The sequence below is a fragment of the Bartonella sp. AP72JLCBS genome (genome assembly GCF_042195705.1).
Classification (GTDB): Bacteria; Pseudomonadota; Alphaproteobacteria; order Rhizobiales; family Rhizobiaceae; genus Bartonella.
In genome coordinates, this window is record NZ_JBHIOU010000001.1 from 55,614 (window position 1) to 113,284 (window position 57,671).

Annotated in this window: 42 protein-coding genes and 1 pseudogene (1 of these 43 only partly in view); 20 read left to right on the top strand and 23 right to left on the bottom strand. The window is 38.4% G+C overall.

Annotated features, from left to right (window positions below; all coding sequences use genetic code 11):
• From cyoD to acnA, 10 genes are all read right to left on the bottom strand, one after another.
• Positions 1-492 (bottom strand): cytochrome o ubiquinol oxidase subunit IV (gene cyoD / locus ACFILO_RS00185; RefSeq protein ID WP_375677677.1); only part of this gene is annotated, 492 nt, incomplete at its 3' end.
• Positions 492-1,160 carry a cytochrome (ubi)quinol oxidase subunit III gene (locus ACFILO_RS00190; protein WP_375632161.1) on the bottom strand — a complete coding sequence of 223 codons (669 nt, stop codon included), beginning with the start codon at positions 1,158-1,160 and terminating at the stop codon, positions 492-494. The genes cyoD and ACFILO_RS00190, both read right to left, overlap by 1 nt.
• Positions 1,157-3,175 carry a cytochrome o ubiquinol oxidase subunit I gene (gene cyoB, locus ACFILO_RS00195; RefSeq protein ID WP_375611433.1) on the bottom strand — a complete coding sequence of 673 codons (2,019 nt, stop codon included), beginning with the start codon at positions 3,173-3,175 and terminating at the stop codon, positions 1,157-1,159. Before cyoB ends, ACFILO_RS00190 begins: the two co-directional genes overlap by 4 nt.
• Positions 3,176-3,251: 76 nt before the next feature.
• Positions 3,252-4,223 carry a ubiquinol oxidase subunit II gene (gene cyoA, locus ACFILO_RS00200; protein ID WP_375611432.1) on the bottom strand — a complete coding sequence of 324 codons (972 nt, stop codon included), beginning with the start codon at positions 4,221-4,223 and terminating at the stop codon, positions 3,252-3,254.
• Between the two features lie 130 nt (positions 4,224-4,353).
• Positions 4,354-4,806, bottom strand: a complete 453-nt coding sequence (aroQ, locus tag ACFILO_RS00205) for a type II 3-dehydroquinate dehydratase (RefSeq protein WP_375652407.1) — start codon at positions 4,804-4,806, stop codon at positions 4,354-4,356.
• Between the two features lie 54 nt (positions 4,807-4,860).
• Positions 4,861-5,994 (bottom strand): DNA replication/repair protein RecF, encoded by a 1,134-nt coding sequence (gene recF / locus ACFILO_RS00210; protein WP_375611469.1) that lies wholly within the window; start codon positions 5,992-5,994, stop codon positions 4,861-4,863.
• 20 nt (positions 5,995-6,014) lie between these two features.
• Positions 6,015-7,136, bottom strand: a complete 1,122-nt coding sequence (gene dnaN / locus ACFILO_RS00215; RefSeq protein WP_375606188.1) for a DNA polymerase III subunit beta — start codon at positions 7,134-7,136, stop codon at positions 6,015-6,017.
• Positions 7,137-7,322: 186 nt separating this feature from the next.
• Positions 7,323-8,894, bottom strand: coding sequence for a chromosomal replication initiator protein DnaA (dnaA, locus tag ACFILO_RS00220; protein ID WP_375611430.1), 1,572 nt, complete (start codon positions 8,892-8,894; stop codon positions 7,323-7,325).
• 703 nt (positions 8,895-9,597) lie between these two features.
• Entirely contained in the window at positions 9,598-9,864 is a 267-nt protein-coding gene (rpsT, locus tag ACFILO_RS00225) for a 30S ribosomal protein S20 (protein ID WP_273790272.1), read from the bottom strand.
• A 237-nt stretch (positions 9,865-10,101) separates the two neighbouring features.
• The gene (gene acnA / locus ACFILO_RS00230; RefSeq protein WP_375677678.1) at positions 10,102-12,789 is read right to left on the bottom strand and encodes an aconitate hydratase AcnA; all 2,688 of its coding nucleotides are present in this window, start codon (positions 12,787-12,789) and stop codon (positions 10,102-10,104) included.
• Positions 12,790-13,084: 295 nt separating this feature from the next.
• Here acnA and ccmA point away from each other — a divergent pair, with 295 nt between their 5' ends.
• From ccmA to ACFILO_RS00255, 5 genes are read left to right on the top strand one after another with little or no spacing between them, the layout of a single operon-like run.
• A complete protein-coding gene (gene ccmA, locus ACFILO_RS00235) occupies positions 13,085-13,696 on the top strand; it encodes a heme ABC exporter ATP-binding protein CcmA (RefSeq protein ID WP_375611428.1) in 612 nt (203 codons plus the stop codon).
• 11 nt (positions 13,697-13,707) lie between these two features.
• Positions 13,708-14,373, top strand: a complete 666-nt coding sequence (gene ccmB, locus ACFILO_RS00240; protein ID WP_375611427.1) for a heme exporter protein CcmB — start codon at positions 13,708-13,710, stop codon at positions 14,371-14,373.
• Between the two features lie 46 nt (positions 14,374-14,419).
• The gene (locus ACFILO_RS00245) at positions 14,420-15,199 is read left to right on the top strand and encodes a heme ABC transporter permease (protein WP_375677679.1); all 780 of its coding nucleotides are present in this window, start codon (positions 14,420-14,422) and stop codon (positions 15,197-15,199) included.
• Positions 15,187-15,438 carry a hypothetical protein gene (locus ACFILO_RS00250; RefSeq protein WP_375612828.1) on the top strand — a complete coding sequence of 84 codons (252 nt, stop codon included), beginning with the start codon at positions 15,187-15,189 and terminating at the stop codon, positions 15,436-15,438. The genes ACFILO_RS00245 and ACFILO_RS00250 overlap by 13 nt, the downstream gene beginning before the upstream one ends.
• A complete protein-coding gene (locus ACFILO_RS00255; protein WP_375611424.1) occupies positions 15,413-16,006 on the top strand; it encodes a DsbE family thiol:disulfide interchange protein in 594 nt (197 codons plus the stop codon). The genes ACFILO_RS00250 and ACFILO_RS00255 overlap by 26 nt, the downstream gene beginning before the upstream one ends.
• Before the next feature lie 841 nt (positions 16,007-16,847).
• Here the strand turns inward: ACFILO_RS00255 and ACFILO_RS00260 are convergent.
• The 3 genes from ACFILO_RS00260 to ACFILO_RS00270 are packed head-to-tail and all read right to left on the bottom strand — an operon-like array spanning position 16,848 to position 20,032.
• Complete coding sequence (locus ACFILO_RS00260; protein ID WP_375611423.1) at positions 16,848-17,849, bottom strand: Hsp33 family molecular chaperone; 1,002 nt, start codon at positions 17,847-17,849, stop codon at positions 16,848-16,850.
• A 36-nt stretch (positions 17,850-17,885) separates the two neighbouring features.
• Positions 17,886-18,821 carry an ornithine carbamoyltransferase gene (argF, locus tag ACFILO_RS00265; RefSeq protein WP_375611422.1) on the bottom strand — a complete coding sequence of 312 codons (936 nt, stop codon included), beginning with the start codon at positions 18,819-18,821 and terminating at the stop codon, positions 17,886-17,888.
• Positions 18,818-20,032, bottom strand: coding sequence for an aspartate aminotransferase family protein (locus tag ACFILO_RS00270; RefSeq protein WP_375611468.1), 1,215 nt, complete (start codon positions 20,030-20,032; stop codon positions 18,818-18,820). The genes argF and ACFILO_RS00270 overlap by 4 nt, the downstream gene beginning before the upstream one ends.
• Positions 20,033-20,520: 488 nt before the next feature.
• On the opposite strand from ACFILO_RS00270, the gene ACFILO_RS00275 reads away from it, so the two are divergent.
• Positions 20,521-21,057, top strand: coding sequence for a GcrA family cell cycle regulator (locus ACFILO_RS00275; protein ID WP_375677680.1), 537 nt, complete (start codon positions 20,521-20,523; stop codon positions 21,055-21,057).
• Positions 21,058-21,585: 528 nt separating this feature from the next.
• Positions 21,586-21,834: pseudogene (locus tag ACFILO_RS00280) on the top strand (Arm DNA-binding domain-containing protein); the annotation flags it as partial.
• 135 nt (positions 21,835-21,969) lie between these two features.
• On the opposite strand, the gene ACFILO_RS00285 reads toward ACFILO_RS00280, so the two are convergent.
• Both ACFILO_RS00285 and ACFILO_RS00290 read right to left on the bottom strand, forming a co-directional pair.
• Positions 21,970-22,560, bottom strand: coding sequence for a Smr/MutS family protein (locus ACFILO_RS00285; protein WP_375677681.1), 591 nt, complete (start codon positions 22,558-22,560; stop codon positions 21,970-21,972).
• 52 nt (positions 22,561-22,612) lie between these two features.
• Positions 22,613-23,305 (bottom strand): Tim44/TimA family putative adaptor protein, encoded by a 693-nt coding sequence (locus ACFILO_RS00290; RefSeq protein ID WP_375612823.1) that lies wholly within the window; start codon positions 23,303-23,305, stop codon positions 22,613-22,615.
• 174 nt (positions 23,306-23,479) lie between these two features.
• Between ACFILO_RS00290 and ACFILO_RS00295 the strand changes: the two genes are divergently transcribed.
• The gene (locus tag ACFILO_RS00295; RefSeq protein ID WP_375677682.1) at positions 23,480-23,974 is read left to right on the top strand and encodes an FxsA family protein; all 495 of its coding nucleotides are present in this window, start codon (positions 23,480-23,482) and stop codon (positions 23,972-23,974) included.
• 142 nt (positions 23,975-24,116) lie between these two features.
• Positions 24,117-24,593 carry a protein-export chaperone SecB gene (gene secB, locus ACFILO_RS00300; RefSeq protein ID WP_375632153.1) on the top strand — a complete coding sequence of 159 codons (477 nt, stop codon included), beginning with the start codon at positions 24,117-24,119 and terminating at the stop codon, positions 24,591-24,593.
• A gap of 68 nt (positions 24,594-24,661) precedes the next feature.
• On the opposite strand, the gene ACFILO_RS00305 is transcribed toward secB, so the two are convergent.
• Positions 24,662-26,962 carry an NADP-dependent malic enzyme gene (locus ACFILO_RS00305; protein ID WP_375632152.1) on the bottom strand — a complete coding sequence of 767 codons (2,301 nt, stop codon included), beginning with the start codon at positions 26,960-26,962 and terminating at the stop codon, positions 24,662-24,664.
• Between the two features lie 195 nt (positions 26,963-27,157).
• Between ACFILO_RS00305 and mutS the strand changes: the two genes are divergently transcribed.
• Positions 27,158-29,902, top strand: coding sequence for a DNA mismatch repair protein MutS (gene mutS, locus ACFILO_RS00310; RefSeq protein ID WP_375632151.1), 2,745 nt, complete (start codon positions 27,158-27,160; stop codon positions 29,900-29,902).
• A 1,031-nt stretch (positions 29,903-30,933) separates the two neighbouring features.
• Here mutS and ilvD read toward each other — a convergent pair.
• From ilvD to ACFILO_RS00330, 4 genes are all read right to left on the bottom strand, one after another.
• Positions 30,934-32,772: a dihydroxy-acid dehydratase gene (ilvD, locus tag ACFILO_RS00315; RefSeq protein ID WP_375611414.1), complete on the bottom strand. Its 1,839-nt coding sequence runs from the start codon at positions 32,770-32,772 to the stop codon at positions 30,934-30,936.
• 171 nt (positions 32,773-32,943) lie between these two features.
• On the bottom strand, positions 32,944-33,123 hold the full coding sequence (locus ACFILO_RS00320; protein WP_375677683.1) for a hypothetical protein: 180 nt from the start codon (positions 33,121-33,123) through the stop codon (positions 32,944-32,946).
• A gap of 620 nt (positions 33,124-33,743) precedes the next feature.
• Positions 33,744-33,995 (bottom strand): DUF1150 domain-containing protein, encoded by a 252-nt coding sequence (locus ACFILO_RS00325; RefSeq protein WP_012754519.1) that lies wholly within the window; start codon positions 33,993-33,995, stop codon positions 33,744-33,746.
• A gap of 26 nt (positions 33,996-34,021) precedes the next feature.
• Positions 34,022-34,453 carry an Hsp20 family protein gene (locus ACFILO_RS00330; RefSeq protein WP_375612819.1) on the bottom strand — a complete coding sequence of 144 codons (432 nt, stop codon included), beginning with the start codon at positions 34,451-34,453 and terminating at the stop codon, positions 34,022-34,024.
• Positions 34,454-34,573: 120 nt separating this feature from the next.
• Here ACFILO_RS00330 and nth point away from each other — a divergent pair, with 120 nt between their 5' ends.
• The 10 genes from nth to ACFILO_RS00380 all read left to right on the top strand — a co-directional run bounded on the left by nth (position 34,574) and on the right by ACFILO_RS00380 (position 44,318).
• Complete coding sequence (nth, locus tag ACFILO_RS00335; protein ID WP_375612818.1) at positions 34,574-35,314, top strand: endonuclease III; 741 nt, start codon at positions 34,574-34,576, stop codon at positions 35,312-35,314.
• A gap of 155 nt (positions 35,315-35,469) precedes the next feature.
• Positions 35,470-35,673 carry a 50S ribosomal protein L35 gene (rpmI, locus tag ACFILO_RS00340; RefSeq protein WP_183193590.1) on the top strand — a complete coding sequence of 68 codons (204 nt, stop codon included), beginning with the start codon at positions 35,470-35,472 and terminating at the stop codon, positions 35,671-35,673.
• A gap of 33 nt (positions 35,674-35,706) precedes the next feature.
• Positions 35,707-36,108: a 50S ribosomal protein L20 gene (gene rplT / locus ACFILO_RS00345; protein WP_012754515.1), complete on the top strand. Its 402-nt coding sequence runs from the start codon at positions 35,707-35,709 to the stop codon at positions 36,106-36,108.
• Positions 36,109-36,202: 94 nt separating this feature from the next.
• Entirely contained in the window at positions 36,203-37,285 is a 1,083-nt protein-coding gene (pheS, locus tag ACFILO_RS00350) for a phenylalanine--tRNA ligase subunit alpha (protein ID WP_375612817.1), read from the top strand.
• 32 nt (positions 37,286-37,317) lie between these two features.
• Positions 37,318-39,732, top strand: coding sequence for a phenylalanine--tRNA ligase subunit beta (pheT, locus tag ACFILO_RS00355; RefSeq protein ID WP_375677684.1), 2,415 nt, complete (start codon positions 37,318-37,320; stop codon positions 39,730-39,732).
• 290 nt (positions 39,733-40,022) lie between these two features.
• Positions 40,023-40,931, top strand: a complete 909-nt coding sequence (locus ACFILO_RS00360) for a metal ABC transporter substrate-binding protein (RefSeq protein WP_375611408.1) — start codon at positions 40,023-40,025, stop codon at positions 40,929-40,931.
• The gene (locus ACFILO_RS00365) at positions 40,928-41,758 is read left to right on the top strand and encodes a manganese/iron ABC transporter ATP-binding protein (RefSeq protein WP_375639725.1); all 831 of its coding nucleotides are present in this window, start codon (positions 40,928-40,930) and stop codon (positions 41,756-41,758) included. Before ACFILO_RS00360 ends, ACFILO_RS00365 begins: the two co-directional genes overlap by 4 nt.
• Positions 41,755-42,621 carry a metal ABC transporter permease gene (locus tag ACFILO_RS00370; protein ID WP_375611406.1) on the top strand — a complete coding sequence of 289 codons (867 nt, stop codon included), beginning with the start codon at positions 41,755-41,757 and terminating at the stop codon, positions 42,619-42,621. The genes ACFILO_RS00365 and ACFILO_RS00370 overlap by 4 nt, the downstream gene beginning before the upstream one ends.
• Positions 42,618-43,523: a metal ABC transporter permease gene (locus ACFILO_RS00375; RefSeq protein ID WP_273790250.1), complete on the top strand. Its 906-nt coding sequence runs from the start codon at positions 42,618-42,620 to the stop codon at positions 43,521-43,523. The genes ACFILO_RS00370 and ACFILO_RS00375 overlap by 4 nt, the downstream gene beginning before the upstream one ends.
• Positions 43,524-43,931: 408 nt before the next feature.
• Entirely contained in the window at positions 43,932-44,318 is a 387-nt protein-coding gene (locus ACFILO_RS00380; protein WP_375611405.1) for a YbaN family protein, read from the top strand.
• 1,463 nt (positions 44,319-45,781) lie between these two features.
• On the opposite strand, the gene pncB is transcribed toward ACFILO_RS00380, so the two are convergent.
• The 3 genes from pncB to rpsA form a co-directional block, all read right to left on the bottom strand.
• Complete coding sequence (gene pncB, locus ACFILO_RS00385) at positions 45,782-47,086, bottom strand: nicotinate phosphoribosyltransferase (protein WP_375611404.1); 1,305 nt, start codon at positions 47,084-47,086, stop codon at positions 45,782-45,784.
• Positions 47,087-47,218: 132 nt separating this feature from the next.
• Positions 47,219-55,789, bottom strand: a complete 8,571-nt coding sequence (locus tag ACFILO_RS00390; protein ID WP_375677685.1) for a GH36-type glycosyl hydrolase domain-containing protein — start codon at positions 55,787-55,789, stop codon at positions 47,219-47,221.
• Between the two features lie 226 nt (positions 55,790-56,015).
• Positions 56,016-57,671: the 3' portion of a 30S ribosomal protein S1 gene (gene rpsA, locus ACFILO_RS00395; RefSeq protein WP_026500132.1), read on the bottom strand. 45 nt of this gene lie beyond the right edge of the window; only the last 1,656 of its 1,701 coding nucleotides appear in the window; the start codon falls outside the window, past its right edge; the stop codon is at positions 56,016-56,018.

Sequence of the window (57,671 nt, forward strand, 5' to 3'; positions counted from 1 at the left end):
TGCTTGATCTACAGGAGTTTGCGTACTTGCACCTTGCTCCACCGAAACCTCTGAGCCCTGTATCTTTTCTGGCTGTTTTCTTACAGATATATCTTTGTTTGATAACTGCTCAGACACTGAAGAATCATCTCTACTTGATATTTCCGGTTCAATAACACGTCCTGAACCACCCATCATATTATAATTCAAATGAGAAATAGCCCACCAAGTTCCCCCAATAATAACAAAAGCGCAAATAACAGCAAACCACAACGCGCTTAAATTCCACTTGGCGTCTGGACCAGAATTCAAGTGCAAAAAGAAAACAATTTGTACTATAATCTGAATAATCGCCATCCCAATAAGATACGCAACCTTTGTACTAACTGCCCAACTTTCCATCATTCCATACATCACAGGAATAAAAGAACCCAAAGTGAAAAATACAGCCAGAATAAAACCAACCAAATAGGAACCAGTACTGGGACCATGTGTTTCATTTTGCACGCTCATCACAACGCTCCTAATAGATAAACCATGGTGAAAACACCAATCCATACAATATCAAGTAAATGCCAAAAAATGGAAAGACATGCTAAACGTGTTTTATTGTTCTGATCCAAGCCATTACGACGAAGATGAAAAAACATCACAACCATCCAAAGAAGGCCAACACTTACGTGAAGTCCATGAGTGCCAACCAAAGCAAAAAATGCTGACCAATACGCAGAGAGAATTTCCCGTCCAAAAAGCTGTAAACCTGTTGCAGGATCAATACCCGCATAAGCATTTGGATCGAAATAAAAAACCTCACTCAAAAGTTCATGAAATTCGTAAAGTTCCATACCAATGAAGCAACACCCCAATACAAAGGTAACAGCCATCCATAAACGCACACCACTGATGTTATTTTTATGTGCTTGTACCATTGCAAAGCCATAAGTGACGGATGAAATCAACAAGAAAGCAGTCTCAACCAAAACAAACTTTAAATCTATAAACTCACTGCCCGCTTTACCACCACCATAAGAAGCAGAAAATACAGCAAAACTTGAAAACAGTGTCGAAAACAGGATTAAGTCTGAAAGAATATAGACCCAAAAACCAAACGTCATTACCGAGCTACTATCGTGGTGAAGTTCATCTATAGTACTCGCGTTATTCATTGTTACAGCACTCATACTGTCACTCCTTGTTCTTTAAGAACAGCCGTAAAGGCATCTTCAGTTTTTTGCACTTCTTCAGCTGGAATATAGTAACCATGATGATCACCTGTTAATGAATGACACACAAGCGTTGCAATAAAACCAACCAGTCCAACCGCAACAAGCCACCAAATATGCCAAACAAGCGCAAAACCAACAACTAATGAGAAGAAGCCAGCAATAATTCCAGCCGATGTATTCGATGGCATATGAATTTTTGTAAATCCACTTGTTGGCCGTTGATAACCACTTTTCTTCATATTCCAATAAGCATCATCAGACTGTATCTTTGGAAGGAGGGCAAAATTATAAGAAGGAGGCGGTGAAGAGGTAAACCATTCAAGTGTACGTGCATCACCCCAAGAATCATTTAATGTTACCGGTAAGTGCCCTTTATGCTTAATACCGTACCAAATCGCCAAAACAACCTGTAGCACAAAACAAAGGATACCAAGTAAGATAATACAAGCACCCAATGCAGCAATAATAAACATCGGCTGCCAACTAGGTTCCATGTAATGCTGAAGACGACGCGTCGCCCCCATTAAACCAAGCGCATAAACGGGGAAAAAGGCAAGGTAAAAACCAATAAACCAACACCAAAAAGATGTAATACCTAGTATGCGATTTGGTTTATAACCAAAAACTTTTGGAAACCAAAATGCAATCCCCGCTAAGTACGCAAAAACCACACCTCCAATAATTGTATGATGGAAATGTGCTATCAAAAAGAGCGAATTATGAAACTGCCAATCAGCAGGAACAATAGATAATAAAACACCTGTTAATCCGCCACCAACAAATGTAAAGATCATACCCATGCACCAAAGCATAGGAGGCTCAAAGCGAATCCGACCTCTATACATCGTAAGCAGCCAATTAAAAACTTTTACACCGGTTGGAACTGCAATAATCATCGTAGCAATACTAAAGAAGGTATTTACAGCTTCACCCCCACCCATTGTGAAGAAATGATGGCCCCAAACAAGAAGCGAAAGAATCAAAATAACCAACATGGCCCATATCATTGAAGTATAACCAAAGAGGCGTTTTGAAGAAAAAGTTGATACAACTTCAGAAACAATTCCAAAAGCAGGAACAACCAAAACATAAACCTCAGGATGACCAAAAACCCAAACATAGTTAATCCATACCATCGGATTTCCGCCACCAACATTGGTAAAGAAATTCATGTTCAAATAACGATCACATGCCAAGAGTGCAAATGCTACAGCCAAAACAGGATAAATGACTACAATAAGAACATTGCTGACAAAAGCACTCCAACAAAAAATAGGCATTCTCATCATTGTCATTCCAGGAGCACGCATTTTAATCATCGTTGCAATAAAATTCACTGATCCCATTGTTGTTGCAATACCAGAAAGCTGAAGTGACCATAAATAATAATCTACCCCTGTATCTGGACTCGTTTGCAATTCTGTAAAAGGTGGATACATCAACCAACCACCACGACCAAAATTCCCAACACCTAGGGATATGTTAATCAATATCGCCCCTGCAGCCGTAATCCAAAAACCTAGATTATTTGCAAAGGGAAAAGCAACATCACGCGCACCAATTTGAAGTGGTATAAGATAATTAAAAAGACCAAATAAAATAGGCGTGGCCATGAAAAAAATCATGATCGTACCATGCGCCGAAAAAATTTGATCAAAATGCTCAGGGGGCAAATAACCTGCTGTTTCACTCCCAAGAGCTAAAGCTTGATGCGTTCGCATCATAAGTGCGTCCGCAAAACCGCGAACAAGCATAATAATTCCAAGAACGATGTACATAATACCTATGCGTTTATGGTCAACCGTTGTAATCCAATTTCGCCATAGAATCCCCCACCACCCAAGTACTGTTAGAGCAATAACAGCAATTAAACCAACCAAAACAATCGCAATACATGTATACAAAACGATCGGTTCATGTGCAAGCGCATGAAAAGCACCTGCCGTAGGATCTGTAAGTCTTCCAAACATTTCTCAACCCATTTCAAATGAAATTCAAGTTTAAAAGAAACCTTTGTTAAAAGGGCTCTTTACTTTATTGACTCTGTTAAATAACATCAGGATCAAATACTGAACATAGTGCACCCCATAGCGTCTGAGCAGCAGCACGTTTCATTAAATCTTCATTACATACCGTCTTTTCATCGACACATCGATTAACAACACGATAGTAAAGCCGCTTCTCAACAGGTGCAAAATAACGAACTTCAGCATCTTTTTCCTTCGCAGCAATATCACCCATACGAGGCGCAATAGAAAGTTGACGATAAGATGAACGATCAAGTACTCGACCATTAGCCCGAGCTTTTACAATCCAATCCTCAAAATCCTGCAAAGACACAGAATGCCACTTAAACCGCATACCCGAAAAACCATCACCACTATAATTTGCTGAGGCTCCTTTGAATACTCCTTGCTCTTCAGCGACCAAATGCAACTTAGCATTCATCTGCGGCATAGCGTAAAGAACTGTACCCAATTTGGGAACCCAAAAAGCATTGACAGAATTCTCTGACGTCAATTGCAATAAAACTTGACGTCCTTCAGGCGCATAAATCTCATTAATCGATGCAACACCGTATTCAGGATAAATAAAAAGCCATTTCCAATCAAGAGCAACAGCATCAATCTGTAATGGCTTTCCTTCACCTACAACTTCCACTGGAAGAGGATTTGTAGGTTCAAGCTTATAGGTATAATAAGCTGTTAATGAACCTAAAACCATTACAATTACAACTGGAATACCCCACATCAATGCTTCAATTTTATTTGAATGTGCCCAATCAGGAGAATAGTCCGCTTTCATATTCGATGCACGATATTTTATAGCTAAAAATACCACACTCACCATAACTGGGATAACAATACAAAGCATCACCACCACACAAACAACGATCAAAATGAGCTGTTGACGTGCAACATAACCTGATGGCTGCATAACATCAATTTTACAACCAGACAAAAGCAGTGCTCCCCCTAAAATCACAAGCATTTCTAATTGTCTAACAAAGCTTTTCATCTCTATTTACCCCCGTCATACGCACTAAAAACTGTCATAAATATATACCTCACATTGTACAGATTTGAAAATAATTATCAAGAGAATTAAATGCCTATATTACTCTTATTAAACGCTTACTCTTTACCTATCACAATTTAATTGTTTTGCTTAATTGTTTTGCAATATACTCAAGTGCAAACCGATATCCATCACCTCCACACCCAATTATGATAGCGTCTACACCTGCAGATGTATAAGAATGGTGACGAAAAGCTTCACGCTGATAAATATGAGATAAATGAACTTCTACTTTCAGCCCTGAAAACATTTTTAGGGCATCAAGAAGTGCAACAGATGTATGACTGTAAGCCGCTGGGTTAATGATCAATCCAGAACTTGCCTCTATTGCTTCTTGTATCCATGCCACTAATTGCCCTTCATAGTTACTTTGATAAAAATTTATTATAATATCATTTTTTTTTGCCCATTCTCTGCATCTTTTTTCAATATCTTCTAGAGTTTCAGTTCCATAAATTTCTGGCTCACGTTGACCTAGAAAATTTAAATTAGGACCATTTAAAATCGTTATTATCTCTGACATAGCAAGCCTTTTCTTTCAGACCTATCACTTATTAAAAAAATATTTAGCATGTTTTTACGGCAATAAAGCTCCATCCTTAATCTCAAAGAATTCTGCGCGTCCTTTTAAGTCATCAAATAAAAGACGATCTGTTCCTGTCATAAATGTTTGTACAGCTAAATCATCAAGAATATCAAATAGAGCAGCACGTCGATGCGAATCAAGATGGGCAGCCATTTCATCAAGAAGAAGAATGGGAGATCTTTCCGACATCATACCTGTTAGACGTGCATGACACAAAACTAAACCTGTTAGCAGCGCTTTTTGTTCACCTGTTGAACAAGATGTTGCTGCTCTATTTTTATCAGCATAAAAAACCTGCAAATCTGCACGATGTGGTCCTTCTAACGTCCGACCAGCAGCACGATCCATTGCGCGATTATGCCGCAATCGATCACAAAATTGTTCTTCAACTTCAGTTGCTGATATTTCACTAAGAGCTGTTTCTAAAAAACCATCAATTTGCAAAAAAGCTCGTGGAAAAGGTATCTGTGAGGGCATTTGTGTAAACATGTCATTTAAAAGACGAATAACATCAACACGCGCCGCAGAAATAGCTGTCGCCAATTCTGCCATTTGCTTTTCTAAAGCATCAAACCAAGCACAATCTTCATTTCCATCTAAAAACAAACGATTACGTGCGCGCATAGCTCTATCATAATCGGCTATGCGGCGCCTATGCAAGGGATCAATCGCCAAAACCATACGGTCCAAAAAACTACGGCGCTCAAGTGAAGGACCTGTAAAAAGACCATCCATAGACGGTGTTAGGACACTAATATGACAATAATCTGTTAGGCAATCACTCGACTCATTCACACCATTAATATGGACCTTTCGACTGTTATCGCTAACCTCAAAAGCTGTACCAATCTTTACTTCACCATAAAGAGCGCATTCAAGACGCGCAAATACAACAAATCCTCCACCACCACCATCTACAAAACTAACGTCAGAATAAACAGCACGCCGCAAACCACGACCAGGAGAAAGAAAAGATAACGCCTCTAAAAGATTCGTCTTACCAGCACCATTATGGCCAGTAAAAACCACATGCTGACCAGAAAAATGAATATTGAAAAAAGAATAATTGCGATAACGTAAAAGCTTCAGCTGCCTCACTGCCACTTTGTGCACATGACTGGCCATGCATTGCAAAACAACGGCCCCTAAACGCGAATAGGCATCAGTACATAGAGCACATCCGCATCATCATTATCACGAATCAGAGCTGGTGCTCCAGCCTCAGCCAACATAAAAACCATCTCATCACTTGAAAGCTGCCCAGCAATATCCAAAAGATAACGTGAATTAAATCCTATCTCAAGCGGTTCAGATGCATAAGTTACTGATAATTGATCTTCTGCACTGCCCGAATCTGGGCTATTAACAACAAGCCTTAACTGTCCATGCTCAATCGTTAATTTAACTGCACGCCCCCGATCACTTGAAATCGTTGAAACACGATCAACTGCAGAAGAAAAGTCCTGCCTATTAACAATTAATTCTTTATCATTTCCAAGAGGGATAACACGTTGATAATCTGGAAATGTTCCATCAATTAATTTTGATGTAAAAATCACAGAGCCTATAGAAAAACGAATTTTTGTCTCCGAAAGCTCTATACATACATCGCTATCATTTTCTTCTGAAAGAAGTTTTTGCAATTCTCCTACAGCTTTACGGGGAACAATAACACCAGGCATTCCCTCAACTCCCGAAGGAGCTTCCATCTCAACTTGTGCCAAACGATGACCATCAGTTGCAACCAAACGCAATTTCAAAACACCATCATTAATAATATGGAAATAAATACCATTAAGATAATAACGGGTTTCTTCAGTAGAAATGGCAAATTGTGTACAATCAAGTAAATGTTTTAAGCCTGATGCCGATAAAGAAAAACGATAACCAAATTGCCCAGGAAGCGACTCTGGAAAGTCTGCCTTCGGAAGACATTGAAGCTGAAAATGTGCACAACCCGAAACAACGGACATTGTACCTGCTTGATTCTCATCGAGGGATAATACAACTTCATTGCTATCAGGAAGTTTTCGAATGATATCATAGAGCAAATGTGCCGGAACAGTTGTTGCTCCAGCTTGTTTAACATTAACTGCAAAAGATTCCATAACCTCTAAATCAAGGTCTGTTGCTTTTAACTGTACACGGCCATTTTCTGCATCAATCAACACATTCGATAAAATAGGAACAGTATTACGGCGCTCTACCACACGGTGAACCCGACCAAGAGACTTGAGAAATTGACTGCGATCAACTGTAATACGCATAAAAGCCCCGTATGATTTACTAAAAACTATAAGAATTCCTTAGAATTAAAGAATAGATCCCTTTAGAGAATCGCCTGCTAGAGTTTATTAAACCTCTCTTAAAATGGCAAGTCACTCCTGCATAAGAAAAAATAAATCTTTTCATTAAATTCTTTAAAGTCTCTCCAAAGAAAGAAACGATAAACACTATACAGCCTGTTCTCCAATCAACCGCTTAAGCAACTCAAGTTCCTTAGCCAAGGTCTGATCACCACAAACCAAATCTTCAATTTTACGCACAGCGTGTAAAACTGTTGTATGATCACGCCCACCAAAACGGCGCCCAATTTCTGGTAATGAGCGAGGAGTTAATACTTTTGCTAAATACATTGCAACTTGCCGTGGCTTCACAACCGTACGTGTTCGACGATTAGATAACAAATCCTGTTTAGAAACATTATAATGGCGTGCTACCGTACGCTGAATTTCTTCAATCCGAATACGCTTAGGTTCACCAGGACGTGTCAAATGACCTAATAACTCATCAATCCGCTCTAAAGATAAATCAGACTCAAAAGATTGACGAAACAAGAGCTGATTAAACGCACCTTCAATATCACGCCCCGACCCTAAAACCGTTTTCGCAATATATTCCAAGATATCATCAGAAATTGATACCATGCCATCATCTTGTTGTGCCACCTTCAACCGCTGGCGCAACATTTGCAAACGCATTTCATAATCTGGTGCTTCAATTTCAAGAGCTACCCCTCCCTGAAGACGAGAGCGAACGCGAAGATCAAGCGATTCTAATTCTGCTGGTGGACGATCTGCAGCGACAACAACCTGTTTTGCACTATCAAGCAACATATTAAGCAAATGGCAAAACTCGTGTTGTATCGACTTACCCTGCAAAAACTGCATATCATCAATAATCAAAAGGTCGATATCACGAAGCTGTTCTTTAAAAGAAAGAGCATCATTATCACGAATAGCTGTTGCAAAACGCCACATAAAATATTCAGCAGTTAAATAAATAACGCGCGCAGACGTTAAACGCTTCAATGCAGAAGCAGCAATCGCTTGAAGCAAATGTGTTTTTCCTAAGCCAACAGATGCGTGAATAAAAAGAGGATTAAAACGTAAGGCACTTTTATGCCCCTCTGCAATGGAACGCGCAGCTGCTAAAGCAACACGATTAGAAGCCCCCTCAACAAAACTTTCAAAAGTATAGCGAGAATCAAGTGGAGATCCAAAAACTCCCGTTTGAGAATTCTTAACTGAATGCTCTGCGCAACTTTCAACAAAAGATGAAGTCGCCTGCTCCTCTAGCACAACAGGAGGAACACTTCTTTTACAAACGACATCTCTTGAAACGCGTTCCATACCACGAACAATAACTTCAACACGAAGAATTGCTGAATTCTCTTGTTTCCATAAATGAGTCAAAAGAGAACCATAGTGATTATTAATCCATGAACGTAAAAAAGCAGTAGGAACAGAAAGCTTTACAAGAGTATGACTATATTCAGCAAGCTTCACACGTCCAAACCAACTGGTATAAGCCTCAACACCAACCTGCACCTTTAATTGCGCCATAACACGTATAAAAGCCGCCGCACTTTCCTCCTCTGAAACAATAGAATGCCCTATAGAAGCATTTCTACAAACGTTCTCATCACTTTCCGTCATCCTATTCTTTATTATGTTCTCTGCCGACAGGATATTTACCGAAACCCTTTTAAAGGAACTAGCTTTAGAGTTCAATTTATCCACCATCTTCCATCCTGATAAAAATAAAATTTTGTCCTGCCAAACAACTAAAATAAATCTAGCGAAGGCAAAACGCCCTACCCCAAATAAGATTACTCACCCTCCCCTAGGATAGCCTCATCACAACCCTACTAACAAAGATGACCAATAAGATTTACTTGCACTCATGATATGACCCACCCTTCTAAAATGGTAAACATATCCATTAAGAAAACTAAAAAACCGTCAGAAAACCTCTCCAACACAAAAGTTTCGAAAAGCCTAAATCAAAACATCTTGTATTCAACAAAATACAGAATAATGCGCTGATGTGACCCCTTCATGCTTCTTAGTCTTCATAAGAACCATACAAAACAGCAGAGGTAAAATGCAAGAGGTCAAAATAAAATCAAAAAACCCGAAAAAAATGCTTATATTAATGAGGACTGAAAAAAAATATTGATTCAATTCATTTTTTTTCTCTAAATTTACCAATAATTAAAGAATCTCTTCAGATTTAAAAAAAAAAATAAAATGCTTGACAAAAAAGACTCTGTACAAATCCACAAAGCTTGTGGATAACCATACCTCCCTCTATAAACTTTCTCTCCTTTTTCAAGTGGAGAATCATTATCGATTCTTATTTTCAATAGAAACTTTTTGAAATAATAAACAAAAAGCCAGCATCCTCATGGATACTGGCTTTGTTCTCAATTAAAGGAGAAAAAGCTTAAACGCTGAGAGCCTTCAAACGTTTAGCTAAACGCGATACTTTCCTCGCAGCAGCATTTTTATGAAAAACCCCTTTAGAAACTGCACGCATAATTTCAGGCTCAAAATTCTTAAATGCAATCTCTGCAGATGCCTTATCGCCACCCGCTAAAGCATCATCAAACTTACGTATAAAAGTACGAACGCGTGAACGGCGGGCCTTATTAACCTGTGTGCGCGCCGCAACCTTGCGCACCGCTTTTCGAGCAGAAGGTGTATTCGCCATAAATATAATCTCTCTTTCAACACCTTGGTAAAATGAGTCTCAATAACAACTCTACCAATATAAATAAATCCAACCCAAGCAAAACTATAAAGCTGCCTATAACCGTGTGGGTTATAGCGCAATCCTAAAGCTAACGTCAATTAGATTTTCAAAGATAGCCATAAAAAAACGAAGCCAAACTCTTTGATCCGCAACTTTATAGCTTAATAATAGATATTCCTTAACAAACAAAAGAATTTAAACGGCTAACTTACGCAAGACATATTGCAAAATTCCACCATGATGCAAATAATCTAGCTCATCTTCAGTATCAACACGGCATAATAATGGAACGGTTTTTACCGTACCATCAGAAAAAGTAATTTTCGCTACAGTCTTTTGACGAGGTTTCAAGTTATGAATCCCTTCAATTGTCACCTTTTCATCTCCCTTTAAGCCTAAAGATTTCCAACTTAGCCCCTCCTCAAAAACAAAAGGGACAATGCCCATACCAACAAGATTAGAGCGATGAATCCTTTCAAAAGACTGCACAATCACTGCTTTGACACCAAGAAGATTGGTCCCCTTGGCAGCCCAATCGCGGGATGATCCATTACCATATTCAATACCTGCAAAAACAACGAGTGGAATACCTTCTTGTTTATACGCCATTGCTGCATCGTAAATGGTTTGTTCTACCGCTGACGGATAATGAACCGTATAACCTCCTTCTCGACCATTTTCCCCTAACATGAAATTACGAATGCGAATATTGGCAAAGGTCCCACGCACCATAACTTCATGATTCCCACGGCGCGTTCCATACTGATTAAAATCAGCCACTTTAACACCATGATCCATTAAATATTTTCCGGCAGGAGAAGCTGCTTTAATAGAACCAGCAGGAGAAATATGATCCGTCGTGATTTTATCACCAAATAAACCTAAAATCCGTGCATCTTTAATATCTGGTAAGATATCAGGTGTTTTCTGCATATCATCGAAATAAGGTGGATTGCGTACATAGGTGGATTGCTCATCCCAAGAATAGGTAGAACCCCTAGGAATCTGAACTTTTTGCCAATTTTCATCTCCCTTAAAAACATCTGCATACTTTTCGGCAAAAACCTTCCGCGTGACATTTTTTTCGATAAACTCCTGTATTTCTTGAGAAGTTGGCCAAATATCTCTCAAATAAATGGGGTGGCCATTTGAATCTTCACCTAGAGGCTCCTTGGTTAAATCTTTACACACCGTCCCGATGAGCGCATGTGCAACAACTAACGGTGGTGAAGCTAAATAATTCGCTTGCACATCAGGGGAAACACGCCCTTCAAAATTACGATTTCCTGAAAGAACCGCAGATGCAATTATACCATTGTCATTAATCGTTTTGGAAATAGCTGGATGCAAAGGACCAGAATTACCAATACATGTTGTGCACCCAAATCCTACTAAGTTAAATCCTAATGCATCTAAATCTTTTTGCAGACCCGAATTTTGAAGGTAAGCTTCAACGACTTGTGAACCAGGTGCAAGAGAAGTTTTTACCCATGGTTTACTCTTAAGACCCTTTGCCACAGCATTTCGTGCCAAAAGACCCGCAGCAATAAGAACACTTGGATTCGATGTATTCGTACACGACGTAATCGCAGCGATCACCACATCACCGTGACCAAGCATATATTCTTCACCCTCAACCTGATAACGCTTATCTTGTCCAGAAGTCTTCTTATAGTCTTCGACCAATGCCTTCTCAAAACCCTGCCCAACATTTTCCAATGCAATACGTCCTTCAGGACGTTTAGGACCAGCCATAGAAGGGACAACGGTTCCCATATCTAATTCAATTGTATCACTAAAAATGGGATGAGCCACCATTTCATCATGCCACATCCCTTGTGCTTTGGTGTAAGCCTCCACTAAGGCAATCCGACTTTCATCACGCCCTGTCATATTGAGATAACGCACTGTCTCCTTATCAATTGGGAAAAAACCACACGTTGCTCCATATTCAGGTGCCATATTTCCAATCGTTGCCCGATCAGCAAGCGTCATATGCTCCAAACCAGGACCAAAAAACTCAACAAATTTACCGACAACACCCTTCCGACGTAGCATTTGGGTCACCGTTAATACGAGATCGGTGGCTGTTACACCTTCCTTAAGTTTACCTGTTAGACGAAAACCAATCACTTCAGGTAACAACATAGAAACAGGTTGACCTAACATTGCTGCTTCTGCTTCAATACCACCCACACCCCAACCTAAAACCCCTAAACCATTTACCATAGTCGTATGCGAATCAGTTCCCACACAGGTGTCAGGATAAATCGTCTCACAGCCCTCTTCATTCTTCATCCATACACATTGTGCTAAATATTCTAAGTTAACCTGATGACAAATCCCTGTTCCTGGAGGAACAACGCGAAAATTTTGAAAGGCTTGTTGCCCCCATTTAAGGAAACGATAGCGTTCACCATTGCGTTCATATTCATGCTCAACGTTTTCCTTAAAAGCCATGGAATTGCCAAAAGCATCAACAATAACTGAGTGATCAATGATGAGATCAACGGGAATGAGAGGATTGATTTTTTCAGCGTTACCGCCAAGTTTAACCATAGCATCACGCATTGCAGAAAGATCAACAACTGCTGGAACACCTGTAAAATCCTGCATAAGAACACGTGCAGGACGGTAAGCAATTTCTGCCCCAGCGCTCCCTTTGTCGTTTAACCACTTAGCAACATTGAAGATATCCTCTTTTTTAACTGTGCGACCATCTTCGAATCGCAATAAATTTTCGAGAATAACTTTCATCGAAAACGGTAAACGAGAAACACCTTCAAGTCCGTTCTTCTCCGCTTCAATCAAGCTATAATAAGTATATTCTTTGCCACCAACATTTAATACTCTACGACAATTAAAGCTATCAATTTGAGTCATGACTGTCCACCCTCATACTATAACCACCCAATTTCCAGGAATGAACAACACAAACTACGAGTCAAGGTCGCAGCTTGAGCGCAGACGCAATTACCTCCGCCATCCATTTCCCCCTCCACCCTCTAGGCATAATGCGGAAATCAGCGCCAGAAACCATTTTACACCAGATATTGATGTAAGGTATCCCTTATAGAACTATTTCTAGAACTATTCTAGGTACAATTGCATAAAAAATGTGTTTTTTATTCTATAATGCAATAAAGAATATGAAAATAAAAACAAAATAGGCAATCACATGGTGTTATCAGGCAAAGATTTAGCCGCTTACAGAAACGAGGAAATTCTGTTTCAAGGTCTTTCTTTTTGTTTATTTTCACAGCAACTTATGACAATCACCGGTCCTAATGGTATCGGAAAGTCTACATTACTCCGAATCATTGTCGGTCTTCTTGAGGCTGCTGAAGGTCATATAATACTTAAAGACCATGATCAAATATACCCTGTTGCAACTGCTTGTCATTATCTTGGTCCTCAAAATGCTATGAAACCTCTCTTATCTGTCATTGATAATTTGCAATTTTGGGCAGATTTTTACGGTCAACATTTACGTTTTGCGCATGAAGCTCTTGCCGATATTGGTCTTTCTAACCTTGAACATTTACCCTTTAACGCCCTGTCAACTGGACAACAAAGACGCGTAGCTATTGCGCGCCTTTTGCTCTCCTATCGTCCTCTTTGGATTTTAGATGAACCAATATCTGGGCTTGATAACCATGCTCAAAAACTCCTTGCTCGTATTTTCCAGCGTCATCTCAATCAAGGAGGTATGATTATCGCTGCAACTCATAATTCCATAGGCATTCCAGAAAACCATAAAATCGCTCTGGAAAAATTTTTACCTCTCTAGGAGAGAATAAAATGAAAGCACTGTTCTGGCGTGATCTTAAACTATTATTAGCGCTACAAGCCACTTCACTAACAGGATTATTGTTTTTTATCGCTGTTGTTGTCATAACCCCCTTTGCCATTGGACCAGATCCCAAAACTCTTGCACAAATAGGACCAGGTATATTGTGGTTTGGAGCCCTTCTTGCAGGACTCCTCAATCTGAACAAACTTTTCCAAATCGATCGCGATGATGGTAATCTCGACCAATTTATCCTTTCAGGAAAAAGACAAAGTTTTACACTAATTGTCTTTACAAAATGTCTTGCCCATTGGGTAGGAACAATGCTTCCTCTTATTTTTGCCACACCTATTTTAGCCCTCATGCTCCATTTAGATGTAGTAATAACTTTTACAACAATACTTACCCTTTTATGCGGAACACCAGCTATTATTTTTATTGGTGCTATAGGCGCTGCACTGGCAACCTCATTGTTGCACAGTACTTTGCTTATTTTTATCATTATCTTGCCGTGGATCATTCCAATTATGATTTTTGGTGTTTCCGCTGCTACAGCCCCAATAAACCCAAATACCTCTTTTCTCACTTCTCTAGCTCTTCTCAGCGCTTTTTCACTTCTTTTGAGTCTCTTTAGCTCTTTTGTTGCTGCGATAACGCTTAAACTTTTATCAGAATAATAAAAGATGATTGCCGCATAGCAAAACTCTGCCTATTATGAATTTTATGAATAAACTATCTCGTACATATAAAATCAGGTTACTCCCTGCAAGTTTCACCCTTTTCATGAAAATAAGCAGAGTCGTCTTACCTTGGTTGGCCGGCATAACATTGTGTTTCCTTATCTTAGGGCTTATTCTAGTGATGCATTCCCCTGATGACTATCAACAAGGCATTACTGTTAAGATTATGTACCTTCATGTACCCTTTGCGTGGTTGTCTACATTCTGCTATGTAACGATGAGTGCAGCGGCATTAGGAAATCTGATTTGGAAATATCATCTTGCTGACGTGGCACTTAAATGTGGAGCGCCTATTGGGGTAATTTTTACCGCCTTGGCTCTCATGACAGGAGCACTTTGGGGGCGACCTACATGGGGAACATGGTGGGTCTGGGATGCACGGTTAACATCAGTTTTAATTCTGCTTTTTATCTATCTCTCCATTATCCTGCTTGGGCGTGCTTTTGACAACCAAGTAAAAGCCGCTCGTGCTACTGCAATTCTTACACTTGTTGGATTTGTTAATATCCCTGTTATTAAATTTTCCGTTAATTGGTGGAATACATTGCATCAACCAGCATCATTGTTACGTGCTGGAGGATCAACAATCGACAATGCTATGTTATGGCCCCTTATAACAATGCTCTTTTGTTTCATCTTTATGTTTATTGCTCTTTATTTGATGGCTATGCGAAATGAAATCAATCGTCATTATATCCGAATACTTCAGATTAAAAAATCCCGTCGTGCACAACAACAGGACGCTTCATCATGCTCGACCTAAATGGCATCCACGGCGGACTTTTAGGAAATCTATCTCAGAAAATTGATTTTTTCCTGAGCACCCTTAAACACGAGCAAATTGTTGTTTTAAGCTATGTGCTTTCTGCAATATCCCTCTTATGTCTTATTGGATATATTCTTTGCAAAGCCCTCTACCAAAAAAAAATTCTCCAACAGCTAAACAAAAAAGAGCTGTCACAAAAAGAAAAGTATAATGAAAAACATCCCTCCAAAACTTAAAAAAAATATATCTTTGCCTGTTCTGCTTGTTTTTTTTGGACCATTTGTGCTTTTTCTTCTTCTCATGATGTTTTTTTTCAACTTTATGGATAAAAAACACCTTCAAGATTCTTCTCTTCTCCCAAACGCATTAGCTGAAAAACCTGCTCCCAATATTTATCTTCCTCTTCTTGATAAAGAAAGTTATCTCAATTCAAAACAGTTTAAAGGACGTGTCACATTGGTCAATTTTTGGGGTTCTTGGTGTTTGCCCTGTCGCGAAGAGCATCCTATTCTTATGCAAATTGCACAAGATAAACGTTTTGATCTGATTGGTATTAATTACAAAGACAATAAAACAAACGCCCTGCGCTTTTTAAACAGTTTTGGTAATCCTTTTAAATTTATTGGCTTTGATGTTTCAGGATATACAGCCATTGATTGGGGAATATATGGACCTCCAGAAACCTTTCTCTTGAATAAAGAGAGCATCATTATTGCCAAACATGTTGGTCCCTTAACATGGCAAATTTATCAAAAAAAAATTCTACCAAAAATTGAACAAGCGATTATGACAGAAGAAAAATAATGCAGGTTTGTAAAAACATAACGTTTTATCATGCTATGTATGCTATTTTATTTATACGGACCATCATTCTTCTTAGAAAAATTTTACAAGAGCATTACCATTGTTGATTCAAAAACATGTGTAAAGAAATATCTGTTTGGGAGCTTTATTTTTGATTATTTGGACAAAACAATATTGCTATAGAACCATCGTTAGCTTAGTGACAGCAACCAACTATTGTTTTCAAAATCATATAGTATTTTTTCTCCGCTTTTTTATCTGAAATACACATTGTTATGAGGGGACTTCACCACTATTCTCATCTTTATAAAATAATAAATCTGCTCTTTTGCAGCGTCATTGTTATATTTATTCCCATTACACTTATCTGTTCGTAATAGACTCCATAAAGTCTATATTGAATCTATACATTCTTATTCTCTCGATAATTTCCCTTATGATTATAACTAATAAGCTTTATTGAGTCTTAATAAGATAAATTCGAGTAAGAAAATATGACTACAATCAAAAAGTCTCATTTAACAGAGAAGATAAGTTATGAGTACATAATCAATTTATCAATGAAAATTATAAAAGAATTCATTGTAAGAAATAAACTTTTGAGATGTAAAAAGTACAAAAGAAGCTTTTTCGAGAAGAGAAAATATATTTTACAGAGAACTCTTTTTTAAGCACTCTATGACGTAATTACCGATCTCAACAGAACGATCACTCGTATACACTAAAAAAACTCTAAGACAAGAAATATTCTAGAAGTTCATATGAGCTTATGCGTAAACTTTTATGACGCAAATAAAATAGGCTTTTGTTGCAATCATCATTTTTTATGAAAAATATTTGATTATGTTTTTTCTTCTAAAAATTCTTGCGGTGTAAAACAATATGTTTTTGAGCAAAATTCACATGTGACTGAAATATATTTATTTTTAACCATTTTATTGCGTTCATCAATAGAAAAGCCTTCTAGGATTCCTTTAATTTTTTCGTGTGAACAAGAACATTGATCGACAAGAGAAAAAGGGTTAAAAACTCTAATACCTTGTTCATGAAAAAGACGGAACAAGAGCTGTTTACTACCGACTTGGGGATCTGTTAATTCTGAACTTTCAATCGTTGCCATGAGTATTTTAGCTTCCTGCCATTGGTTATCCAATTGGGTATGAGTTTTCGTTTCTTCTCGCTTTTGATGAGGGGCATCTATTTTATGATGAGACGATTCTTGGGGTAAAAGTTGGATCAAAATACCTCCAGCTCGCCAGCTTTTCTGCTGTTTTCCTTGTTGGTCACGATTAATTAATATAGCAACAGCCAGACGGATATCGGTAGGAATTTGTTCTGATTGATCAAAATAAATACGAGAAGCTTCTTGTAAATTTGATCCATCTAATGCAACTATCCCTTGATAGGGTTGCATATGGGGACCTTGATCAATTGTGAAAGCTAAAGTGCCTTTTCCTAAAAGTGTTTCTGAAGAGGTTTGACCATTGTCTATGGCTTGTTTAAGCTGTTCTTTATCAAAACGAGCGTATCCACGTAAACTTGAAGGAGGCAAAAAATCGCACACCAACATATTAACTGGTCCATCGGAATGAGTTTGTAAAATAAATTTTCCCGTAAGTTTTAGAGAAGTTCCAAACAGAACCGTTAAAAGTAAAGCTTCTGCTAGAAGATAAGAAACCGGTTCAGGGTATTGATGTCTGTTAAGAATAGAATTTAAAGTTTCCCCAAGTTGTACGGCACGTCCACGGATATCAAGTTCTTCAACTTGAAAGGGAATAACACTATCATCTTCATGCAAGAAGTTGTTGTTGAGAGAGGCTTCATCTTTAGCTTGTTCACTCATAGCTTTGCCTTTTTTATATAATTTGTTGTAGGGAGGCTATTGTGGAGAGAAAAACGCATCTTGTAAACACCAAGAAAGAATTGCTTTTTGAGCATGAAGACGATTTTCAGCCTCATCGAAAACAACGGAGTGCGGTCCATCAATCACAGAATCAACCACTTCTTCACCACGATGAGCAGGAAGACAATGCATAAAAAGAGCATCAGATTTTGCTAATTTCATGAGAGATTCATTGACTTGATAAGGCTGAAAAATAGAATGACTGCGAGCACGAAATTCTTGTCCCATGGAGACCCATGTATCGGTCATAATACAATCAGCATCTTGAGCCGCTTTTTGGGGATCATGGGTTAGCATAAGATGTGCTCCCCGCTCACGTGCCCAATGTACAAATTGTTCCTGTGGTTCACTGCCCTTTGGTGTGGCAATACGCAAATGAAAACCAAAAAGAGCTGCAGCTTCAATTAAGGAATGAAGCACATTATTACCATCCCCCATCCACGCAAATATTTTGCTAGCAATTGGCCCCCGATGCTCCTCATAGGTTAAGATATCTGCTAGAATTTGGCAAGGATGTGTATCATCTGTAAGGGCATTAATGACAGGAATTTGTGCATATTGTGCCAATTCGAGCATACGTTGGTGTTTCGTTGTTCGCAATATCACGATATCCACAAAACGGGATAAAACGCGCGCCGTATCAGCTATGGTTTCACTATGACCAAGTTGCATCTCTGAACCCGTGAGCATGATTGTATCTCCGCCAAGCTGGCGCATACTGATATCGAATGAAATACGGGTTCGTGTGGATGGTTTTTCAAAAATCATCGCAAGTGTTTTACCTATAAAAGGTTTTGAACCTTTTCCTGCTTTAAAAGATGCTTTAAGGATCTTTGCATAATCGATCAGTGCACGTGCTATTGCTGGCGTTAAAATGGATAAGTCCGTGAAATGACGAAGAGCATTTGTCATGTGTGTGATATTTGTCTTTCTTTGTTTACTTGTGAAAGATACGCTATTGCTTTTTCAATACGATGTAAACTTTCATCTATTTCTTCTTCCCTAATGATAAGAGGAGGCAATAAGCGCACAACATTGTTGTTGGCTGCAACGCTTAAGAGATATTCATTTTCCAAAGCATTAACGACAAGATTTGAAGGTACAATACACTGAATACCCAACATAAGCCCCATCCCCTGAACTGCGCAGATAATATCAGGATAGATATTGAGAATGTGCAAAAGTCCACTTTTTAGTTTATCCCCCATACGCTGAACATGGTTAAGAAAACTTGGCTCTAACAAAACATCAAGAACACTATTTCCTACAGCCATTCCAAGAAGATTTCCTCCAAAGGTTGAGCCATGTGTCCCAAGTGTCATGCTTTTTGCAACTTTATCCGTTGCAAGGCAAGCACCTAATGGAAATCCCCCTCCTAATCCTTTTGCGAGGGTAAGAATATCAGGCGTGATATCACTCCATTCATAAGCAAAAAGCTTTCCTGTTCGTCCTATACCCGTTTGGACTTCATCTAAAATCAATAACAGACCATTATCATCGCATATTTTGCGCAAAAATCTTAAATATTCATGAGGGACCGTTCGTATTCCTCCTTCTCCTTGAATAGGTTCAATAAGAATAGCGGCGGTATTTTTATTAATAGCGTTACGCAAAGCGACTTCATCACAAAAAGGTACTTGAATAAATCCACCAGCTTTAGGTCCAAAGCCTTCAAGATATTTTTCATGCCCAGTCGCAGCAAGTGCAGCAAGTGTACGTCCATGAAATGCCCCTTCAAAAGTAATTATTTCAATGCGTTCTGAATGACCAGCAGCATAGTAATAATGGCGTGCCGTTTTGAATGCGCACTCCAATGCTTCAGTACCTGAATTGCAGAAAAAAACCTTATCCGCAAAACTATTTGCACAAAGCCGCGTGGCAAAAGATGCCTGTTCAGGAGATTGAAAAATATTAGAAATATGCCAAAGTTTTTCAGCTTGTATTTTGAGCGTATCAACCAATTTTGGATGTGAATACCCTAATGCGTTAACAGCAATACCAGATGTGAAATCAAGATAATGTTCTCCTTTATCGGAAATAAGCCATACACCATGCCCTTGTTCAAAATGCAAATTTCGTCTTGCGAAGCATTCATAAAGTGGTTGTATAGAGACGGCATCCATCATAATTCCCTTTATATTTTAGTCTTTTCAATATATATATACAAAGCAACACTACAAATAAAACAGCATGGTATATTTCGTTACGGTGCTTTCAACATTTCATTACGATTAGTGATTACACCTATAGAATAGATCATTACACCAATTGAAAAAAAGTCAATGAAGGTTCTACAAATAAGCATTTTGGGAAAAAGCCTTAAACAAAAGTGAAAGTTTAACCTATGATTGATTTGCAAGTTGGGGAAAACATTCTAAATAAACTCTTTAAGAGGTAAAGACTCTTGTCATAGAGTGAGTGCATATTGTAATTTACAATATAATAAGCAAGATGATGTGTTTTGATTTGTAAATCCACAGGTTGGATGATTTTTTTATGCTCACGTAGAGTGTAAAGTTCTTTCATTCAGCGTAATGAAAACATTATTTAAACATTTGAAGATGCAACGGGGGAGAGCATCTTAGTGACGTAATCGGAATGGAGTGCTGGTATGGGTTGGACATGTGAACGCGTTGAGCTTCTTAAAAAGCTTTGGAGTGAAGGGTTAAGTGCAAGTCAAATTGCTGCTCAATTAGGTGGGGTCAGCAGAAATGCAGTCATCGGCAAAGTACATCGATTAAAGTTACCAGGACGTGGTAAGACAGCACAAGGAAGCACGCGTGCGCAAAAAACTCCCGTGGGAAGTAGCAGCCCATCATCTCCACGTGTGCGTCGCAACACATCCACGGTATCGCCAATAAACACATCATCTGTAAGTATTGAAGAAACCGCTTTAAAGACAGAATTTGTAGTGGAAAATGTAAAAGAAGTTGATATGTCCACAAAATCCAATGTAGTTGTGCCTATATCACGTCAACTTAATCTTCTACAATTGAGTGAAAATACATGTAGATGGCCGGTTGGCGATCCATTATCAGCAGATTTTCATTTTTGTGGTGCAGATTCTGATGAAAATAGCCCCTATTGTGCCTTTCATGCTAAGCTAGCATTTCAACCAATATCTGAAAGACGTCGGATAAGAGTGTAATATCCTCAATTGAATCTCGTATTCTACGCCTTCTGCGCTTCGCTATTAAATTTTAATTATCGAATTATTATGAAAAAGAAATTTAATGGAGCTTTTAATGAATGAAAAAATTTCTTCATGAAACTATTCAACGAAACTGTATCTTTTGGTGCTATTGCGCAGCTGTGTGTTGTAAAGTTATATTCCTGTTTATTTTCACAATTTTCTTTAATTTAGTTGTACTGCTTTTAACACTATCCATAGCGACATCTTTTGAATAAGCTAGTTTCTCAATTTCTCATGTTTTTATGCTTCGTGTATTTAATAGAGTAATGCTGTGGTTTATAAAAATAATTTATCGCTTTGCAACCTGAATGAGATCCATTTATATCTCTCTCATTTTAAGTCCTCTTATATTGAATCAATCAAAATCTTTTGTTTGGGCGTCACGAGCGAGATGAGAACTGTGGAGAGTTAAAAACACTTAAAGAAAAGCATGCCTCTTATAAATGCTTTCAAGTGCCAAGGACTTAAAGGGTTGTTGCAACATTGGGAGATGGCAAAGTGTATGATGATGCCAGATTGCCCTTTTATTAAGTATAAAGATAGGGGGTGCTTCATGGATTTATCATTATACTCTTCACGGATGCCGTCGCAAAATAGGCTTGGGAGCGTTGAGAGATATTTCTTTAAAACAAGCCTGTGAATACATGCAATTCAATGTCATTCTGTTTTGCGTGAGGGATGTGCCCCGTTAAAGAATGCGATAAACAAAAGCGTGAAGCAATACGTAGAATGTAAAATAATATCTTTATAATTTTTTATAAAAAATTATAAAGAAGGGAATATTGTATTCAAGGCTCTTACGAAATATACAAAAACAATAAATTATAAGTATAAATAAATATAAAATCTAGAGCGACCACAATAACATCACTTTCCTTCTCCCGACACAAAACGGCGCAACCAAACATAAAGCGCACCTTCTCCGCCATGCTGACGCGCTGCTTGCTCAAACGCGTGGACATAATATCGAAAAGCTGGTGTTGATAACCAATACGGAACAAATCTATACAAAGCTCCATCGCTCCCAACGGATCGTCCTTTTCCTGTAATCACAAGGACATAACGCAATCCTCTCTGCTGAGAGGACTGTAGAAATTTTTTTAAGAAAAAATAAGCTTCTTCCTGCATATAACCATGAAGATCAAGACGCGCCTCAAGAGGATAACGACCTTGGGAAATTTTACGATATGCAACATGATCAAAGAAATGAATCTTTTGTGCTTGTGTAACTGCCCTCTTTTCTCTTTTAATAATTGTCGAGGGTTGTTGATTTTCCTGAGACAATGAGGAGATTTGAGTTACAGGCTGTTTTTTATCATTAATATTTGCAATAGTTTCTGAAGCAGAAGAGAGCATCTTACCGTGAAGCGGTGTTATCGTACGACAAACCATCTCCCATAAAAGACGATCTTGTGAAGCCAATAAATCTCTTTTTTGTCTCCATTTACTTGAGGACATTTTAATTTCTCATAAATCATTGAATGCTTATGGAAGAAAAACAAAAAGTATTTTAATTTTCATTTTCTGTAGCAAAAAGCTTCCAGTTGGGATCTGACGATAAACTATTGCGAACAAAAGTCCAAATATCCCTGATTTCTACAATAGCATCAGGATCACCGTCTATACGCTCGCCCTGTTCATTATAAGTAACAGAAATCATCTCACTGACAATACGTATCGTTAAAAGTTCATCTTTTTCTTGTATTGCCGCCGCAACAAATTCGGCCTTATTAATTCCAACAAAAGTGAATTCTATTCTTTCTTTATTTTTTTCTCGTTGCTCAATAGCCATACAAAAGCTCTCAAAAACATCCTGACAAAGCAAGCTTTTAAGTTGATTGCGATCACCTTTGGCAAAAGCTGTTACAATCATTTCATACGCAATTTGTGCACCTTTTATAAAAAGTTGAGGAGAAAAATGAGGATCAATTCTATGAAATTCCCGCAAATTTTTATTCAAAACACTCCCCTCCGGTGAAATTTTATCAATTTCACTAAAGTCGTCTTTTTGTGAATTTTTCTGATGAGGGAACGAAACAATATTATCAGCCGTTTCTGCTTCAACTTGTTTTTTAGAACGTCGTGAATAAGGATCAAAGGGTGGCTTTTCAAACCCAATTCGTTTCCCTAATACATTACGGAGTTGCACAAAAATAACAACCATAACAACAAGAGCTATGACAAGTATAACGTCAAATTCCATAGGCGCTGTCAATCTCCAAAGCTTAAGTCTCTAATAAACATTGCAGTCAATACCATTTATCAATAAATATGTAAAATAAGGAATCTTATCATTCAAATATTTTTATAGATTTTGTATTTAAACGGAGTTCTCTTAAGAATTTCTCCCCCTACTCATCTAGAAGGAAACTTTCATGTGATAAAACTTTATTCTATAAATCCTCGTTTTTTTGTTGTTATCTTTCTTTGCATTCTTTTAATCGAGATTGCTGGTTTTATCTTTGTTGGTCAAGAAATTGGTATTTTGGCAACCTTGAGCTTGGTTATTCTCACAACCATAGTTGGGGTTGTTTTATTGCGAATTCAAGGGATTAGCCTCTTAAAAAATATACAAAATGAACTTATCCAAGGACGCACATTAGAGAATAATATTATTAATGATGCTTTCATCATGTTTAGTGCAATTTTACTTATTCTTCCCGGCTTTGTAACTGACCTCTTGGGAATATTACTTCTTATTAAACCAATTCGCTCTGTTGCTTGGCATTTCTTTGCATCATTAAAAAACAAAATGAATCCCAATACTAAAAGAAAAAATGACTCTGAAAAAATAATTGATCTAAAAGCAGAAGATTACACAATTCATGATACGACAGAATCTACATGGCGCAAAAATGATGATAACCATTGAAATGCCTAAAAAATCTGTAACAAACTAAAAAAATATTCAAGATAAAGAGCGCATTTCTTGCAACCTTTTGCAAGGCGTGATAACCAATCTGGTCTTTAGATCTAAAATAAATATACATATTATAATGGAAGAGGTTTGTCGTATGGCCGAAGATGAAATGAATAACAGTGGTGGAGAGCCGGTTTTTGCTGTATTAACTCAATATTTAAAAGATTTATCATTCGAAAACCCTGGTGCTCCTCGTTCATTACGTACACGTGAAAAATCACCACAAATTGATATCAATATTAACGTCAATGCTAACCCAATTGGTGATGACAATTATGATGTCGTTTTGTCTCTCTCCGTCAAAGCCAATGATGAAACTGAAACCTTATTTCATGTAGAACTTATTTACGGTGGTGTTTTTCACCTTAAAAACATTCCACAAGAACATGTTATGCCACTGGTCTTTATTGAATGTCCCCGTCTTTTATTTCCATTTGCTCGCCAAATTATATCTGATGCTACTCAAAGTGGTGGTTTTCCACCTTTGTGGATTGATCCTATTGATTTTGCAGCACTCTTCCAAAAGCGTCTTTCTGAAGAGCAAAAAGACAATCAAATACAGCCCTCTTAAAAAATTTATTTTTTTTGCTATCAAAAAGCCCCTTGATATATTATTGGTATATTAGGGGCTTTTTTCCTTTAGACGACTTTTGCGGCATGATAAGCCGCAAGCATTGCAATATTGACAACATCTGTATCGCTCCCACTAAACGGTACAATTTGGACAGATTTTTCCAATCCAATTAAAATAGGACCAATGATAGTTGCTTCACCGAGTTCTTGTAACATTTTGCTTGCAATGGAAGATGCGTGATATCCAGGCATAACCAAAATGTTAGCAGGCTCCGTTAATCCCATAAATGGATATTGCTGCATCAATTTGGAATTGAGTGCCACATCAGCACTCATTTCTCCATCAAACTCAAAATCAACTTTGCGTTCATGCAAAATATTAATCGCATCCTGAATTTGCTGCGTCGTCTTCCCTTTCATATAACCAAATGTAGAAAATGCTAAAAATGCTACCCGTGGTTGATATCCAAATCCTCGCACAAATGAAGCTGCTTGTTCAGCTATATCTGCAAGTTCTTCAGCATTAGGATTTTCATAAACGGCTGTATCCGTAATAAACACAATTCGTCCACGGCAAATAGCCATTGAAATACCAATCAATCGTTCTTTTGGTTTTTCATCAATTGCACGACGTATATCGATCAACGCTGTTTCATAATTGCGTGTCACCCCTGTAACCATTGCATCAGCATCTCCTAGTGCCACCATACACGCAGCAAAATAATTGCGATCATTATTGATACGACGATGACAATCACGCAACAGCCAACCTTGACGCTGCATTTTTTTATAAAGATAATTCGCATAAGCATCTGTACGGCAAGAAAGCTTAGCATTCATAATAGAAATACCTTCACGCTCCAGATCAATTCCAGCGATAACAGCCGCTTCTCTTACTTGCTCTTCACGACCAACCAAAATTGCTTGTCCTAATTTTTGATGAACATAGGAAACGGCTGCCCGCATAACTTGCTCTTCTTCACCTTCTGCAAAGACAATTTGTTTTGGCGCTTGACGAACATGGTTATAAACCCCACGCATCATCGAGGAAGTAGGATCACGTCTCGCATTCAAATCGCGCTCATAGGACTCTAAATCATTTATGTTCTTTTGCGCAACACCGCTTTCCATTGCTGCTTTTGCTACCGCTATTGAAACAACCGTAAATAAACGCGGATCAAAAGGAACAGGGATGATATAGTTAGGACCAAACTTTAATCGCTTTCCATGATAAGCTTCTGCAACGCTGTCAGGCACTTCTTCATGCGCTAAATTAGCAAGAGCCTTTGCCGCAGCAATCTTCATGTCTTCATTAATAACTCTTGCACGCACATCAAGCGCACCACGAAATATATAAGGAAAACAAAGAACATTATTAATCTGATTTGGATAATCGGAACGTCCTGTTGCGACAATGGCATCATGACGCACTTGCATAACCTCTTCCGGCGTAATTTCTGGATCGGGATTAGCCATAGCAAAAATGATCGGCTGGGGTGCCATGGATCTTACCATTTCAGGAGTAAGAGCACCTTTAGCAGAAACCCCAAAAAATATATCTGCACCTTCCATTGCTTCCATAAGCGTACGTTTATCTGTTTGAATAGCATGCGCAGATTTCCACTGATTCATTCCCTCTTTGCGGCCTTCATAGACCACACCCTTTGTGTCACATAATATGATATTTTCGGAACGAAAGCCCATCGCTTTAATCAATTCAATACAAGCAATCCCTGCAGAACCAGCACCATTACAAACTAACCGCGTATTTTGCATATCACGCCCTGTTAAAGTCAAAGCATTGAGAACACCCGCAGCAACAATAATCGCTGTACCGTGTTGATCATCGTGAAAAACAGGTATATTCATCACCTCGCGTAGGCGGCTTTCAATCATAAAGCATTCTGGCGCCTTAATGTCTTCAAGATTAATTCCACCAAAAGAAGGTTCTAAATGGCGCACCAAATTGATAAAACTTTCTGTATCGTTTATATCAATTTCTAAATCAATGGAATCAATATCCGCAAAACGCTTAAACAGCACTGCTTTGCCTTCCATGACCGGCTTAGAGGCAAGTGCACCTAAATTGCCTAACCCTAAAATAGCGGTTCCATTTGAAATAACAGCAACAAGATTACCTTTTGCTGTATAATCATAAGCTAGCGCTGGATTTTGAGCAATTGCCTTAACTGGAACTGCAACACCTGGTGAATAAGCAAGTGCTAAATCATGCTGTGTTGCCATAGACTTTGTTGCAACAATCTCAAGCTTTCCTGGTCGACCACGACTATGAAAATCTAGAGCTTCTCTTTCGCTCGCACTGTAAACAGTTTGAGACATTTTCTGATCTTGCTCGCTCTTTTTCATCTCACTTTATTTTCTCCAAAAACAGTGTAAATTTTGCTTGATAATGCGTATAGTCATTAAATTTGATTCATATATTAGAAATCGCTATTCTTGCCTTAGCAAATCTGATGATGCGTTGCAATTTAGAGATAAATAGATATTGAAGTAAACAAAAAAGAGTAAAAACTTCACTTAAAGGAAACAGGCCTCGTACAAATGGATAAAAAAAACAATCATAAAAATAATTTAATTCCACAGCCTGCCTCCCCATCTGCTTCCTCTCAAGAACGTCTTACACCTATGATGGAGCAGTACATAGAAATCAAAGCCGTCCATCATGATTCCCTTCTCTTTTACCGAATGGGGGATTTTTATGAATTATTTTTTAATGATGCGATTGAAGCTGCTCAGGCTTTAGGAATCACACTCACAGCACGCGGAAAACATTTAGGACAAGATATTCCTATGTGTGGTGTTCCCGTTCATGCTGCAGATGATTATTTACAAAAACTGATTGCTTGTGGTTACCGAGTTGCTGTTTGTGAACAAATAGAAGATCCTGCTGAAGCAAAAAAACGTGGCTCAAAATCTGTTGTTCGGCGTGATGTTGTTCGTCTTGTAACACCTGGAACAATAACAGAAGAAAAACTCCTTGATCCAACACGCGCAAATTATTTGATGACACTTTCCCGTATAAAAACTAGCGATGGAGAGGAATTTGCTCTTTCTTGGATTGATATCTCAACAGGCATATTTCGTGTAACAGAGAGCCGCCAAGAAAAACTTTTAGCAGATATTATGCGTGTGGATCCACAAGAAATCATTGTTTCTGATTCATTTTTTCATGATAAATCTCACAAGTCACTTTTTAGTGTTCTTGATCGTATCGTTTCACCTCAACCTGCTTGTCTCTTTGATGCACTCACCGCTGAACGCGATATTTGCAATTATTTTAAACTCTCAACTCTTGAAGGCGTTGCCGATTATTCACGCTGTGAACTCTCTGCAATTGTAGCTGCTATTCGTTATATCGAAAAAACACAAATCACGCATCGCCCTCCCCTCATGCAGCCTGAACGCCAAAATGAAAGTGCAACTCTTTTTATTGATGCCGCAACCAGATTAAGCCTTGAACTTATTCGAACGACATCAGGTCAACGGGATGGAAGTTTATTAAAAGCTATTGATCGCACTGTAACAGGAGGAGGATCACGTCTTCTTATTGACCGCCTTATTGCTCCCCTCACCACTCCTTCAGCTATTGATACGCGTTTGGATTCTATCGATTTTTTTCTACGTAATCCTTCTCTTGCAGAAGCGATAAAGCTTATTTTAAAGGGGGGACCAGATATGCCCCGCGCCGTTTCACGTTTGGCTCTTGGACGAGGAGGTCCCCGTGATATGGCGACAATCCAGCGTGGCTTTGAAATCATTCGTGAATTGCATCAACTTCTTGATAATGAGCTTCTGCCTCAAGAAATAAGTGATGTACAACAGGTGTTCTCAAAATTACCCACAGCGTTATACTTTCATTTAGAACAGGCATTAGCTGATGATCTCCCACTTCTTAAACGTGATGGTGGTTTTATTCGTTCTAATTATCATAAAGAGCTCGATGAAATGCGTGCTTTACGTGATGAATCTCGCCGTGTCATTGCTGAACTTCAAGCGCAATATGCCCAAGAAACAGATATTAAGACGCTTAAAATAAAGCATAATAATATTCTAGGTTATTTCATTGAAGTAACCAGCACACAAGCATCTGCTCTTACAAATAATCCAGAAGCTAAAGCACGTTTTATTCATCGGCAAACAATGGCAAACGCCATGCGTTTTACGACAACAGAGCTTGCTGACCTTGAAAGCCGTATTGCCCATGCTGCCAATCACGCATTGACACTTGAACTAGAGATTTTTGATATTCTCGTTCAGGAAATTACCGAACAAGTTGATTTTATTCGTAAAGCCTCTGAAGCACTTGCTATTTTAGATGTCTCTGTCGCTTTAGCATATCTTGCTGAAGAACAAGGATATTGCCGCCCTAAAATTGATCTTTCACTTACCTTTCGCATTACAGCAGGACGCCATCCTGTCGTTGAGCAAGCACTCCGCAAACAAGCCGCAGAACCCTTTATTGCCAATAATTGTGATCTCTCTGTGCAAGAAAATCAGCAATATGCAGCAATCTGGCTGTTGACAGGGCCTAATATGGGAGGAAAATCAACTTTTTTGCGGCAAAATGCTCTTATTGCTATTATGGCGCAAATGGGGTCCTTCGTTCCAGCAACTTCAGCACATATTGGTGTCGTTGATCGCCTATTTAGTCGCGTTGGGGCTTCCGATGATCTTGCACGAGGGCGCTCAACCTTTATGATGGAAATGGTTGAAACAGCAACGATTCTCAATCATGCTAGCCACCATTCCCTTGTTATTCTTGATGAAATAGGACGTGGAACATCAACCTTTGATGGACTTTCTATTGCTTGGGCTGCTGTTGAATATCTCCATGAAGTTAACCATTGTCGTGCTATTCTTGCTACCCATTTTCATGAAATGACTGCACTTACCGAAAAACTTGACAGACTGCATAATGTAACCATGAAAGTCAAAAATTGGGATGGTGATGTAGTTTTTCTTCATGAGGTCACACCAGGAGCCGCTGACCGTTCCTATGGTGTACAAGTCGCAAAGCTTGCTGGACTTCCCCCAGCCGTTATTACACGAGCAACAGATGTACTCCATCAATTAGAACAAGGCGAAATGGCTGGAAAAGGACATAAACTCATTGATGATTTACCACTCTTTTCTCTTAAAGCAACATCTCCCGTCAATGAAGCAAAAAACAAACATTGTATACTTCACGAAGCTTTAAAAAATATTCATCCCGATGAACTCTCTCCTAAACAAGCTTTAGAAGCAATTTACCACCTCAAACAGCTTGAAAAGAGTAACCCTTTATAGAAAACAGATGTTATTTTTTATTAAAAAACCTTCTTAATAGGAGATAACGTAACCATTTTTGATATACCACAGCATAAACAGTTATTTATCGTATTCCCATCGCTTTTCTACATAATATATTTTGATAAGTGTAATTGCCTATAGGCAAAACCCTATGCATTATATTTCATATTCCCTTAGATTAATATTGGCTCTTATACAAAAAATTGGTCAAGATCGGCTATTTTTACAAGATAGTCGTTTTTTGTAAAGATTGTCATGAAATCTCCTCCACCTTGCAAATACGCCATATTTAATGAATTGTGCTTTTTCACGATCAATATTATTGTTATCATAGCAATATTTTTAGTTTAAAACTGTCAGTGTTGGAATACCATCCCATTTTGCATAATAAATTCATAGATAATGGGTCTCGTATTTTCTTCACATTTTAAGTTATAAAGAGCTCTTTTACTGTTTTCATATGAAACATATAATCAGATATATCACAGCTGTACTTTATTTTCATAAACATCCTTCAACTCCTTCCCACACCTTAATGGATAAGGATTTTCATTCGAATCAAGTCTGCAAATAGTCCAGCTTCTAACGGATTTTCCTTGACTTCCTAATCATGTGCTTCTCTTAAACTCAAAGCTTTACAAACAAGTCTAAGAATATTCACCACACACTAAAAACACACTTAATATTTAAGGAAGATGCCGTATATCACAGTCCTAAATGACAGTGTTTTACGGTACAACAAGATAATGCCACCAGTACAATAAATATCTTTCATAAATATGAGTAATAAGAAATCATAATCTCATATAAGATTGGAATATGATATGAAAAGTAATTATACTGTATCTGTCTTACATAGCTGCTAAAATAAGCAACCTACCGCAGTTTTTAGTTGTATTGATAGCTTTTTAATCATACTCATCATGACTCGAAATATTCTGATAAAAGTTCATAAACTCATAAAATAATTAGCTTAGAATATCGTGCAAAAGATGCAAAAAATCAGAGCACTATCTCTATTCAACTCATCAAATATTACGTACTGCACCCTTTGCAGCAGATGTGGTCATCGCTGCATAGGCTTTGAGAGCCTTTGAAACTTTACGCTGACGCTTCTCAATCGGTTGCCAAGCGCCTTTTCCTTTTGCTTCCATCTTAGAACGGCGCTGCTTCATCTCAACGTCATCCACCAACATATGAATTCTACGATTTGGAATATCAATTTCTATGATATCCCCCTCTTCCACCAACGCAATTTCTCCTCCTTCAGCAGCTTCTGGTGAAATATGTCCTATTGAGAGCCCTGAACTTCCACCTGAAAAACGTCCATCTGTAACAAGTGCACAAACCTTGCCTAATCCTTTAGATTTGAGATAACTCGTTGGATAAAGCATTTCTTGCATTCCAGGTCCACCACGTGGGCCTTCATAACGGATTAAAACAATTTCACCTGTTTTAATCTTATCAGTTAATATAGCTGAAACAGCTGAATCTTGGCTTTCAAAAATTCTTGCCGGACCTTTAAAAGTTAAAATTGATTGATCAACGCCTGCTGTTTTTACAATGCAGCCATCTTTTGCAAGATTCCCATAAAGAACTGCCAATCCTCCATCTTGTGAATATGCGTGTTCCCTATCGCGAATCACACCTTTTTCACGATCAAGGTCAAGGGTCTCATAGCGACAAGATTGACTAAAAGCTGTCTGTGTTGGAATACCACCTGGAGCGGCACGATAAAATGCATGAACTGTTGGCTCATTAGTTTGCTTTACATCCCAGCGGTAAAGAGCTTCTTTCATTGTTTTTGCGTGAACCGTATAAGTTGATGTATCAATGAGTCCTGCCGCATCCAGTTCACCTAAAAGCCCCATAATACCACCAGCGCGATGAACATCTTCCATATGTACATTTGCAACAGCAGGAGCAACCTTACATAAAACAGGAACACAACGTGAAAGATGATCAATATCCGTCATGGTAAAATCCACCTCACCTTCTTGCGCTGCAGCTAAAAGATGCAGTACTGTATTGGTTGATCCCCCCATGGCAATATCAACGGTCATTGCATTTTCAAAAGCCTTGCGTGAAGCAATAGAGCGCGGCAAAACTGTTTCATCATCTTCTTCATAATAACGTTTAACCAATGCAACAATCTGTTTTCCAGCTTCTTCAAAAAGCATTCGTCGATCTGCATGTGTTGCTAACATTGATCCATTTCCGGGAAGAGAAAGCCCCAATGCTTCCGTTAAGCAATTCATAGAATTGGCCGTAAACATTCCTGAACAAGAACCACATGTAGGACAAGCAGCACGCTCCATTTCAGCAACTTCTTCTTCTGAATTTTGTTCTGAAGCTGCTGCAACCATGGCATCGACCAAATCAACCGTTAGATCTTGATCCTTCCATTTAATCTTACCTGCTTCCATAGGACCGCCTGAAACAAAGATTGTCGGAATATTCAACCGTAAAGCAGCCATTAACATACCAGGTGTAATTTTGTCACAATTAGAAATACAAACAAGTGCATCTGCACAGTGTGCATTAACCATATACTCTACAGAATCAGCAATGATTTCACGTGAGGGCAACGAATAGAGCATTCCATCGTGCCCCATCGCAATTCCATCATCTACAGCAATGGTATTAAATTCTTTCGCAACACCACCGGCAACTGCTATCTGTTGTGCGACTAATTGCCCAAGATCTTTTAAATGGACATGCCCTGGTACAAATTGTGTAAAAGAATTCGCAATCGCAATAATGGGTTTACCAAAATCAGTATCTTTCATCCCTGTTGCACGCCAAAGTCCGCGGGCTCCTGCCATATTACGCCCGTGGGTTGATATTCTTGAACGGTAAGAAGGCATTATTTTTTTCCCCTCAAATAATTCCATTTTGCTTGTTGTGCTGTAACTTCATTATAAAAACAAGAGCTTTAATATTCAAAAGAGAAAAATACCTTGTACTGCGGCATTTGAAGCACAAAATTAAAAGCTCTGCATAAACTTTTTCATAAAGCCTTTGTTTTTTATTACCTGTTAATCAACATCTAATCCCTGTGCAAGTCCACGTTTGAGACAAATATCAAAACGCTTCAGTATGACACGAACTGTTCCAGATTTTTGTATGCCAGATTTGGTTAGCATATTGCATCTATCTGTTTGCGTAACTTCTGGAATTGGAAAGAATATAAAGAAATCGTGATAAAAATCTATCATCTCCTTATAATTCAGCTTTACACCTTTCAAACGCATTCATAAAAATATCTTTTAAATAATGATGACGCATTATCTCATGCTTTTGTTTTTACACTCTTCAATAGAGCTACTCCCCTAAGGAAGAACAAAACACACCAAACAAAATACACTTGTATAGCCTTTATACTCATTTTAAAGAGACATCTTTCAATGCACTCGAGCCCATTTCACGATAGCGCCTATGAATGGTATAACAGCCCCCGTGAATAATATAAATCTATAAGGGACATCTTCACACTTATGAAGAAGAAAACGGACACCATCATACATTTTTTTATCCCCATATCGTGAACGTCCTTGGTAATTGAGACAATTAAAAAGAGATATTTTTATTCCTTTCTTCAAGTGTTTTTATCCACATGGCTCTCCCTGCTTATGACATCAAGCAAGTGACTTTAATTGTTTCAATATAAGAAGATCTCAAATGAGAGAACCTTATGATATTCGGGACTCTCATTCCAGTTGTAAAAAATTAATTATGAATATAAATCAATACTTAATCTAATTATAACTCACATTACACCCTTTACGAAAAAACAGATAGAATTTATAAAGAGTACAGCTTTTTCTCGTAAGGTAATCTAGTGCAGAGTTACAATTTGTAGTTCATGCTCATTGGCTCCAGCAAGGGCGATAGAACGCTCATCGGATAAAATGATAGGATAACCTGTTTCACCAAAGAGAGCCCATATCGTAATGCCTGGGGTCATTGGTGGAAGATCTGGAAAGTTTTTAGCCAGATCATCTGTACAAACTTTTTTTAAATAGGCAATCTGTCCCGCATCAGAGTAGGATGTGTTCTGAAACGACAAGTTTTGTTTGTGTTCTCCCATTTCACTGTTCCTTTACGCCTTAACTTTTATGACTCACCACTACTGACTTTAATTGGAATCTGTTTTATTTCTTTTTTTAATTTTGGTTGATACAGATTAATTGATAAAAGACCATTTTTCAACTCTGCATTTGTAACATGCATCCCTTCCGCGAGAACAAAGGTTCGCTGGAATTGTCGCGCAGCTATACCGCGATATAAATATTGATGATTTTGGTTGTCTGTTTGTTTACCATGAATAACCAATTGATTATCATCGAGTAAAATATTAAGATGGTTAATCTTAAATCCAGCAACAGCCAAAGTTATCCGGATATGATTTGCATCATCACTTTTATGCAAACGTTCAATATTATAGGCTGGGTAAGCCTCATCAGCTTTACCGATACGTTGCAATATTTTTTCTACGGTTTCAAACCCTAAAAGAAAAGGATTGGAGAAAGGCGTCACATGTGTCATTCATGAGTATCCTCTTTAAAACGGCTTTACTTGACCAAACTCTATAAAAGTGTTCGCTGCACTCCTCTCATATGGCGAGCGTGAATGATAACTTCAAGAGAGAAGATTTAAGAGAGTTCAATGCCTCAAAGTAACATAAAATTATCAAAGGTGCGAAATTTATCTAGTATATTGTATAATAAAGATGAAATTGCGGAAATATTTCGCCGTTTTTCTGTGCAACGCCCAACACCTAAGAGTGATCTTAACTACATAAATACTTTTACACTTTTAGTTGCCGTTGTGCTTTCGGCTCAAGCGACAGATGTAAGCGTTAATAAAGCGACAAAAGAATTATTTTGCCTTGCTGATCAACCGGAAAAAATGGTTGCATTAGGGGAAGAAGAAATAGCAAATCATATCCGTTCAATTGGCCTTTGGCGTGCAAAAGCACGTAATGTTTATGCGCTTTGCAACTGTTTAATTGATTATTATGGCGGTCAAGTACCCGATACGCGTGAAGCACTCATGGCCCTTCCTGGAGTGGGGCGCAAAACGGCTAATGTGGTCTTGAATGTTGCTTTTGGTCAGCCTACATTGGCAGTAGATACACATATTTTTCGCTTAAGCAATCGTCTTGGTTTGGCGCCTGGAAAAACACCAGAAATTGTTGAGAAAAAATTATTAAAGATTATACCGGTTCATTATATTCGCCATGCGCATCATTGGCTGATTTTACATGGTCGCTATATTTGTCAAGCCCGTAAACCACAATGTACGCAATGCATTATTGCCGATTTATGTAAAGCAGCCATCAAAACAAATGCAATTCCAGCACCTTTGGTTGAGCTTCAAGGCAATGGAGCGCCGATTTTTTTGTAATACGGTCTTGCTATTTTGTGTATACTAGCTTATGAAAACGTCTTTAAGAGCCGCCCGGCAGGGCATGCCGTGGCTGTTTAAATGCTTGTTCAAGCGTTGGTCCGCTTGAGTGAATAAAATGTTTGATTGAATAAATTAATGTACGGAGTAGCAAAATGCCCAAGATGAAGACCAAATCATCCGCTAAAAAGCGGTTTAAAATCACTGCGTCAGGCAAAATTAAAGTAGCAGCTGCCGGTAAGCGCCACGGCATGATTAAGCGTTCGAATAAATTTATTCGCGATGCACGTGGAACAATGGTTTTGTGTGAACAAGATGCTAAAAAAGTCATTCAGCATTATTTGCCGAATGGTATTTAAACCTTACGCTTTTGATTTTGAGGAGATTATAATATGGCTCGTGTGAAAAGAGGTGTGACAGCACACGCTAAGCACAAAAAAGTTCTTAAACAGGCTGAAGGTTTTTACGGTCGTCGTAAAAATACCATTCGTGCAGCTAAAGCAGCGGTTGATCGTTCAAAGCAATACGCTTATCGTGACCGCAAAAATAGGAAACGTACTTTCCGTGCTTTGTGGATTCAGAGAATTAATGCGGCTGTTCGCGCAGAAGGTTTAACTTATGGACGTTTTATTGATGGCTTATCAAAAGCCGGTATTGAGGTTGATCGTAAGGTTCTTTCAGATATAGCAATCCATGAGGCAGAAGCATTTTCTGCTTTAGTTGCTTCGGCAAAAAAAGCTTTAGAATATTTAAAAGATACGACACCTAATGCTTTCGAAGGCGCTGTCAAATAAGCCAGTCGTGTTCTCTTAAAGCATTCATTTATTCGAGGTCCCGTGCTGGCTATTGCGAGTGCGGGTTTTTCTTTATTAAAAAATAGGCAAAAATATGAATGATATTGAGCGTCTGGAACAAGAAATTTGTTTAGCCTTAGAGGCAGCAGGTGATGAACAAGCACTTGAAGAAGTGCGTATTGCAGCATTGGGTAAAAAAGGTAGTATCTCTGAAAAATTAAAAGAATTAGGAAAAATGGATGCTGGCGAGCGCCATAAAGTTGGACCAGTTCTTAATGGATTAAAAAATCGCATTTTAGAATTATGGGCACAAAAGCGTGATCTTCTGAAAAGACAGGCAATGGATGCCCGTCTTTCTCGTGAAACAGTTGATGTTACCTTGCCTGTTCGCTCTTCACCTATAGAACGGGGACGCATTCATCCTATTTCACAAGTGATTGAGGAAATTATTGCCATTTATACAAAGTTGGGTTTTTCTCTTGCAGAGGGACCTGATATTGAAACAGATTATTATAATTTTACAGCATTGAATTTTCCTGAAGGGCATCCAGCGCGTGAAATGCATGATACCTTCTTTTTTGATGTTGATAAAATGGGAGAACGAAAATTATTGCGAACCCATACATCACCCGTACAAATTCGCACACTAGAAAAACAAAAAGCACCGATACGAATCATTATTCCTGGAAAAACTTACCGCATGGATTCGGATGCAACACATTCTCCCATGTTCCATCAGGTCGAGGGTCTTGTCATTGATAAAACCTCCACCATAGCCCATATGATGTGGCTACATGAAACCTTTTGTAAAGCATTTTTTGAAGTTCCCTCTGTAAAAATGCGTTTTCGTCCCTCTTTTTTCCCTTTTACCGAACCATCTATGGAGGTAGATATTCAATGTGATCGTTCTGGTTCAGAAGTAAAGTTCGGAGAAGGACAGGATTGGTTGGAAATTTTAGGATGCGGAATGGTGCATCCCCAGGTGTTGAAAAATGTTGGTTTAGATCCAGATGAATATCAAGGTTTTGCATGGGGCATGGGCATTGATCGTATTGCCATGTTGAAATACGGTATGCCTGATTTGCGGGCTTTTTTTGATGCTGACCTGCGTTGGTTAGACCATTATGGCTTTCGTTGCTTTGATATGCCTGCTTTTTTTCCTAATAGAAATGTGTGATCTTAGTCATCGCTTTCATGTGAGGTTTTAAAATGAAGTTTACATTGTCCTGGTTAAAAGATCACTTAGAAACAAATGCATCTTTGAATGAAATTTGTGAAAAATTAACCGCTATAGGTCTTGAGGTTGATTACGTTGATGATCGGTCTTCTTTAAAAGGTTTTGTGATTGCAAAAGTTTTAACAGCAATAAAGCATCCTGATGCAGATAAACTTCAAATTTTATCAGTCGATACAGGGACTTCCACACCTGTTCAAGTTGTCTGTGGAGCACCAAATGCACGCGCAGGTCTTGTTGGTGTTCTGGCACTACCAGGCACTTATATTCCAGGACTTGATGTAACATTATCTGTAGGAAAAATCCGAGGTGTTGAAAGTTTTGGGATGATGTGTTCACAAGCGGAGCTTGAATTATCAAATGAGCATGATGGGATTATTGAACTTCCAGAAGATGCACCTATTGGAGGTTCATTTGCAGCTTATGCTGGTTTAGATGATCCGGTTATTGATATTGGTTTGACCCCTAATCGTTCCGATTGCACAGGTGTTCGTGGTATTGCACGTGATCTTGCTGCCGCTGGAATGGGAAAATTAAAAGAATTATCCTTGTCAAAATTTGATCCTTCCTTTGAAACACCTCTCGATGTTTCATTAGATTTTTCGCAAGATTCATCATTATGTTTAGGTTTTGCTTGGCGTGAAGTGCGCAATGTTCAAAATGGTGCATCACCACAGTGGATGCAACAGCGTTTGAATGCAATTGGTCTGAGACCGATTAATGCGCTTGTTGATATGACCAATTACATCAGTTTTGACCTTGGTCGTCCGCTCCATGTTTTTGATGCAGATAAAATTAAAGGTAATTTGTGTGTACGTTGCGCGCGTGAAGGAGAGCAGCTTCAAGCACTGAACGGAAAAATCTATCATCTGGGCCCTAAGAATTGTGTCATTGCAGATGACGAGGGGGTTGTTTCGATTGCCGGTATCATGGGCGGTGAAAGAACGAGTTGTGATGAAACAACACATCGCATTATTATTGAATCGGCGCTTTGGGATGCGCGAAGCATTGCACAAACAGGAAGAGCATTAGGTCTTATTAGTGATGCACGTTATCGATTTGAACGAGGTGTTGACCCGGCTTTTATAGAAACAGGACTTGAGATTGCAACAGAATTGGTCTTACGTCTTTGTGGTGGTGAAGTATCTAAAAAGAAGATCGTTGGCTATCAGCAACAAGAAATCAAACAGATCGCTTTTCCTTTTTCTGAAATTAAACGTTTAACAAATTTGCAAATAGAACCTGAAAAAGTCATCTCTATTTTAACAAAACTTGGATTTTTTGTTGAAGGAAAAGGAGAAGTCGTTACGGTAAAAGTACCATCATGGCGCCCTGATATTATGGGTAAAGCCGATTTGGTGGAAGAGGTTATGAGAATTTATGGGTTAGATGAAATTAAACCTATTCCTTTGGAAAACTTTGCAGAAGGAAAAGATCAAATTTTAACATGCGCACAAATTCGTTCACGTGCTACACGTTTGGCTCTAGTGCAACGTGGTATGAAAGAAGCGGTGACATGGTCTTTTATTTCTGAAAATCAAGCTCTTGCTTTTGGAGGAGGTCAAGAAGAGCTTAAATTAGTTAATCCTATTGCTGCTGATATGTCAATGATGCGTCCTTCCCTTTTACCTGGCTTGATTATGGCGGCACAAAGAAATGCTGATCGTGGTTTTTCCGATCTTGCTTTGTTTGAAGTTTCAAGTATTTATGAGGGCGACACCCCTGATAAACAACACCGTGTTGTTAGTGGAATTCGTCGCGGAACAGAGCAATTTAAAGGGGCTGGGCGTTTTTGGAATGGAAATGCAACCGTCGTTGATGTTTTTGATGCCAAAGCAGATGCTTTAGCTATTTTAGAAGCATGCGATATGGATGTTGGGAAAGTGCAGATTGAAGTTGGAGCACCGGATTGGTATCATCCTGGTCGTTCAGGTGTCATAAAACTTGGATCAAAGATTATTCTTGGTTTTTTTGGTGTTTTTCATCCTGCTACATTAGAAAAGTTAGATGTCAGTGGCCCTTTATGCGGCTTTGAAATTTTTCTAGATCGAATTCCAGAATCAAAGAAAAAAACGACCAAAAGCCGTCCTCCTTTGAAACTCTCACCTTTTCAAATGGTGCGGCGTGATTTTGCCTTTATAGCGGATAAAACTGTTGCCTCTTCTCTTATTATTCGGGCGGCAAGTGGAGCCGATAAAAAACTTATTCATTCAGTGCAGGTTTTTGATATTTTTGAAGATTTAAGCTTTGGTGAAGATAAAAAATCTGTTGCAATTGAAGTAACTATTCAGCCCATAGAACGGACTTTAACAGATGAAGATTTAGAAAAGCTTGCCTCAAAGATCGTGGATAATGTTACCAAAATGACAGGTGCATATTTACGCTACTGAGTATTCTCATTTTTTATGAGATATTTTACATGAAGTGGGAGCTTGTTTGAGTACTCCCTTTTTGTTTAGCACTCAAGAGCTATAGAACTTCTTGAAAGGGGACCTCCTTACCAAAACAAGCTGCTTAAATCATCAATTTTTTCAATATGAAAAAACTGTTTTTAAACATCTTGAAAAGTTATTTTTTCTCTTAATCCTTCATTGCAAATGTAAAAGATAACTGCTATTGCTAAATGATAATGCAAATTATTTGCAATAAAAAGAAGGCATATAAAGGAAAGAGAGAATCAATGAACGTAAGAACGTTTTTCACCATAGTTTTTGGAAGTGTTATTTTTTTTACACCCAATTTTGCTTTGTGTGCTGGTAAATTTAAAGCTGTTACGACATTCACTATCATTGCTGATATGGCACGCAATGTAGCAGGTGATGCCGCTGATGTTGAATCCATTACAAAACCAGGTGCGGAAATTCATGAATACCAACCCACCCCACGCGATCTTATGCGTGCTCAGGGAGCTAACCTTGTATTGTGGAATGGTTTAGAGTTAGAGCTTTGGTTTGAAAAGTTTTTTCAAAATATCAAGGATGTTCCAAGTGTTGTTGTTTCAAAAGGTATTGTACCCATTAAAATTGGTGAGGGCCCCTTTAGCGGTAAACCCAATCCTCATGCGTGGATGTCACCGACCTCTGCTTTGATTTACGTTGATAATATTCGCGATGCTTTTGTAAAATATGATCCTGAACATGCTGAAATTTATAAACAGAATGCTGAAATTTATAAACAGAAAATTCGTGCAACGATTGATCCAATTAGGGCTGAATTAGAAGCTGTACCGCAAGATAAACGTTGGCTTGTGACCAGTGAGGGGGCTTTTAGCTATTTGGCGCGTGATTTTGATCTAAAAGAACTTTATTTATGGCCCATCAATGCTGACCAACAAGGAACACCACAGCAGGTCAAGCATGTTATTGATATGGTTCGCAAATACAATATTCATGCAGTTTTTTCTGAAAGCACTATTTCCCCTGCGCCTGCTAAGCAGGTTGCCAGAGAAACAGGAGCTAAATACGGTGGTGTTCTTTATGTTGATTCTTTAAGTGAAAAAAATGGTGAGGTACCCACTTATATTGATTTATTACGTGTCACGAGTGGGCGTATTAGCAATGCTTTAGTAGAGGGAGTAAAAAACCAATGACGGAATGTGGAATTTTTGCCCAAGGAGTAACGGTAACATATCGTAATGGACATACAGCTTTACGCGAAGTGAATTTTGAAAGTCCAAAGGGTTCTATTACGGCATTGGTTGGTGTTAATGGATCCGGTAAGTCAACGTTATTTAAAGCGATTATGGGGTTTGTACGCCCCTCAAAGGGAAAAATTCGCATGTTTGATTTGCCCGTTGATGTAGCTTTGAAAAAAAATCTTATTGCTTATGTTCCTCAAAGTGAAGATGTTGATTGGAATTTTCCTGTCTTGGTTGAAGATGTTGTATTGATGGGGCGGTACGGTCATATGAATTTCTTTCGCTATGCCCGTACACAAGATTATGAAGCCGTTCGTATTGCCTTAGAACGTGTTGATATGCTGGCTTTTGCCAAGCGCCAAATTGGAGAACTTTCTGGTGGACAGAAAAAGCGTGTTTTTCTAGCGCGCGCTCTTGCACAGAAAGCAAAAGCTATTTTATTAGATGAGCCGTTTACAGGGGTTGACGTTACAACAGAAGATAAAATCATTGCTTTGCTACAAGATCTTCGTAAAGAAGGAGCAGTGATCTTGGTTTCAACTCACAATTTGGGTTCTGTTCGCGAATTTTGTGATCATACAGTTTTAATAAAAGGTACTGTTTTAGCTTCTGGGTTAACAGAAAAAATCTTTACAAAGGAAAATCTGGAGAAAACTTTTGGAGGGTCTTTGCATCACCATATTTTTGATCTTCAAACCACAAAAAAAAATGATGTTTTCATGGGAAGAAAGCAGTCTGCAGTTTGTGAAGATATTGAAAGAGTGGAGCACGTTGCATGATTTCTTGGTTGCTTGAGCCACTGAGCTATCAATATATGGTGAATGCAATGTGGGTTTCTGGGTTAGTTGGGTGTGTTTGTGCCTTTCTTTCAGCTTTTTTGATGTTAAAAGGTTGGTCATTGATTGGTGATGCACTTTCCCATTCGATTGTTCCTGGTGTAGCAGGAGCTTACCTTTTAGGGTTACCTTTTTCACTCGGCGCTTTTTTTTCTGGTGGTCTTGCAGCAGCAGCAATGCTCTTTTTTAACCACCGGACAAAGCTTAAAGAAGATACCATTATTGGGCTCATTTTTTCTTCCTTTTTTGCCTTTGGGTTGTTTCTCAAATCATTAAAACCAATGGCTGTTAATATTGATACGATTGTTTTGGGAAATATTTTAGCAGTGAGTTCAACAGATATTCTACAATTGGCTTTTATCGGCTTTGTTTCGTTGCTTATATTGCTTTTGAAATGGAAAGATCTTCTTGTTTCGTTATTTGATGAAACGCATGCGCATGCCATTGGATTAAACGTAAAATTTTTAAAGATTCTCTTTTTCACATTGCTTGCCGCTTGTACCGTTGCTGCGATGCAAACCGTTGGAGCGTTCTTAGTCATTTGTCTTGTTGTGACACCTGGGGCAACGGCCTATCTTTTAAGTGATCGTTTCGTAAACATCTTGGTTATTGCAGTTGTAATTGGAACCTTCACAAGTGTCTTGGGTGTTTATGTGAGTTATTTTTTGAATGCACAAACGGGGGGGGTTGTAGTGCTTTTTCAAGCATCTTTATTTGTTTTGGCTTTTATTTTTGCTCCTAAACATGGGTTTATTGCTGCGCGCTTACGCATAAATGCGGCAAAAAAGGGTGTAATATTATCATGATTGATCAATTACTGCTTCCGTTTCAGTTTTCTTTTATGCTTAAGGGTATGCTTATTGTCATGATTCTTTCTATTCCCATGGCGATGCTTTCCTGTTTTCTTATTTTGAAAGGATGGGCGCTGTTAGGCGATGCCATTTCTCATGCAGTTTTTCCAGGTGTTGTTGTTGGTTATATGACAACACCATGGGTAATCGCATTTTTAACTTCTTTGCCATTTGCTTGGTTTCAGCATATGCGTCCAGAGAATATTACAATGACTTTGATTACTTGCGGTGCTTTTGTTGCAGGAATGGTGTGTGCACTATTAACGGGTTTTTTAGGGAGCAATAGCCGTATCAAACAGGACACGGTGATGGGTGTGGTCTTTTCTTCAATGTTTGGTTTGGGGCTTGTTTTAGCCACGTCTATTTATAGTAGCTTAGATTTGAATCATATTCTATTTGGTAATCTCTTGGGTGTTAACTGGCTTGATATAACGCAGACGGCAATCATTTCTGCTGTTGTCACTTTTATTTTAGCAGCAAAATGGCGCGACTTTATGCTGTATATTTTTGACACAGTTCAAGGACGTGCAATGGGGTTACCAATATCTCTACTCCACTATACCCTGCTAACGATGATTTCTCTTACAATTGTTGCGGCTTTGAAAGCTGTAGGTATCGTACTCGTTATTTCTTTACTGATAGCACCAGGAGCAATTGCCTATCTTGTCACAAAGCGGTTTTCTTTTATGTTAATGATCGCGATACTTGTTGCAGCTTTTTCTGGTTTTTTAGGGATTTATCTCAGCTTATTTATCGGCTCTGATTCTGCTTCCACAATTGTGTTGATCTTGACGTTGATTTTTATGGCTATTTTCATGATGATTTTCTTTCGTCGAAACACAGTTCAAGAGACTTGAAAGTGTTAAAATTCATGCATATCAGCCATGCATTTTTATATATTGTTTCTCATTTTTATTTTAATTAGAGTTTGGGGTGCTAGGTTATTTTTCCTCCTAATATCTAGCAGGTGAATGCAGTAAATTTTCTCCCCCCCAACACTGCATTCTTAATTAAGAGGCTGCATTGATTTCTTCTGCAGCCTTTTTATTTTTTTGTTTTTCTAAAATCTCTCCTCTTTTCTTGAAATCATTTAAAATGATTATAATATTGTGTAAGCTATTCGGTATTTTCAAGGAACTTATAACAGCAAAGACACTTACGCATGAAGGGGTAGAGCGTAATTGTGCACTCAGACATGTAAACAGAAAAAAACAGATACAATGTTTTTGTATAGGGTTTTGCGTAGAGGAAAATAGTACGAGAAAATGAAAAAAGATTTGAAGATATCGCACCCTTTACGTATCTGCTATTATATAGCAGGGTGGGCGATGGTTATATTAGGTATTATCGGTGTCGTATTACCTATTATGCCAACTGTGCCTTTTTTATTGGTTGCCTCATGGTGTTTTACGCGTTCTTCTCCACGTTTTCATCAATGGTTGAATAATCATCGTATTTTTGGTCCCCCTATTAAGCGATGGGAAGAAAAAAAAGCAATCTCTCCATTCGTTAAAGTTTTTGCAATGATGAGTATGACAGGAGGATTTTTATCCTTTTTTGTAATGCTACACCCTCCTTTGTGGATTTCTTTACTTGTTGCGGTTATATTATTGCTGATTGCCATTTATATTGTAACACGTCCATCTTCCTAATGATAAAAAAGGCTTTATGGGATACTCTTTTTAGCTTCAACTTATTTGTAAAAACTATGAGAACTTTTAAGTTTTGAATATAAGCTCTCCATTTCCAAAATGCATATGAAATAGCAAGCTTTTTGAACGCAATTAATTAATAATATGTTTGTGAAATAATTTTTATGAACACTCAAAATGTTCTCACTTGGTAAACAATGATAAATCACATTCATGGAAGAGAGTCATTATTTTTGTAAAGCATGTTTGTATGAATCTCTACATATACATCATTAAAAAGTCATTGATATGATAGTCATTTCTTTCTAAAAGACATTTCGTTTGTTTTCATATCTCTTAATGAGGATATAATACAAAGCTTACTAAACACCATCATTTTTATACTTATACAGTTAAGAAGCCGGTCTATTATATCAATCTTTAATGTTACATCTGTTATTAACTTAAGAATAATTCATAAGAAACAACAGAGTTTTTCAAATGGTTTTATATATACACGCATTCTTATTATAATATGCGAATAAATAATTTCTCTGTCTTTGTATAAAGCTTATTCGAAATAAAAATATTATTGCATTCTCTGTTTTTAATAAAGTCATGCCCCTCACGTAAAACAAAAGGTCTCCCAAATCATGTTATTTACACATTTATTTTAATGAAACATCTCCCAACACTTTACTCATTTCATAATAGCAGACCATACATGGATAAAGTAAAATCTCATTGTAACGTGTATAAAATCTATTTGAGCACCATCATCCTTGCCTTTCAAAATGCACACCAATAGTCACCATGCTATTTGTCATCCTCCAATGTTGCCTTAGTAATTCCTAATGCTACAATTATAGCTTGTCATCTGGTTTTGTATATTTTGACACTAGATTTTGTACCAATTTATTTTTTCAAAGAGTTTAAAGATGTTCTCAAAGGGTTTTGAAAGCCTTTTCTCATTTTTACTTATGGAAACGCACTTTTTTCTGATTTTCGGTAATTTTTGCAATTTTAGGTGTCAAAATCTATTTTGATAAAACGCGCATTGAATGGTCAAAATTGTACATAAAAACAACAAATTACCACGTATTCCTACTTAATCCAACCTCTTCCCACTTAGTATAAAACCTACTGTCAAACTACAACAATAACCCTTAGAACTTGAAAACCTTCATACATGCAAGGAGATGAGTGTGCTTGATTTAACAGGGTTAAAATGAGAAAATCTCCTTGGCTAAACTTCCTTGGCCCGTTAAGTATTTTTTTAATGCGTCGTAAATATTTTTAAGTCTTATCTATCGCGCCTTATGTAAGTGAAGCGTATGCGTGGTAGGCCAAGTAGAATCTGCTCAAAAACAGCCGAACTGTTTACAGACCAGCAAAGGTTAAGAATCCTCGTCCTTAGGGTAGGACAAAAATCAATCTTATAAACAATATGATGGATCAATATACTTGTTTTAAAGAACCGGAAACTATGTCTTTATAGGTCTAGCAATTCGTTTTTTATTACCAAAAAAATTGAGATAACGTTGTACTTCTTTTGAATCACCGATCGTTTTTTCAGGATTATCTGAAAGTTTTACGGCTGGTCGACCATTGGCATAGGTCACCTTACAAACAAGGGAAAGAGCATCAAGAGTTTCGATTTCCTGAGGTGCACAGCCTGTAAAATCATTGGTAAGATCCGTGCCCCATCCAAAACTCATGCGCACTTTACCATGGAAATGATGATAGGTTTTTTCAATTGTATTGACATCAAGAGCATCAGAAAAAATTAAAAGTTTTTTGCGTGGATCTTTTCCTTTTTCTTTCCACCATTGAATAATACGTTCACCACCTTCAATAGGAGGCGCACTATCGGGTCTGAAACCCGTCCAATCAGCGACCCAATCTGGTGCATTGCGTAAAAATTCTTCTGTACCAAAGGTATCAGGTAATACAATGAGAAGATTTCCACCATAATAACGATTCCAATCTTGCAAGACTTGATACGGAGCTCTGCGTAATTCATCATCATTGTTGCTGAGAGCCGCAATAACCATAGGCAATTCGTGTGCATTGGTTCCAAGAGCTTCTAAATCCGTATCCATGGCAAGAAGAACATTAGAAGTTCCAGTAAAAGAATGACCAATGCCTTCTTTTAATGCTTCCACACACCAGCGCTGCCATAAAAAAGAATGGCGACGCCTTGTCCCAAAGTCAGATATTTTAATATCAGGCAATTTTTTGAGACGTTCAACTTTACTCCACATTTTTGCTTTAGCACGCGCATAAAGTACATCAAGAGCAAAACGATCTAGTTTTTTGAGAGCAGCACGTGAACGTAATTCACTAATAATAGCAAGAGCAGGAATTTCCCACATGGAACTATGGGCCCAGGGTCCATGAAAATGAAGGATATATTGGCCATCTTTGCGGGTGAGTTCATATTCTGGAAGTTGAAAATTCTCAAGCCACTGAAGAAAATCCGGTTCAAAAATTTGTTTGCGTCCATAAAATGTATTACCAGCAAGCCAAATCATTTCTTTTTTTGTAAAGCGCAAACTAAGAGCATGATCAAGTTGGGCACGCAATTCACTCTCATCAATATCGTCGGCAAGACGTATTGTTTTAGAGCGATTTATGAGGGAAAAAGTAACATTAACATTAGGATATAACCCCCAAATCATCTGCACCATTAGAAGCTTATAAAAATCCGTATCAAGAAGTGACCGAATAATGGGATCAAGTTTCCAAGTGTGATTGTAAACACGTCTAGCAATATCCGGATGATTCATAACCTTTTTCTTTCATTTTCATAAAATCTAAAATATTATGCACCAACACGGCTAATATAGGCGGTGCAATATAACAACTCTACAGTTTTGGACAAGAATAAAAAGTCTGCTCTCTTTTTTCATCTTTAATCTTTAAGATTTGACAATACGTATAATTTCATGCTGACCTGTTTTTTGTAACTTTATCCCTATATGAACTTCGGTATATTCTTTGCTATTAATATAGAGCATATTTTTAGGTCCCCATTTTACTTTAATGCAATAAACGGCATCATAAAACTTCATTGTTGCTTCATATTTTGGCCAAATAGAGGGTAAATGTGGCTGCAAAAACAATAGGTCTCCCTGACGCTGTATTCCAAGAATAGCTTGTGTTGCGGCGCGATAAAACCAACCGGCTGAACCTGTATACCAAGTCCAACCGCCTTGACCACATCGTGGTTCAACAGCATAAATATCTGCGACCATTACATAAGGTTCAACACGATAAATTTCAGGATCTTGTCCATGGGTAATTGGGTTTATCATAGAAAATAAAGCATAAGCTTTATCGTTTTGTTCCATTTCAGCCAACGCAAAAATACTCCAAATGGCACCATGCGTATATTGACCACCATTTTCTCGAATTCCTGGAGGATAACCTTTTATATAACCAGGCTCGAGCGTACTTTTATCAAAAGGCGGCCAAAAAAGGCGAATGAGTCCGCCTTTTTTATCATAGAGATGTTCCAACATTGATGTCATTGCTTGTTTTTGACGTTCAGGCGATGCCATTTGAGAAATGATAGCCCAAGATTGAGCAATGGTATCAATTTGACATTCATCATTGATTTTAGAGCCAAGAGGTGTTCCATCATCAAAATAACCACGTCGATACCAAGCACCATCCCAACCATTTTTCTCTAGGCATTTTGTTAAATGTTCAAGGTACGTACTCCATATTTGCATATGGCTATTGTCACCACGTTTTTTGGCTAAAGAGATAAATGCTTGTAATGTGTACCCAAGAAACCATCCTAACCAAATGCTTTCGCCTTTTCCTTCCACACCGACCAAATTCATGCCATCATTCCAATCCCCACCTAAAATAAGAGGGAGACCATGTGGTCCGCAGCGTTTAATGGCAAGGTCTAAAGCTAAAACACAATGTTCATAAACTGTTGCAACCTTTGGGGATTGGGTGGGTTGAAAATAAGCATCCTGTTGCCCACTTTTGAGAACATCACCTTCAATAAAAGGAATGAGCGTATCAAGAAAAGCGTCATCACCAGTGGTAGTGACATAAAGAGCTGTTGCATATGCAAGCCAAACGATATCATCAGAAATGTATGTACGAACACCAGCATTTGTGTCAGGCAACCACCAATGTTGCACATCACCTTCAAGAAATTGGTGCGCTGCTGCATTTAACAATTGTTCACGTGCTAATTGTGGTTCCAGCAATAACAAAGACAAGCTATCTTGTAACTGGTCACGAAAACCAAATGCACCACTCGCTTGGTAAAAGCCTGCGCGTGCCATGATGCGGCATGCGTAGATTTGATAAGGAAGCCAATGGTTGACCATAAGATTAAAAGAAGCATCAGGTGTTTTGACTTGGAAAGGAGAAACAAAATCACTCCATTGCTGTTTTTGTTTTGTGAGCTGAATTTCAAAATCACTTGCACGTACTTGATTGAGTAATTTTTCAGCTTCTTGCCTATTTTCAGCACTGCCAAGATAGAAGATGATTTCTTTTGTTTGCCCTGGTTGAAGATCAATATCATAGGCGAATGCTGAACAAGGATCACATCCTGCTTCAATGGTATTTGAAAGAGCAGCGGCTTTACGGATCGCATTTGGACGTGTTACGGTTCCCGTTGCACCAATAAATTCAGCGCGATTGGTCGTCGTGCTGGTTGGCATTTCGGATGCTGATAAAAATGTAACTTGTTGAGATTTCTCGATGTGATAGGGATTTTGAATAAAATGTGCACCCCATCTGGTCTCATAAGAGGAAACAATAAAGGGGGCATATTTTGTACGGACATTTCCCAAAACCCATTCAACATAATTATAAAGGCGTAAACTGCGTGGTTTTTTCCCTTCATTCGTAAGGATAAGACGTGAAAAGCGAATAGGTTTTTCGGGATCAAGTGTATGAGTCAGTTCTAATGCGATTTCTGAATGTGTTGATTTAAAAGTTGAGAATCCAAACCCATGACACGCCTCATAGACAATATTTTCGTCACATTCAACAGTAGAAACGGGTGAGAAACGTTTTAAAGACTGGCGATCAACCAGATAAAGAGCTTCTCCTGGTCGGTTAGACGTTGGATCATTCGCCCAAGGAGTTAGTTGATAATCGCGGCTATTGTTAGCCCAAGTAAAAATTGCACCTTCAGCAGAGACATGAAAACCAAATCTGTGATTAGCAATGACATTAATCCACGGATGCGGTGTAGTGGTACGTCCATGAAGACGTATTACATAATGATTGTGCTGATTAAAACCACCGTAACCATTCCAATACCTTAGATCTTCTCCATTTGGGAGAAAAGAGGATGGTTTTTGTTGGCTAATAAGACCAATGGAAGAAAAAAGATTTTGTTCAGTTTGTGTTGTAAATTGCTGTCCTTCGTTATATCTTGGCAAGTCTAATTGATCATAAGGTTCTTGATAATTTTTACGAACTGTGAGATTAAAATCATTCTCATCAAGTCGTTTAAGTTGTTCAGATAAAGAGCCATTTTGGGCATCAAGAACGATACGCGCTGATGCAAGAAGCGTTTTAAAACTCTGTTCACTCATTTGATCGCGTCGAAGCATGAAAATATGTTGGCGTTCATCTGCTTTTTGCGTGTGGTGATAATAAGATTCACAGACCCACTCAAGAGCGCGTTGTGTACTTTGTATATAAGAAAATGTTTGTTCATTAAGAATGACCAAATCAACAATGAGTCCACGCATACGCCAATATTCATGTGCTTTAAGGAGCTCGCGCAGTACAGTTATATTTCCCTCGTTATTTAATCTAAGAAGACAGAGTGGATTGTCTCCTGAGATAGACATGGGCCAAAGATTAGACTGTTTTCCTAGCGTTTTTGCTAATATTTCAGAAGGAAGACGCCACGTTCTTTCTGGATAAATAAGCGGTGTTGCATATTTTTGATAGACAATAGCTTCTTTAAGCTGGGTTCCGCTCTGATACAGTGCGACTTGTGAGCGCGTCCATGCCATTGAAAGTTCTTTTTGAAACATATCAGGTTGTCGATAATGTTTAATATGATTATTTAGCGCTTCTTTTGTATGAGCAGCAAAAGTCCAAAAAATAAGTTCTGCTTTTTCATGGGCTGAAATTTTTATACGGCATCGCAATGACATAACAGGGTCAAGAACACAACCTTGACTGTTACTGAAACGAGCATTTTGGTCAAATGCAGCGGGTCGATGAATGGATCGCCCCCGACCAATAAACAGAGAGCGATCTGTTTCAGCTTCTGTCTCTTGGAGAATATCTGTTGTACTAGAAACAAAATGGGTAACATAGATTTCAGGATCACTAGGCGAGCGTTTGCGCCTTTTGGCAAAAATTGTTTTACCTTCTTCAGTAATTTCTGTCTCTATAAACATACGGGAAAAAACAGGATGAACTTGGTCTGTATCCATCGTGGCAAGCGCTAATTCACCATAAGAAGTCACTTCAATGAGTCGGTCTTTATTTGTCGTATTCATCAGTTGAATACGTCTCCCTTCGCCACATCCTTCAGATGTAATAAGACATTCAAGTGTTGATTTAATACCATCAACCATTTTTGTATATTCAGCCTTTTCATCTGTAAAAATGCTGACAGCTTCTTCTTCAATAACACGTGTTGGCTCACCAGTAACAGACCACCACCGTCCACTATGCGTATCACGTAAGAAGAATAAAGTACCTTGTTGATCTTCTGTTGCATCAGGAATAAAGCGCGTAATCGCATAATCGTGCCAACGGCTGTAACCAGAACCGTTCGCTGTTAACATGGTAGAATAAAAGCCATTAGACAAAAGTAAAGTTGCTCGTGGTTTGAGTAACGGGTTTGTAATAATGCGCAAAGGGGCTGCGTCAAATGCTTGAGACTTATTGCGCATACGATTAACAGCTTTGGTATGAATAATAGGAATGAGATGAGGCGCTCTTTCCTGTAAGAGCAATTGTGTTGCTTCAATAACGGGATCACGGTGAAAACGATCACGCATTCGCCCTTGAAAAATAACATTGTTAAGAGCAAGGATAGACATGCCATGATGGTGCGCATAATAATTGCGTATAATGGCGTATTTTTCCCCTGTTTTCACGCGTGTTGGAGTAAAATCAACAGAGTCATAATAACCATATGTTCCTAAAGCTCCAAGATCACGGAGTCGTTTTAAATTAGCGACAGCGCAAGCAGGAGCATATTGTGCCGCTAGAAGGCTGGCATAGGGAGCAATGACAGCATTGCGTGAAAGACCACGTTGGAGTCCGAGGTTTGGAACACCAAAATGAGCGTATTGGTAATTCATTAAATGATCGCGAGCATTAAATGCGGCTTCTGAAATACCCCATGGCAATTCCCGTTTATGGGCATATTGTATTTGACAACGAATAATCAATCGATTTGTTTGATCTAGGAGAGATCCTAAAGGTTCATGCATTACGAGAGATGGCATAAGATATTCGAACATTGATCCAGACCATGATAGGAGTGCACCTTTCCCACCTATGGGTACGAGAAGTCGACCAAGACGAAACCAATGTTTAAGTTTTATATCTCCTTTTGCGATGGCAAAAAAGCTTGCAAGACGTGCTTCTGAAGCAAGTAGGTCATAACAATTTTCATCGAGTTTGTTTTCTTGAACACGATATCCTATGGATAAGAGATGCCGTTTAGGCTGTTCTAAAAAGTCAAATTTCATATCAAAGGCTATTTGCCTTGCCATTATAGCCAGCCTGTTTAGTTTTTTACGTAATTTTTCAGTATCACAATGAGCAGTCGCATCATTATGATGAGCGTTACAGGTGTCGATAAGGCATTTAGCCCAAGAAAGCGCACGAGCAGATTCTATCGTTTGAATTTTGTGGTCAAGTTCACCGACTAAGTGCACAATATCATGGGCTGCAAGTGAAAGATCTATGATGTGAGAAGGAATCGTATTTTCTTGTTCTATAAAAGTGAAGATAGAATCATGAAAACGAGTGATGTTTTCTTCGATTTTTTGGCGTAAAGAGCGTAAACTGGGTTGATGATCTGGAATTTCTCTGACAGTTTCTTCAAGAATAGCAAGAACATCCGATAAGCCTTCTCGATCACTTTGAAAAAAAACATGAGGTTTTTCAGCCCATTCACTTAAGGCAGAAGAGAGTGTTACCAAATGACCGGCAAGATTTCCTGAATCAACGGTTGATACATAAGTAGGCAAAAGAGGCCTGAGTGTATCCGTTTCATACCAATTATAGAGATGACCGCGGAACTTTTCCATTTTTGCAAGAGAGCGTAATGTACATTCAATACGGGTAATGGTCTCTTCAAAACCAATCCAACCAAAATCACGTGCAGCAATAATAGAAAGGAGATAAACCCCAATATTCGTAGGCGATGTACGTTGAGCAACAAGAGGTTCAGGATCTTCTTGAAAATTATCGGGAGGCAAATGGTTGTTTTGTGCATTGACAAAGGTTGCATAATAAAGCCATGTCCGCCGTGCAATAGAACGGAGTTTTTTTTCATCTTTTGAAGAAAGATAAAGGCTATCTTGAAAGGTTGAAGGTTGACTCACAATCCAAGCAATGAAGGGTGAAAAAAACCATGCTATCCCAAAAGGCAAAGCAACCAAGCTTGCAAAACTATCAGAAAAAAGAGGGAGTGCTATAGTAAGAATACCAATAAGCGATGCTGGTGCCATTGTAAAAACATAGAAACGCAAACTATTGGGTATTGATTTTGTTGCGGCAGAAGTTTTCCATTCAAGAAGATGCTGTTTTGAAATCGTCATACGATAGAGTGTACGAATAATCGCATCGGTCATAAAATACGCCGAATAAGCAAGAAACGTCGTTTTAAGAAATATATCAGCGCTTGTAAGAGCAATTTTGTTCCAAATTAATTGAAAATGTCCACGCAAAGAATGATCTATATTGGATGAGACAAGCGTTTTTAATACACATAGAATGGGTGAAATGAAGGAGCTAAACAACAAGAATAGTTGCCAGACGATTGCACTCTTTAAAGACAAAAAAGCCCATCCTGCAAATGCTGCGATTAACCACATAAGTGGAGTGAGAGAACGACGTAAATTATCCTGCATTTTCCAACGCGTCACGGAACTTATTTGACGGTGGGGAAAAAGATAAGGCAAAAGCTGCCAATCACCGCGGACCCAACGATGATAACGCATAACATCAATATTATAAGCAGTTGGATAGTCTTCAATGACTTCTATGCTACTTACCAGAGCAGTACGAGCATAACCTCCCTCTAAGAGATCATGGCTAAGAATAGTATTTTCTTTAATTTTGCCATCAAGCGCTTGTTCAAATGCATCAATATTATAAAGACCTTTACCGATAAAGGTGCCTTCTCCTAAAAGATCTTGATAAGTATCAGAAACAGCAAAAACATAAGGATCAATGCCACGGTTTATAGAAAAAACCCGTTGGAGAATTGATGTTTTTTTTCCTGTTGTAAGAGAAGGAATAATGCGTGGTTGTAAAATGCTATAGCCCTTTACAACCTTTCCACTTTGTGGATCAAAAACGGGATAATTGAGTGGATGGTTAAGCTTTCCAACAAGTTTCGCGACGCTCTCTGGAGTAAGACGTGTATCACAATCCAGCGTCATAACAAAACGGCAATCCATAGGAAGATGTGGATTGGGAGGATAAAAGCTTGTATTTTTATCGCCTCTTAAGAGCCGATTAAGTTCATGAAGTTTTCCTCGCTTTCGTTCCCATCCCATCCAACATTTTTCGCTTGTATTATAAAGGCGTCGGCGATGTAAAAGGAAAAAAAGCGGAAGTTTATCACGATGATAACGACTATTGAGTTTATCAATACTCTTTTGCGCATAGTGCAATAAATCAAGATCATCTTGCGTTTCTCTCAATGGAGCATCCACCCAATCTGTAATGAGTGCAAAATGAATGGCACCTTTAGGATTGGAAAGATAGTGCACTTCAAGATTGCGCACTTGTTCATCAATGTCAGCGCGTGATGTCATCAAAGTAGGTACAACAACCATTGTCCTTGCATGTTTTGGAATACCTTCTTTATATTCATAACCAATGAGTTGTTTTGATGGGACAAACCACGAAACAACAGTGTTAAATAAAGCAAAAGCAGCATCGATAGCAGGAAAAAGCGCCAATCCAGTAAAGCAAAAAGACATCCATTGTGTCATGCCAGATAGCTGTAAAAGGGCGTAAATTACCAGCAAAAGAGCAAGCGTCAGAAAAGAGACAGGAACGGCGATGACTCTCAATTTTGAGCAACAGGAAGCGCGTGTCCATTTTATGAGAAAGGGCGGAATATACCCACAAGCCTTTTCAAATATGCCACGACCATCATCAACAAGGTACCACCCCACACAAGAATGATGAGGCATATCTTTAGAAGTGGAATTTGCCATTTCTACAACTTTATGTGCAACTTCCAGTTCACTAAGAGGCGAAAAGCGAGAAACTTTTTCAATGACTTGTCGATAAATATTGCGTGAGTGAGCATCAATTTCAGAAAAATCACTATTTTTACGCAAAATAGAATCGACACAACTCACTGTTTCAAACCATGCTGTCCAATCAACATCATCTATAGCTTTAAGAGAACGGATAATATTTCCCATGGTCACACCATCTGCTGCTTGTCGGGTATGTTCATCAGCTGTTGCAATCTCTAAGCTACTGCCTTGGCTTTTCAATTGCTTTTCAAGCCAAGTTAATGCTACGGTTGAATCGACAGATGCACTGCGCAGGCGATAGAATAAATGTGCTGAAAAAGTTGGATCAACAGTAAATGGTTTATACTGCGTAAAAAGAGAGTGTAGATTTGTTTTATTTTCTACAAGAGAAATTTTATCAGCTACTTGACTAGCAAGATGGCGCATATGTCGCGCTTTTTCGATACGTACTGAAAGACGACGGACATTTTCAATGAGCAGCATTTGCATAACTGAAGGAAGAGCCCACAATTCACCAATTGTGAGCGCACAAACTTCTTGAAATCCGTTGGTCATAGCAGTGAGTGTTTCTTGTGAAAAGCTGCTATCGGTATGCGCAATATAAAGCCAAGTTAAAGCAAAAATTCGTGGTATTCCGGCTTTGTGTGTAGAAAGAGGAAGTTGCTTTATGAAGGACTTGGGTAGATTACGACGTAGCTTTTGTATGGTTTTATCAATGGTGTAATGATTATCAATGAGCCATTGAGCAGATGGTGCGATGGTTTCATCATTTCGAGCAGCAAAATCACTGGTATGAAAGGCATGAAGAATAAGTTTAGCATTTTCATTCAATCTCTTGCGAAAATCTCCTACTCCTTCATATTCAGGGAGTAAAATTTCTTTACCAGAAGCTATATCATGCCCTAAGTTATAAAGATCTTCCTGTACCTTATAAATTGCACGAAGAGGAAAATCCGTATTAATAAAATGATCTTTTTTCTCTTTTTGAGAAAAAAAGCACTTTATGAAAGGTATTATGCACGTCATAGTGTCCCATTGTTATTCAATTACATTGTTTTTTATTTAAATTTTAAGCATTTTATCTGAATAGTGAACCGTTGTTAGACAAAAAACAAACTTTTTGTTTTTATTTGCAAGCATTTATAATTTTTGTTTCAATAATTTAAAAATAAGCAGACAATTTTTTTATAAAATAAAAAGGTCACTCCTAATGAGTGACCTTAATAATAAAACCAACTTTAATGATTGATGATTAATCTTGTTCTTGTTTTTTCAAAGCTGCACCCAGAATATCACCAAGAGAAGCACCTGAATCTGTAGAACCATATTGTGCAACAGCTTCTTTTTCCTCTGCAATTTCTAAAGCTTTAATCGATACTGAAATTTTACGTGTTTTTTTATCAAATGCTGTGATGCGAGCATCAACCTTTTGCCCAATTGCGAAACGCTCAGGACGTTGCTCATCACGATCACGCGCAAGATCAGCACGCCGAATGGTTGTCTCAAGGTTGTGGTCAATCAATTTCACACCAATGTCATTGTCGTTAACAGCAATCACTTCGCATGTTACAACTGCACCTTTTCGCAATTCGCCAGAAGCAGCTGCTTCTCCAACTTTATCGCTGGAAAGCTGCTTAATTCCAAGAGAAATGCGCTCTTTTTCAATGTCAACATCAAGGACCACAGCCTTAACGATATCGCCTTTATTATAAGTATCAATAACTTGTTCACCAGGACGGTTCCAATCAAGATCAGACAAATGAACCATACCGTCAACATCGCCTTCAAGCCCAATAAACAGACCAAATTCTGTTTTATTTTTAACCTCTCCTTCAATTTGCGAATTGACAGGAAATTTATTGGCAAAAGCTTCCCATGGATTTTCAAATGTTTGTTTTAAGCCAAGAGAAATACGCCGTTTAGAAGGATCAATCTCAAGAACAACCACTTCTACTTCTTGTGATGTAGACAGAATTTTTCCAGGATGAACATTTTTCTTTGTCCAGCTCATTTCAGAAACATGGATCAGCCCTTCGATTCCTGGTTCAATTTCAACAAAACCACCGTAATCAGTAATGTTGGTAACAGCACCCGTAATTTTTTTACCAATCGGATACCGGACACTGATGCTTTCCCAAGGATCACTTTCAAGCTGTTTCATTCCAAGAGAAATACGGTGCGTATCTTGATTAATGCGAATAATCTGCACTTTAATCGTTTGGCCAATTGTGAGCACTTCAGATGGGTGATTAACACGCCGCCATGCCATATCTGTAACGTGCAAGAGACCATCAATCCCACCAAGATCAACAAAGGCACCATAATCTGTAATATTTTTCACCACACCTTCAACGATTTGATTTTCTTCAAGATTTTGTACGATTTCTGAACGTTGCTCAGCGCGACTTTCTTCTAAAACAGTGCGGCGTGAGACCACAATATTGCCACGACGACGATCCATCTTCAAAATTTCAAAGGACTGTGAATTATGCATGAGGGGTGAAACATCACGAATGGGACGAATATCAACTTGGCTGCGAGGCAAGAAAGCAACGGCACCATCAAGATCAACTGTAAAACCACCTTTTACTTGGCTAAAGATCACTCCATCAACGCGTGCACCAGCATTGAATTTTTCCTCCAAACGGACCCAACTTTCTTCGCGCCGTGCTTTTTCACGCGATAAAACAGCTTCACCCATCGCATTTTCAATGCGTTCAATGTAAACCTCAACTTCATCGCCAACTTGCAAAGAACCATCTTTTGCTTTAGCTCCAAATTCTTTGAGAGGAATACGTCCTTCGACTTTAAGACCAGCATCAATAATGGCCATGTCTTTTTCGATTGCAATAACACGACCTTTAACAACAGATCCTTCATTAAGATCATTAGTTTGAAAAGATTCTGT

Coding starts and splice junctions, on each gene's coding strand:
- ACFILO_RS00190 (WP_375632161.1), bottom strand. CDS start 1,160: ATGAGTGCTGTAACAATGAATAACGCGAGTACTATAGATGAACTTCAC.
- cyoB (WP_375611433.1), bottom strand. CDS start 3,175: ATGTTTGGAAGACTTACAGATCCTACGGCAGGTGCTTTTCATGCGCTT.
- cyoA (WP_375611432.1), bottom strand. CDS start 4,223: ATGAAAAGCTTTGTTAGACAATTAGAAATGCTTGTGATTTTAGGGGGA.
- aroQ (WP_375652407.1), bottom strand. CDS start 4,806: ATGTCAGAGATAATAACGATTTTAAATGGTCCTAATTTAAATTTTCTA.
- recF (WP_375611469.1), bottom strand. CDS start 5,994: ATGGCCAGTCATGTGCACAAAGTGGCAGTGAGGCAGCTGAAGCTTTTA.
- dnaN (WP_375606188.1), bottom strand. CDS start 7,136: ATGCGTATTACAGTTGATCGCAGTCAATTTCTCAAGTCTCTTGGTCGG.
- dnaA (WP_375611430.1), bottom strand. CDS start 8,894: ATGGTGGATAAATTGAACTCTAAAGCTAGTTCCTTTAAAAGGGTTTCG.
- rpsT (WP_273790272.1), bottom strand. CDS start 9,864: ATGGCGAATACACCTTCTGCTCGAAAAGCGGTGCGCAAGGTTGCGGCG.
- acnA (WP_375677678.1), bottom strand. CDS start 12,789: ATGACTCAAATTGATAGCTTTAATTGTCGTAGAGTATTAAATGTTGGT.
- ccmA (WP_375611428.1), top strand. CDS start 13,085: ATGGTGTTATCAGGCAAAGATTTAGCCGCTTACAGAAACGAGGAAATT.
- ccmB (WP_375611427.1), top strand. CDS start 13,708: ATGAAAGCACTGTTCTGGCGTGATCTTAAACTATTATTAGCGCTACAA.
- ACFILO_RS00245 (WP_375677679.1), top strand. CDS start 14,420: ATGAATAAACTATCTCGTACATATAAAATCAGGTTACTCCCTGCAAGT.
- ACFILO_RS00250 (WP_375612828.1), top strand. CDS start 15,187: ATGCTCGACCTAAATGGCATCCACGGCGGACTTTTAGGAAATCTATCT.
- ACFILO_RS00255 (WP_375611424.1), top strand. CDS start 15,413: ATGAAAAACATCCCTCCAAAACTTAAAAAAAATATATCTTTGCCTGTT.
- ACFILO_RS00260 (WP_375611423.1), bottom strand. CDS start 17,849: ATGAGTGAACAAGCTAAAGATGAAGCCTCTCTCAACAACAACTTCTTG.
- argF (WP_375611422.1), bottom strand. CDS start 18,821: ATGACAAATGCTCTTCGTCATTTCACGGACTTATCCATTTTAACGCCA.
- ACFILO_RS00270 (WP_375611468.1), bottom strand. CDS start 20,032: ATGGATGCCGTCTCTATACAACCACTTTATGAATGCTTCGCAAGACGA.
- ACFILO_RS00275 (WP_375677680.1), top strand. CDS start 20,521: ATGGGTTGGACATGTGAACGCGTTGAGCTTCTTAAAAAGCTTTGGAGT.
- ACFILO_RS00285 (WP_375677681.1), bottom strand. CDS start 22,560: ATGTCCTCAAGTAAATGGAGACAAAAAAGAGATTTATTGGCTTCACAA.
- ACFILO_RS00290 (WP_375612823.1), bottom strand. CDS start 23,305: ATGGAATTTGACGTTATACTTGTCATAGCTCTTGTTGTTATGGTTGTT.
- secB (WP_375632153.1), top strand. CDS start 24,117: ATGGCCGAAGATGAAATGAATAACAGTGGTGGAGAGCCGGTTTTTGCT.
- ACFILO_RS00305 (WP_375632152.1), bottom strand. CDS start 26,962: ATGAAAAAGAGCGAGCAAGATCAGAAAATGTCTCAAACTGTTTACAGT.
- mutS (WP_375632151.1), top strand. CDS start 27,158: ATGGATAAAAAAAACAATCATAAAAATAATTTAATTCCACAGCCTGCC.
- ilvD (WP_375611414.1), bottom strand. CDS start 32,772: ATGCCTTCTTACCGTTCAAGAATATCAACCCACGGGCGTAATATGGCA.
- ACFILO_RS00320 (WP_375677683.1), bottom strand. CDS start 33,123: ATGATAGATTTTTATCACGATTTCTTTATATTCTTTCCAATTCCAGAA.
- ACFILO_RS00325 (WP_012754519.1), bottom strand. CDS start 33,995: ATGGGAGAACACAAACAAAACTTGTCGTTTCAGAACACATCCTACTCT.
- ACFILO_RS00330 (WP_375612819.1), bottom strand. CDS start 34,453: ATGACACATGTGACGCCTTTCTCCAATCCTTTTCTTTTAGGGTTTGAA.
- nth (WP_375612818.1), top strand. CDS start 34,574: ATGCCTCAAAGTAACATAAAATTATCAAAGGTGCGAAATTTATCTAGT.
- rpmI (WP_183193590.1), top strand. CDS start 35,470: ATGCCCAAGATGAAGACCAAATCATCCGCTAAAAAGCGGTTTAAAATC.
- rplT (WP_012754515.1), top strand. CDS start 35,707: ATGGCTCGTGTGAAAAGAGGTGTGACAGCACACGCTAAGCACAAAAAA.
- pheS (WP_375612817.1), top strand. CDS start 36,203: ATGAATGATATTGAGCGTCTGGAACAAGAAATTTGTTTAGCCTTAGAG.
- pheT (WP_375677684.1), top strand. CDS start 37,318: ATGAAGTTTACATTGTCCTGGTTAAAAGATCACTTAGAAACAAATGCA.
- ACFILO_RS00360 (WP_375611408.1), top strand. CDS start 40,023: ATGAACGTAAGAACGTTTTTCACCATAGTTTTTGGAAGTGTTATTTTT.
- ACFILO_RS00365 (WP_375639725.1), top strand. CDS start 40,928: ATGACGGAATGTGGAATTTTTGCCCAAGGAGTAACGGTAACATATCGT.
- ACFILO_RS00370 (WP_375611406.1), top strand. CDS start 41,755: ATGATTTCTTGGTTGCTTGAGCCACTGAGCTATCAATATATGGTGAAT.
- ACFILO_RS00375 (WP_273790250.1), top strand. CDS start 42,618: ATGATTGATCAATTACTGCTTCCGTTTCAGTTTTCTTTTATGCTTAAG.
- ACFILO_RS00380 (WP_375611405.1), top strand. CDS start 43,932: ATGAAAAAAGATTTGAAGATATCGCACCCTTTACGTATCTGCTATTAT.
- pncB (WP_375611404.1), bottom strand. CDS start 47,086: ATGAATCATCCGGATATTGCTAGACGTGTTTACAATCACACTTGGAAA.
- ACFILO_RS00390 (WP_375677685.1), bottom strand. CDS start 55,789: ATGACGTGCATAATACCTTTCATAAAGTGCTTTTTTTCTCAAAAAGAG.